Annotated in this window: 71 protein-coding genes, 3 tRNA genes, 1 rRNA gene and 2 other annotated features (1 of these 77 running past the window's edge); of the genes, 6 read left to right on the top strand and 69 right to left on the bottom strand. The window is 30.6% G+C overall.

The genetic code is table 11. The features are described from left to right. The 52 genes from rpsK to BM027_RS08310 all read right to left on the bottom strand — a co-directional run. On the bottom strand, positions 1-128 hold the beginning of the coding sequence (gene rpsK / locus BM027_RS08565) for a 30S ribosomal protein S11 (RefSeq protein WP_090090839.1). 268 nt of this gene lie to the left of the window's left edge; only the first 128 of its 396 coding nucleotides appear in the window; its start codon is at positions 126-128; its stop codon lies off the left edge, out of view. A 15-nt stretch (positions 129-143) separates the two neighbouring features. Beyond that, on the bottom strand, positions 144-512 hold the full coding sequence (rpsM, locus tag BM027_RS08560; RefSeq protein ID WP_090090837.1) for a 30S ribosomal protein S13: 369 nt from the start codon (positions 510-512) through the stop codon (positions 144-146). Between the two features lie 205 nt (positions 513-717). Beyond that, on the bottom strand, positions 718-831 hold the full coding sequence (gene rpmJ, locus BM027_RS08555; RefSeq protein WP_002509257.1) for a 50S ribosomal protein L36: 114 nt from the start codon (positions 829-831) through the stop codon (positions 718-720). A 55-nt stretch (positions 832-886) separates the two neighbouring features. Then, positions 887-1105 carry a translation initiation factor IF-1 gene (gene infA / locus BM027_RS08550; RefSeq protein ID WP_008681165.1) on the bottom strand — a complete coding sequence of 73 codons (219 nt, stop codon included), beginning with the start codon at positions 1103-1105 and terminating at the stop codon, positions 887-889. 7 nt (positions 1106-1112) lie between these two features. After that, the gene (locus tag BM027_RS08545) at positions 1113-1394 is read right to left on the bottom strand and encodes a KOW domain-containing RNA-binding protein (RefSeq protein ID WP_090090836.1); all 282 of its coding nucleotides are present in this window, start codon (positions 1392-1394) and stop codon (positions 1113-1115) included. A 92-nt stretch (positions 1395-1486) separates the two neighbouring features. After that, positions 1487-2236, bottom strand: a complete 750-nt coding sequence (map, locus tag BM027_RS08540) for a type I methionyl aminopeptidase (RefSeq protein WP_090090835.1) — start codon at positions 2234-2236, stop codon at positions 1487-1489. After that, positions 2236-2886, bottom strand: coding sequence for an adenylate kinase (locus BM027_RS08535; protein ID WP_090090833.1), 651 nt, complete (start codon positions 2884-2886; stop codon positions 2236-2238). The genes map and BM027_RS08535 overlap by 1 nt, the downstream gene beginning before the upstream one ends. Positions 2887-2910: 24 nt before the next feature. Then, a complete protein-coding gene (gene secY / locus BM027_RS08530) occupies positions 2911-4191 on the bottom strand; it encodes a preprotein translocase subunit SecY (protein WP_090090831.1) in 1281 nt (426 codons plus the stop codon). A 1-nt stretch (position 4192) separates the two neighbouring features. Next, positions 4193-4633: a 50S ribosomal protein L15 gene (gene rplO, locus BM027_RS08525; protein WP_090090829.1), complete on the bottom strand. Its 441-nt coding sequence runs from the start codon at positions 4631-4633 to the stop codon at positions 4193-4195. Positions 4634-4654: 21 nt separating this feature from the next. Further along, positions 4655-4834: a 50S ribosomal protein L30 gene (gene rpmD, locus BM027_RS08520; protein WP_090090828.1), complete on the bottom strand. Its 180-nt coding sequence runs from the start codon at positions 4832-4834 to the stop codon at positions 4655-4657. 11 nt (positions 4835-4845) lie between these two features. Then, positions 4846-5343, bottom strand: coding sequence for a 30S ribosomal protein S5 (rpsE, locus tag BM027_RS08515; protein WP_090090826.1), 498 nt, complete (start codon positions 5341-5343; stop codon positions 4846-4848). A 19-nt stretch (positions 5344-5362) separates the two neighbouring features. After that, positions 5363-5722 (bottom strand): 50S ribosomal protein L18, encoded by a 360-nt coding sequence (rplR, locus tag BM027_RS08510; RefSeq protein WP_090090824.1) that lies wholly within the window; start codon positions 5720-5722, stop codon positions 5363-5365. An 18-nt stretch (positions 5723-5740) separates the two neighbouring features. After that, entirely contained in the window at positions 5741-6283 is a 543-nt protein-coding gene (rplF, locus tag BM027_RS08505; protein WP_090090822.1) for a 50S ribosomal protein L6, read from the bottom strand. 75 nt (positions 6284-6358) lie between these two features. Then, positions 6359-6757 (bottom strand): 30S ribosomal protein S8, encoded by a 399-nt coding sequence (gene rpsH, locus BM027_RS08500; protein WP_090090820.1) that lies wholly within the window; start codon positions 6755-6757, stop codon positions 6359-6361. Positions 6758-6789: 32 nt separating this feature from the next. After that, positions 6790-6975, bottom strand: a complete 186-nt coding sequence (locus tag BM027_RS08495; RefSeq protein WP_090090819.1) for a type Z 30S ribosomal protein S14 — start codon at positions 6973-6975, stop codon at positions 6790-6792. A 16-nt stretch (positions 6976-6991) separates the two neighbouring features. Beyond that, positions 6992-7531, bottom strand: coding sequence for a 50S ribosomal protein L5 (gene rplE, locus BM027_RS08490; RefSeq protein ID WP_090090817.1), 540 nt, complete (start codon positions 7529-7531; stop codon positions 6992-6994). Positions 7532-7553: 22 nt separating this feature from the next. Beyond that, positions 7554-7868 carry a 50S ribosomal protein L24 gene (gene rplX, locus BM027_RS08485; protein WP_090090815.1) on the bottom strand — a complete coding sequence of 105 codons (315 nt, stop codon included), beginning with the start codon at positions 7866-7868 and terminating at the stop codon, positions 7554-7556. 15 nt (positions 7869-7883) lie between these two features. Next, entirely contained in the window at positions 7884-8252 is a 369-nt protein-coding gene (gene rplN / locus BM027_RS08480; RefSeq protein WP_090090813.1) for a 50S ribosomal protein L14, read from the bottom strand. Positions 8253-8280: 28 nt separating this feature from the next. After that, on the bottom strand, positions 8281-8535 hold the full coding sequence (gene rpsQ, locus BM027_RS08475) for a 30S ribosomal protein S17 (RefSeq protein ID WP_090090811.1): 255 nt from the start codon (positions 8533-8535) through the stop codon (positions 8281-8283). A 22-nt stretch (positions 8536-8557) separates the two neighbouring features. Beyond that, on the bottom strand, positions 8558-8770 hold the full coding sequence (rpmC, locus tag BM027_RS08470) for a 50S ribosomal protein L29 (protein ID WP_090090809.1): 213 nt from the start codon (positions 8768-8770) through the stop codon (positions 8558-8560). Continuing rightward, positions 8770-9204, bottom strand: coding sequence for a 50S ribosomal protein L16 (gene rplP, locus BM027_RS08465; RefSeq protein WP_090090807.1), 435 nt, complete (start codon positions 9202-9204; stop codon positions 8770-8772). The genes rpmC and rplP overlap by 1 nt, the downstream gene beginning before the upstream one ends. 17 nt (positions 9205-9221) lie before the next feature. After that, complete coding sequence (rpsC, locus tag BM027_RS08460; RefSeq protein ID WP_090090805.1) at positions 9222-9887, bottom strand: 30S ribosomal protein S3; 666 nt, start codon at positions 9885-9887, stop codon at positions 9222-9224. A gap of 21 nt (positions 9888-9908) precedes the next feature. Continuing rightward, the gene (gene rplV / locus BM027_RS08455; RefSeq protein ID WP_090090803.1) at positions 9909-10244 is read right to left on the bottom strand and encodes a 50S ribosomal protein L22; all 336 of its coding nucleotides are present in this window, start codon (positions 10242-10244) and stop codon (positions 9909-9911) included. 20 nt (positions 10245-10264) lie between these two features. Next, positions 10265-10543 carry a 30S ribosomal protein S19 gene (gene rpsS / locus BM027_RS08450; protein ID WP_090090801.1) on the bottom strand — a complete coding sequence of 93 codons (279 nt, stop codon included), beginning with the start codon at positions 10541-10543 and terminating at the stop codon, positions 10265-10267. Positions 10544-10611: 68 nt separating this feature from the next. Next, complete coding sequence (gene rplB, locus BM027_RS08445) at positions 10612-11445, bottom strand: 50S ribosomal protein L2 (RefSeq protein WP_090090799.1); 834 nt, start codon at positions 11443-11445, stop codon at positions 10612-10614. Positions 11446-11506: 61 nt separating this feature from the next. Continuing rightward, the gene (gene rplW, locus BM027_RS08440) at positions 11507-11803 is read right to left on the bottom strand and encodes a 50S ribosomal protein L23 (protein ID WP_090090797.1); all 297 of its coding nucleotides are present in this window, start codon (positions 11801-11803) and stop codon (positions 11507-11509) included. Further along, complete coding sequence (rplD, locus tag BM027_RS08435; protein ID WP_090090796.1) at positions 11803-12423, bottom strand: 50S ribosomal protein L4; 621 nt, start codon at positions 12421-12423, stop codon at positions 11803-11805. The genes rplW and rplD overlap by 1 nt, the downstream gene beginning before the upstream one ends. A gap of 25 nt (positions 12424-12448) precedes the next feature. Next, positions 12449-13078, bottom strand: coding sequence for a 50S ribosomal protein L3 (rplC, locus tag BM027_RS08430; protein ID WP_090090794.1), 630 nt, complete (start codon positions 13076-13078; stop codon positions 12449-12451). A gap of 75 nt (positions 13079-13153) precedes the next feature. Then, positions 13154-13462: a 30S ribosomal protein S10 gene (rpsJ, locus tag BM027_RS08425; RefSeq protein ID WP_090090792.1), complete on the bottom strand. Its 309-nt coding sequence runs from the start codon at positions 13460-13462 to the stop codon at positions 13154-13156. A 442-nt stretch (positions 13463-13904) separates the two neighbouring features. Further along, positions 13905-15098, bottom strand: coding sequence for an elongation factor Tu (tuf, locus tag BM027_RS08420; RefSeq protein ID WP_090090770.1), 1194 nt, complete (start codon positions 15096-15098; stop codon positions 13905-13907). An 83-nt stretch (positions 15099-15181) separates the two neighbouring features. Continuing rightward, positions 15182-17248, bottom strand: a complete 2067-nt coding sequence (gene fusA / locus BM027_RS08415; RefSeq protein ID WP_090090790.1) for an elongation factor G — start codon at positions 17246-17248, stop codon at positions 15182-15184. 81 nt (positions 17249-17329) lie between these two features. Beyond that, entirely contained in the window at positions 17330-17800 is a 471-nt protein-coding gene (rpsG, locus tag BM027_RS08410) for a 30S ribosomal protein S7 (RefSeq protein ID WP_090090788.1), read from the bottom strand. Positions 17801-17950: 150 nt separating this feature from the next. Continuing rightward, complete coding sequence (rpsL, locus tag BM027_RS08405; protein ID WP_090090786.1) at positions 17951-18328, bottom strand: 30S ribosomal protein S12; 378 nt, start codon at positions 18326-18328, stop codon at positions 17951-17953. 307 nt (positions 18329-18635) lie between these two features. Then, a complete protein-coding gene (rpoC, locus tag BM027_RS08400; RefSeq protein ID WP_090090785.1) occupies positions 18636-22169 on the bottom strand; it encodes a DNA-directed RNA polymerase subunit beta' in 3534 nt (1177 codons plus the stop codon). Between the two features lie 21 nt (positions 22170-22190). Further along, positions 22191-25886 carry a DNA-directed RNA polymerase subunit beta gene (rpoB, locus tag BM027_RS08395; RefSeq protein ID WP_090090784.1) on the bottom strand — a complete coding sequence of 1232 codons (3696 nt, stop codon included), beginning with the start codon at positions 25884-25886 and terminating at the stop codon, positions 22191-22193. 349 nt (positions 25887-26235) lie between these two features. Beyond that, entirely contained in the window at positions 26236-26598 is a 363-nt protein-coding gene (gene rplL, locus BM027_RS08390) for a 50S ribosomal protein L7/L12 (protein ID WP_090090782.1), read from the bottom strand. A 49-nt stretch (positions 26599-26647) separates the two neighbouring features. Further along, on the bottom strand, positions 26648-27151 hold the full coding sequence (gene rplJ, locus BM027_RS08385; protein ID WP_090090780.1) for a 50S ribosomal protein L10: 504 nt from the start codon (positions 27149-27151) through the stop codon (positions 26648-26650). Positions 27152-27187: 36 nt separating this feature from the next. Beyond that, positions 27188-27317, bottom strand: a sequence feature (ribosomal protein L10 leader region). A 44-nt stretch (positions 27318-27361) separates the two neighbouring features. Further along, positions 27362-28051 carry a 50S ribosomal protein L1 gene (rplA, locus tag BM027_RS08380; RefSeq protein WP_090090778.1) on the bottom strand — a complete coding sequence of 230 codons (690 nt, stop codon included), beginning with the start codon at positions 28049-28051 and terminating at the stop codon, positions 27362-27364. Between the two features lie 55 nt (positions 28052-28106). Further along, positions 28107-28532, bottom strand: coding sequence for a 50S ribosomal protein L11 (rplK, locus tag BM027_RS08375; protein WP_090090776.1), 426 nt, complete (start codon positions 28530-28532; stop codon positions 28107-28109). Between the two features lie 75 nt (positions 28533-28607). Further along, on the bottom strand, positions 28608-29129 hold the full coding sequence (nusG, locus tag BM027_RS08370) for a transcription termination/antitermination protein NusG (protein ID WP_090090774.1): 522 nt from the start codon (positions 29127-29129) through the stop codon (positions 28608-28610). Positions 29130-29166: 37 nt separating this feature from the next. Further along, positions 29167-29397 (bottom strand): preprotein translocase subunit SecE, encoded by a 231-nt coding sequence (gene secE, locus BM027_RS08365; protein ID WP_090090772.1) that lies wholly within the window; start codon positions 29395-29397, stop codon positions 29167-29169. 50 nt (positions 29398-29447) lie between these two features. Beyond that, on the bottom strand, positions 29448-29597 hold the full coding sequence (gene rpmG / locus BM027_RS08360) for a 50S ribosomal protein L33 (protein WP_069678554.1): 150 nt from the start codon (positions 29595-29597) through the stop codon (positions 29448-29450). Between the two features lie 155 nt (positions 29598-29752). Further along, positions 29753-30946, bottom strand: a complete 1194-nt coding sequence (gene tuf, locus BM027_RS08355; protein ID WP_090090770.1) for an elongation factor Tu — start codon at positions 30944-30946, stop codon at positions 29753-29755. 62 nt (positions 30947-31008) lie between these two features. Continuing rightward, positions 31009-31084 (bottom strand) — tRNA-Thr (locus BM027_RS08350). Positions 31085-31161: 77 nt separating this feature from the next. Beyond that, complete coding sequence (gene sigH / locus BM027_RS08345; protein ID WP_090090768.1) at positions 31162-31782, bottom strand: RNA polymerase sporulation sigma factor SigH; 621 nt, start codon at positions 31780-31782, stop codon at positions 31162-31164. Between the two features lie 85 nt (positions 31783-31867). Next, positions 31868-32380 carry an NYN domain-containing protein gene (locus BM027_RS08340; protein WP_090090767.1) on the bottom strand — a complete coding sequence of 171 codons (513 nt, stop codon included), beginning with the start codon at positions 32378-32380 and terminating at the stop codon, positions 31868-31870. A gap of 13 nt (positions 32381-32393) precedes the next feature. Continuing rightward, positions 32394-33308, bottom strand: coding sequence for a 23S rRNA (guanosine(2251)-2'-O)-methyltransferase RlmB (rlmB, locus tag BM027_RS08335; RefSeq protein WP_090090765.1), 915 nt, complete (start codon positions 33306-33308; stop codon positions 32394-32396). Between the two features lie 4 nt (positions 33309-33312). Beyond that, positions 33313-33738: a Mini-ribonuclease 3 gene (locus BM027_RS08330; protein WP_090090763.1), complete on the bottom strand. Its 426-nt coding sequence runs from the start codon at positions 33736-33738 to the stop codon at positions 33313-33315. A 208-nt stretch (positions 33739-33946) separates the two neighbouring features. Beyond that, a complete protein-coding gene (cysS, locus tag BM027_RS08325; protein WP_090090761.1) occupies positions 33947-35347 on the bottom strand; it encodes a cysteine--tRNA ligase in 1401 nt (466 codons plus the stop codon). A gap of 19 nt (positions 35348-35366) precedes the next feature. Next, on the bottom strand, positions 35367-37079 hold the full coding sequence (locus BM027_RS08320) for a proline--tRNA ligase (protein ID WP_090090759.1): 1713 nt from the start codon (positions 37077-37079) through the stop codon (positions 35367-35369). Positions 37080-37156: 77 nt separating this feature from the next. Continuing rightward, positions 37157-37337 (bottom strand) — a binding site (T-box leader). Positions 37338-37405: 68 nt separating this feature from the next. Next, a complete protein-coding gene (gene ispD / locus BM027_RS08315; RefSeq protein WP_090090757.1) occupies positions 37406-38080 on the bottom strand; it encodes a 2-C-methyl-D-erythritol 4-phosphate cytidylyltransferase in 675 nt (224 codons plus the stop codon). A gap of 20 nt (positions 38081-38100) precedes the next feature. Further along, positions 38101-39195: a PIN/TRAM domain-containing protein gene (locus BM027_RS08310; protein WP_090090755.1), complete on the bottom strand. Its 1095-nt coding sequence runs from the start codon at positions 39193-39195 to the stop codon at positions 38101-38103. Positions 39196-39483: 288 nt separating this feature from the next. Here BM027_RS08310 and BM027_RS08305 point away from each other — a divergent pair, with 288 nt between their 5' ends. After that, positions 39484-39882, top strand: a complete 399-nt coding sequence (locus tag BM027_RS08305; protein ID WP_090090753.1) for a nucleoside triphosphate pyrophosphohydrolase family protein — start codon at positions 39484-39486, stop codon at positions 39880-39882. 136 nt (positions 39883-40018) lie between these two features. On the opposite strand, the gene disA is transcribed toward BM027_RS08305, so the two are convergent. Both disA and radA read right to left on the bottom strand, forming a co-directional pair. Continuing rightward, on the bottom strand, positions 40019-41083 hold the full coding sequence (gene disA, locus BM027_RS08300) for a DNA integrity scanning diadenylate cyclase DisA (protein ID WP_090090751.1): 1065 nt from the start codon (positions 41081-41083) through the stop codon (positions 40019-40021). 17 nt (positions 41084-41100) lie between these two features. Then, positions 41101-42468: a DNA repair protein RadA gene (gene radA / locus BM027_RS08295; RefSeq protein ID WP_090090749.1), complete on the bottom strand. Its 1368-nt coding sequence runs from the start codon at positions 42466-42468 to the stop codon at positions 41101-41103. Between the two features lie 250 nt (positions 42469-42718). On the opposite strand from radA, the gene BM027_RS18220 reads away from it, so the two are divergent. Further along, the gene (locus tag BM027_RS18220) at positions 42719-42886 is read left to right on the top strand and encodes a hypothetical protein (RefSeq protein WP_175559958.1); all 168 of its coding nucleotides are present in this window, start codon (positions 42719-42721) and stop codon (positions 42884-42886) included. Between the two features lie 85 nt (positions 42887-42971). Next, on the top strand, positions 42972-43199 hold the full coding sequence (locus tag BM027_RS08290; RefSeq protein WP_090090747.1) for a glutaredoxin family protein: 228 nt from the start codon (positions 42972-42974) through the stop codon (positions 43197-43199). A 134-nt stretch (positions 43200-43333) separates the two neighbouring features. Here the strand turns inward: BM027_RS08290 and BM027_RS08285 are convergent, their stop codons facing one another. The 5 genes from BM027_RS08285 to BM027_RS08265 all read right to left on the bottom strand — a co-directional run bounded on the left by BM027_RS08285 (position 43334) and on the right by BM027_RS08265 (position 49084). Then, the gene (locus BM027_RS08285) at positions 43334-44269 is read right to left on the bottom strand and encodes an NAD(P)/FAD-dependent oxidoreductase (RefSeq protein ID WP_090090745.1); all 936 of its coding nucleotides are present in this window, start codon (positions 44267-44269) and stop codon (positions 43334-43336) included. 300 nt (positions 44270-44569) lie between these two features. Then, a complete protein-coding gene (locus BM027_RS08280; protein ID WP_090090743.1) occupies positions 44570-47008 on the bottom strand; it encodes an ATP-dependent Clp protease ATP-binding subunit in 2439 nt (812 codons plus the stop codon). A 22-nt stretch (positions 47009-47030) separates the two neighbouring features. Further along, on the bottom strand, positions 47031-48053 hold the full coding sequence (locus BM027_RS08275) for a protein arginine kinase (protein WP_090090741.1): 1023 nt from the start codon (positions 48051-48053) through the stop codon (positions 47031-47033). Next, the gene (locus tag BM027_RS08270) at positions 48034-48612 is read right to left on the bottom strand and encodes a UvrB/UvrC motif-containing protein (protein ID WP_090090739.1); all 579 of its coding nucleotides are present in this window, start codon (positions 48610-48612) and stop codon (positions 48034-48036) included. The genes BM027_RS08275 and BM027_RS08270 overlap by 20 nt, the downstream gene beginning before the upstream one ends. 16 nt (positions 48613-48628) lie before the next feature. Next, positions 48629-49084 (bottom strand): CtsR family transcriptional regulator, encoded by a 456-nt coding sequence (locus tag BM027_RS08265; protein ID WP_090090737.1) that lies wholly within the window; start codon positions 49082-49084, stop codon positions 48629-48631. A 201-nt stretch (positions 49085-49285) separates the two neighbouring features. On the opposite strand from BM027_RS08265, the gene BM027_RS08260 reads away from it, so the two are divergent. Continuing rightward, positions 49286-49921 carry an MBL fold metallo-hydrolase gene (locus BM027_RS08260; protein ID WP_090090735.1) on the top strand — a complete coding sequence of 212 codons (636 nt, stop codon included), beginning with the start codon at positions 49286-49288 and terminating at the stop codon, positions 49919-49921. 249 nt (positions 49922-50170) lie between these two features. Here the strand turns inward: BM027_RS08260 and BM027_RS08255 are convergent, their stop codons facing one another. From BM027_RS08255 to BM027_RS08230, 6 genes are all read right to left on the bottom strand, one after another. Then, positions 50171-50341, bottom strand: coding sequence for a DUF362 domain-containing protein (locus BM027_RS08255; RefSeq protein ID WP_090090733.1), 171 nt, complete (start codon positions 50339-50341; stop codon positions 50171-50173). Between the two features lie 130 nt (positions 50342-50471). Continuing rightward, the gene (locus BM027_RS08250) at positions 50472-51380 is read right to left on the bottom strand and encodes a PSP1 domain-containing protein (RefSeq protein ID WP_090090731.1); all 909 of its coding nucleotides are present in this window, start codon (positions 51378-51380) and stop codon (positions 50472-50474) included. Between the two features lie 3 nt (positions 51381-51383). Further along, positions 51384-52316 (bottom strand): DNA polymerase III subunit delta', encoded by a 933-nt coding sequence (locus BM027_RS08245; protein WP_090090729.1) that lies wholly within the window; start codon positions 52314-52316, stop codon positions 51384-51386. 14 nt (positions 52317-52330) lie between these two features. Continuing rightward, the gene (locus BM027_RS08240; protein WP_090090727.1) at positions 52331-52663 is read right to left on the bottom strand and encodes a cyclic-di-AMP receptor; all 333 of its coding nucleotides are present in this window, start codon (positions 52661-52663) and stop codon (positions 52331-52333) included. Between the two features lie 133 nt (positions 52664-52796). Next, the gene (locus BM027_RS08235; RefSeq protein WP_090090725.1) at positions 52797-53474 is read right to left on the bottom strand and encodes a dTMP kinase; all 678 of its coding nucleotides are present in this window, start codon (positions 53472-53474) and stop codon (positions 52797-52799) included. A 270-nt stretch (positions 53475-53744) separates the two neighbouring features. Further along, on the bottom strand, positions 53745-53912 hold the full coding sequence (locus tag BM027_RS08230; protein WP_175559957.1) for a sigma factor G inhibitor Gin: 168 nt from the start codon (positions 53910-53912) through the stop codon (positions 53745-53747). A gap of 177 nt (positions 53913-54089) precedes the next feature. On the opposite strand from BM027_RS08230, the gene BM027_RS08225 reads away from it, so the two are divergent. Further along, positions 54090-55247 (top strand): zinc-binding metallopeptidase family protein, encoded by a 1158-nt coding sequence (locus BM027_RS08225; protein WP_090090721.1) that lies wholly within the window; start codon positions 54090-54092, stop codon positions 55245-55247. A gap of 78 nt (positions 55248-55325) precedes the next feature. Here the strand turns inward: BM027_RS08225 and BM027_RS08220 are convergent, their stop codons facing one another. Then, complete coding sequence (locus BM027_RS08220; protein WP_090090719.1) at positions 55326-55829, bottom strand: hypothetical protein; 504 nt, start codon at positions 55827-55829, stop codon at positions 55326-55328. A 264-nt stretch (positions 55830-56093) separates the two neighbouring features. On the opposite strand from BM027_RS08220, the gene BM027_RS08215 reads away from it, so the two are divergent. Then, positions 56094-57041 carry a magnesium transporter CorA family protein gene (locus BM027_RS08215; RefSeq protein ID WP_090090717.1) on the top strand — a complete coding sequence of 316 codons (948 nt, stop codon included), beginning with the start codon at positions 56094-56096 and terminating at the stop codon, positions 57039-57041. Positions 57042-57300: 259 nt separating this feature from the next. Here the strand turns inward: BM027_RS08215 and BM027_RS08210 are convergent. The 3 genes from BM027_RS08210 to rrf all read right to left on the bottom strand — a co-directional run bounded on the left by BM027_RS08210 (position 57301) and on the right by rrf (position 57571). Then, positions 57301-57374, bottom strand: a tRNA-Cys gene (locus BM027_RS08210). 1 nt (position 57375) lies between these two features. After that, a tRNA-Phe gene (locus BM027_RS08205) sits at positions 57376-57451 on the bottom strand. Between the two features lie 3 nt (positions 57452-57454). Beyond that, a 5S ribosomal RNA gene (rrf, locus tag BM027_RS08200) occupies positions 57455-57571 on the bottom strand. Positions 57572-57671 lie beyond the last annotated feature (100 nt).

The following is a 57671-nucleotide window of genomic DNA, read 5'->3' as shown; positions in this document are numbered from 1 at the left end:
GCATTGCCTGCTGCATCTGTTAACGTAACTATTGAATTGTTAAAAGTTGATTTTATGTGCGCAGCACCATGCTCAACATTCTTTCTCTCTTTTCTTCTTCTAGTCTTCTTAACTTTTTGAGCTGCCATTACCTTCCCTCCTTACTATTTCTTTTTATTTGCCATTGTTTTCTTAGGACCTTTTCTAGTTCTAGCATTAGTCTTAGTTTTTTGTCCTCTTACTGGAAGACCTCTTCTATGTCTAATTCCTCTATATGATCCTATTTCTACTAATCTCTTAATGTTTAGAGCAACATCTCTTCTTAAGTCACCTTCAACCATTAAGTTTTTATTGATATAAGTTCTTATTTCATTAACTTCGTCTTCTGATAAATCTTTAACTCTTGTATCTGGATTAATTCCTGTTAAAGATAATATTTTTTGTGAAGTTGATAGACCTATTCCATATATATAAGTTAAACCTATTTCAACTCTTTTTTCTCTTGGTAGGTCAACACCTGATATTCTTGCCATTAAAATTTACACCTCCTGATAATTGAAATGCATAAAAGTTGATTTAAAAATTATATAATAAAATTTTAGGCCAATAGATTTTCTATTGCAGCCGCTCCTAAAATCTATTGTTGATTAATTAAACGACTATATAATCATATTTGACTTTTAAGAAAATGTCAATATTATTTACGCCTATAATGTAAGTTTATTGTAAAATTGATCATTAACCTTGTTTTTGCTTGTGCTTAGGATTTTCACAGATAACCATTACTTTTCCTTTTCTCTTAATTACTTTGCACTTTTCGCAAATAGGCTTAACTGATGGTCTTACTTTCATAGCTAACCCTCCTCATATTTCTTATGATAGATTTAAAATAACTTTAATCTCTATCTTATTTTGCTCTCCATGTAATTCTTCCTCTTGTTAAATCATAGGGAGAAAGTTCTATTGTAACTTTATCACCAGGTAGAATTCTAATGAAGTTCATTCTTAATTTTCCTGATATATGTGCTAGAATTTTATGGCCACTTTCAAGTTCAACTTGAAACATAGCATTAGGCAAAGATTCTAGTACTGTACCTTGCATTTCTATAACATCATCTTTTGACATAAGGTAATCAACCCTCCTTAACAATGCTTCTAAGTTTTAGAAATCTCTTAATTTTTAAATCAGTACTTTTATCGCATAATTTTATAGATGATACTATATCTTCATCTATGTTTTCTAAAATACTTAAATGTTTAAGTTTTTTCTTCTTAGGCATATTCATTATTTTTGTATTTCCATTAGATAACAATACGTAATTGTTATCTATCTGCCTAACAATAACATATAAATGATCTATATCTCTTCCTGCTTTTGAAAGTACTATTTTCCCAATCAAGTCATTGCTTTGCAAACTTTTCACCTCGATGATTACCTTAGTAATAAATTAACATTCCCCAAATGAAATGGCATCATGCAAATTTATAACTAAGCAACACTCTGTTTCTACTTAATAAGTGTTAATATCTCTGGTCCATCTGGCAAAATTGCAACCGTATTTTCATAATGTGCTGATAAACTACCATCTACTGTTGCAACTGTCCAATTATTATTTAAAGTTTTCACTCTATAAGTTCCTGCATTAACCATAGGTTCTATTGCTAACACCATCCCTTTAACTAATTTTGGACCTCTGCCTTCTCTCCCGAAATTTGGCACTTCTGGATCTTCATGAACTTTCGTTCCGATCCCATGACCTACAAAGTCTCTTACTACCGAGAAACCTGCTGCCTCAATGTAGTTTTGTATTTCGTGTGATATACTACTTAATCTATTTCCTTCTTTAGCAAATTTTATACCTCGAAAGAAACTTTCTTTTGTTACATCAATTAATCTCTGAGCTTCTTTTGTAACTTCTCCAACGGAAAAGGTTCGTGCAGCGTCTCCATGGAATCCATCAACGAAAGCTCCACAGTCAACACTAACTATGTCACCATCTCTTAATTGATATCTTCCTGGTATCCCATGTACTACTTGCTCATTCACAGAAATACATAGTGACGAAGGAAAACCATATAACCCCTTAAAGGAAGGTTTTGCTCCATGCTTAGTTATAAATTCTTCTGCTACCCTGTCTAATTCTGCAGTAGTTATACCAGGTTTTACTTTTTTTTCTAGTAATAATAATGTTTCAGCAACTATTTTTCCAGATTTTCTCATTAGAGCAATTTCGTTATCATTTTTTATGATAATCATTAATCATTGCTCCCTAGTACTTTACAAATACCTTTGAAAACTTCATTAATAGCTTTTGTACCATCTACTACTGAAAGTAAATTTTTGCTCTTGTAAAATTCAATTAGCGGCTGTGTTTGGTTTTCATATACATCTAGCCTTTCCTTTACAGTTTCAACTGTATCGTCTTTTCTTTGTATAACCTCACTTCCACACAAGTCACATTTGCCATCATTATTTGGAGGGTTAAACTTAATATGATAACTAGCTCCACATGATGGACATACTCTTCTTCCTGTCATTCTTTCTAAAATAAATCCAATGGGTACTTCAATTAATAACGAAGTATCTAATTGTTCTTCTCTACTTATAAGAAATTCATTAAGAGCATTTGCTTGAGCTACAGTTCTTGGGAAACCATCTAATAGATATCCAGAAGTACAATCTTCATCTTGTAATCTGTCTTTAACCATATTAATAGTAACTTCATCAGGAACTAATTGTCCATTATCCATATATCCCTTAGCTTCTATTCCAAGCGGAGTATTTTCAGAAATGTTTTTTCTAAAAATATCTCCTGTAGAAATATGTGGTATTGAATATCTATTACTAATTGATTTTGCCTGTGTTCCTTTCCCGGCTCCAGGAGGACCTAGTAATACTATCTTCACGGGCTTCATCTCCATTTATCTAATCTATTTAAGAAATCCTTTATAGTGGCGCATTACCATTTGTGATTCTACTTGCCTAGTAAAATCTAATGCAACCCCTATAATTATTAAAAGTGCTGTTCCTGAAAATGATATATTTTTAAATTGTGTATAATTATCAATCATAATTGGTGTTACAGCTAATATAGCTGCCAATGTACCACCTATTACTGACACCTTATTAAGAATTCTTTCAAAATATTGTGTTGTTGCCTCTCCTGGTCTTACACCTGGTATAAATCCTGTTGATTTGTGTAAGTTTTCAGCCATTTCATCTGGCTTAAACGTAATTTGAGTATAGAACCAAGTAAAGAACAATGTAAGAATTGAATATACTACAAGATACATCCAACTTTTTTGATTAAATATACAATTTGTATTATTTAAAACCCACATTGACCAACCTTTGTTTGGAACAAAAGTTGCTATTGTTTTAGGAAAGTCCATAACTGACATTGCAAAAATAATTGCTATAACAGCTGATCCAATAATACTTAACGGAATATGACTTGATTGATTTTTCATCATTTTACTTCCACCAACAGCTTTTCCAGCATATTGAACAGGAATTCTTCTTTCAGCTAATGAAAAATAAAGTACAGTTGCAAGTAATGCAACAAAAAATACTACAAATAATGTAATTTCTATTATACTTACCTCTCCTGCTTGTTTAGAAGCAATAATTGAACCAATCGTCATTGGGATTTTTGAAACTATATTAACAAAAATTAATATAGAAGTTCCATTTCCAATTCCATTAACAGTAATTTGATCTCCTAACCACATACAAAATGTAGAACCAACTACTAATGAAAAAATAACAATACATATTTTAGTAATACTCATTCCTACTGTGGCTCCACTATTAGAAATCATTGCATATGTTCCAAATGCTAATATAAATGATATTCCAAGAGATACATAACGAGTTGCGTTTTGTATTTTCTTTCTTCCGTCTTCTCCCTCTTTAGAAAGCTGTTCTAATTGAGGAATAGCAACTGTCAATAACTGCATTATAATTGATGCATTAATATATGGCATAACACCTAATGCAAATATACTACATCTACTGAAAGCTCCTCCAGAAATCAAATCATAAAAGCCTATTAAACCACCTGATTGAGATATACTTTTCAAATAATCTGAGTTAATTCCAGGAACAGGAATATGACTTCCCATCCTGAAAACTGCAACTAATATTATTATCCACAAAAATTTTTTCCTTAGTTCAGAAACTTTAAATGCATTACGCAAAGTTTGAAGCACTTTAAATCACCTCAACTTTTCCTCCAGCTGCTTCGATCTTTTCTATTGCAGATTTTGAGAACTTACATCCTTTTATTATTAATGATTTTTCTATATTTCCGTTTCCAAGAATCTTTACTCCGTCTAATACTTTACTTATAACTCTTCTGTCAAGTAATACTTCTGGAGTAATTTCAGTACCATTTTCAAATATATTTAATCTATCTACATTGATACTAACAAATTTCTTAGCAAAAATATTTGTAAAACCTCTCTTAGGAAGTCTTCTGTATAAAGGCATTTGGCCTCCTTCGAAACCAGGTCTTACTCCACCACCTGATCTTGCATTTTGACCCTTTTCACCTTTACCAGCGTTTCTTCCAGTTCCAGAACCTGTACCTCTTCCAAGTCTTTTAGGCGCTTTTTTGCTACCTATTGCTGGTTTTAATTCATGAAGTTTCATATTCAGTACACCTCCTTATTATTATATTTCTTCTACCTTTAATAGGTAATCAATCTTCTTTAACATACCTTTTATTTGAGGTGTTCCCTCATGTTCTACTGTCTTGTGTATTTTTCTAAGTCCAAGAGCATTTGCAGTAGCAATATGTTCCTTTTTTCTACCTATTAAGCTCTTTACTAAAGTAACTCTTAATTTAGCCATTGCAATACCTCCTAACCTAATATTTCTTCAACAGATTTTCCTCTTAATTTAGCTATATCTTCAGCTGTTCTTAAGCTATCCAATCCGTTTATTGTAGCATTTACCATATTTTTAGGATTGTTTGAACCTAATGATTTAGCTCTAACATCCTTTAATCCTGCTAATTCTAATACAACTCTTGCTGGACCTCCAGCAATAACTCCTGTACCTTCTTTAGCTGGCATAATTAGAACATTTGAAGTCCCAAATTTACCATTTACTTGGTGAGGAATTGTTGTTCCTACCATTGCAACACTTACTAAGTTTTTCTTAGCATCTTCTATTCCTTTTTTAATTGCTTCTGGGATTTCGATTGACTTACCCATTCCAACGCCAACGTGTCCGTTCTCGTCTCCGACAACAACTAAAGCGCTGAATCTAAAGTTTCTACCACCCTTAACAACCTTAGTAACTCTGTTTATAAAAACAACCTTTTCTTTAAGGTCTAGTGTACTAGGATCGATTCTCATTTATTTCCCTCCTCGTATATTAGAATTTCAAGCCTGCTTCTCTAGCTGCTTGTGCTAATTCTTGAACTCTTCCATGATATACGTATCCGCCTCTATCAAATACCACTTCAGTAATTCCTTTTTCTACAGCTTTCTTTGCAATTATTTCTCCTACAAGTTTAGCGCCTTCTTTGTTGCCACCTTTAACACCAAAGTCTTTATCTAAACTTGAAGCAGCTACTAATGTAACTGAATTTATATCATCAATAATTTGTGCATATATATTCTTTTCACTTCTGAAAACTGAAAGTCTTGGTCTTTCCGGAGTACCAAAAACTTTCTTACGAACTCTAAGGTGACGTTTTTCTCTACTTGCTTTTTTGTCTGCCTTTTTGAACATAAAGCTCACTCCTTCCTATTATTTCTTACCAGTTTTACCTTCTTTACGTCTAATCACTTCATTTTCGTACTTAACGCCCTTACCTTTGTATGGTTCTGGTACTCTCCACTTTCTGATATCTGCAGCAGCAGCGCCAACTTTTTCTTTGTCAATTCCTTTAACAATTACTTTAGTTGCAGCTGGAGTTTCGAATGTGATTCCGTCAACAGGTTCTACTTCAACTGGATGTGAATATCCAAGGTTCATTACAAGCTTTTTACCTTGTAATTGAGCTCTGTAACCAACACCAACTAAATCTAAATTCTTTTGGTAACCTTCATTTACTCCAATTACCATATTATTAATTAATGCTCTTGTTAAACCATGAAGAGCTCTATGATTTTTATCATCACTAGGTCTAGTAACAACTACTTCATTGTTTTCAATTGCTATATTTATGTCTTTATGCATAGCTTTAACTAGTTCGCCCTTTGGGCCCTTAACTGTAACAACGTTGTCTGGTGTTACAGTAACAGTTACGCCAGCAGGTATAGCTATTGGTAATCTACCTACTCTTGACATAATTGCACCTCCTGTATTATTTCATAATTGTATATATCAAACTACAATTTCTGTTTATTTTCAAAATTTAAAATACTACCAAACGTAGCAGACTACTTCTCCACCTAATCCGTTCTTTCTAGCCTCTCTATCAACCATTAGTCCCTTTGAAGTTGAAACAACAGCGACGCCTAATCCATTAAGAACCTTTGGTACTTCATCTTTTCTACAATATACTCTTAAACCTGGTTTTGAAATTCTCTTAATACCAGTTATAACTCTTTCTTTGTTAGCACCATATTTAAGACTTATTCTTAACATAGGAACTACTCCATCGTTATATTCATTAATCTCTTTGATGTAACCCTCTTGTAATAATATATTTGCAATTGCCTTCTTTATAGTTGAAGAAGGTACTTCTACCACTTCGTGTCTTACAGAATTAGCATTTCTCACACGAGTTAGTAAATCTGCTATCGGATCTGTCATAACCATTTAATGTGCCTCCTTTCATTACATTATGTGTATTACCAACTTGCTTTCTTGCAACCAGGAATTTCTCCCTTATGAGCAAGTTCTCTAAAACAAATACGACATACTCCGTATTTTCTTAGTACAGAATGTGGTCTTCCACATATTCTACATCTTGTATAAGCTCTAGTTTTATATTTAGGAGTTTTACTCCACTTTTCAATAATAGCCTTACGTGCCACAGTGTTTCCCTCCTTATTATTGAGCAAATGGCATTCCAAGGAATCTTAATAATTCCCTAGCTTCTTCGTCAGTGTTTGCAGATGTAACGAAGATTATATCCATTCCTCTAACTTTATCAATCTTATCATATTCTATTTCTGGGAAAATTAATTGTTCTTTTATTCCTAATGAATAGTTTCCTCTACCATCAAATGCCTTAGCAGAAACTCCTCTGAAATCTCTTACTCTAGGTAATGCGATACTCATTAACTTATCTGCAAATTCAAACATTTGAGATTTTCTTAACGTAACTTTACATCCTAAAGCCATATTTTCTCTTATCTTAAAATTGGCAATTGATTTTTTAGATCTAGTTAATATTGGTTTTTGACCACATATTAAAGTTAAATCATTAACTGCTGATTCTAAAACTTTTTGATTTTCCTTAGCTTCTCCAACACCCATGTTAATTACTATCTTTTCTAGTTTCGGAACTTCCATAATATTTTTGTATCCGAACTTTTCAATCATTGCTGGAATTATTTCTTTTTGGTATTTTTCTTGAAGTCTTGTCATATTGGTTACCTCCTTTCAGATTCTAGAATGTTTCTGCGCATTTCTTGCATACTCTAACCTTAGTACCATCATCTAAGATTTTATTACTAATTCTAGTAGCATTCTTACACTTATTACAATATAACATAACCTTAGAACTATTAATTGAAGCTTCTTTTTCAATTATAGCGCTTTCAGTTTGAGTCTTATTAGCTTTTTGATGTTTCTTAATTATGTTAATTCCTTGAACAAGAACTTTTCCTGTCTTAGGAAATACTTTTAAAACTTCACCAGTTTTTCCTTTATCTTTTCCAGATATAACTATAACTGTATCACTTTTTCTTACATGTACCTTCAAGTTAGCCACCTCCTCTTATAGAACTTCTGGTGCTAATGATAAAATCTTATTAAATTCTTTATCTCTTAGCTCCCTAGCAACAGGTCCAAAGATACGAGTACCTCTTGGTTGCTTATCATCTTTGATGATAACTGCAGCATTTTCATCAAATTTAATATATGAACCGTCCGCTCTTCTTAATCCTTTTACTGATCTAACTACAACTGCTTTTACAACTTCACCTTTTTTAACAACTCCGCCTGGTGTTGCACTTTTAACGCTAGCTACGATAACATCACTGATATTACCAAATTTTCTTTTTGATCCACCCAATACTCTAATGCACATAATTTCTTTTGCACCTGAATTATCTGCAACTTTTAGTAAAGTTTGTTGTTGTATCATTGAATTACCCTCCTTTCGGTTTTAAAGCCTATTTAGCCTTTTCAACTATTTCAACGAGTCTCCATCTCTTATCTTTAGATAAAGGTCTAGTTTCCATTATTGATACTTTATCATTAATTTTTGCTTCATTATTTTCATCATGAACTTTGAACTTTGTAGTTCTTTTAATTGTTTTACCATATAGTGGATGTCTAACCTTAGTTTCAACAGCAACTACTATAGTTTTTTCCATTTTATCAGAAACAACTCTGCCGCTTCTTTTCTTTCTTAATGCTCTTTCCATTAGGCCTTACCTCCTTCCAGATTTACTGTTCCAATGCCCTTAATTCGTCTTCTCTTAAGATGGTCTTTATTTGGGCTATAGATTTCTTTACTTCTCTAATTCTCATAGGATTTTCTAATTGTCCTGTAGCTAATTGAAATCTTAAGTTAAATAATTCAGCTTTAAGATCAGTTAGCTTAACTGTTAAATCTTGAGGATTGCTTGATTTCATTTCTTGTAATTCTCTAGCCTTCATTATTCTTCACCACCCATTTCCTCAAAATCTCTTCTTGTAACAAACTTTGTTCTTACAGGAAGTTTGTGTGATGCAAGTCTCATTGCTTCTCTTGCAACTTCTTCAGTAACCCCTGATAATTCAAATAATACTCTATCAGGTTTAACTACTGCAACCCAATATTCTGGTGATCCTTTACCAGATCCCATTCTTGTTTCTGCAGGTTTTTCTGTTACTGGCTTATCTGGGAAAATCTTTATCCAAAGTTTTCCACCTCTTTTAATATATCTGTTGATAGCAATTCTGGCAGCCTCAATTTGATTACTTGTAATCCATCCACAAGTTGTTGCTTGAAGACCATAGTCTCCATAAGCTAAGAAATTACCTCTTGTTGCTTTACCTTTCATTCTACCACGTTGTACCTTACGATGTTTTACTCTTTTAGGCATTAACATGATCTATTCCTCCTTTCCTATGCGTTAGCTTCTTCCTTTTCTACTTTCTTAGTTGGAAGAACCTCTCCATTATAAACCCAAACTTTAACTCCAATTTTTCCATATGTTGTATCTGCCTCAGCAAATCCATATTCAATATCAGCTCTTAATGTTTGTAGTGGAATTGTTCCTTCATGATAGTGTTCAGTTCTTGCTATTTCAGCTCCACCTAATCTACCAGCACATGCAGTTTTTACACCTTTAATACCGTGCTTCATAGCTCTTTGCATTGTTTGCTTCATAGCTCTTCTGAATGAGATTCTCTTTTCTAATTGAGCAGCAATATTTTCTGCCATTAATTGAGCATCTGATTCAGCACTCTTAACTTCAACTATGTTGATTAATATGTTTTTTCCTACAACATAATTAGTTAATTTTTTCTTTAAAGCTTCGATACCTGATCCGCCTCTTCCGATGACAACACCTGGTTTAGCAGTATATATGTTTAATTTAACTCTCTTAGCAGCTCTTTCAATTTCTATTTTAGAAATACCAGCTGAAAAAAGTTCTTTTTTAACAAATTTTCTTATTTGGTTATCTTCTACAAGATTATTAGCAAAATCTTTTTTATTAGCATACCATTTTGCGCTCCAACCCTTGATAACTCCTACTCTAAGTCCATGAGGATTTACTTTTTGACCCACTTATGTTTCCCTCCTTCTATACTAAGCTCTTTCTTTAACAGCAACTGTTATATGGCTTGTTTTCTTTAAAATTTTGAATGCTTTACCGTGATCCATAGGTCTAAATCTTTTTAGTGTTGGACCTTGACCAACATAAGCCTCTGAAACGTATAAGTTGTCAGAATCTAATTCTAAATTATTTTCTGCATTTGCAACAGCTGATTTTAAAACTTTTTTAATTACTACTGCTGCTTCTCTTGGAGTATATTCTAAAATAGCAAAAGCTTCTTTAACTTGTTTTCCTCTGATTAAATTAAGAATTACTCCTACTTTTATTGGAGACATTCTTATATATTTAGCTATAGCTCTAGCTTCCATTTATGTTCCTCCTTTCCAGGCTACTTTCTTTTTGATGTTTTATCTGCTACATGACCTCTGTAAGTTCTAGTTAATACGAACTCACCTAGCTTGTGTCCAACCATATCTTCTGATAAATAAACTGGAACATGCTTTCTTCCGTCATGAACTGCAATTGTATGACCAATCATTTGTGGGAATACAGTTGAACTTCTTGACCAAGTCTTTACAACTTTTTTCTCTCCACTTGTGTTCATTTCTTCTATCTTCTTTAAAAGTCCTTCATGTATAAAAGGTGCTTTCTTTGTTGATCTACTCACTAATATTGCCTCCCTTCATAAAACCTTATGCCGATAAGCTATGAAGAGAACTTACTATTCTCTTCAAACTACTTAGCGTTTCTACCCTTGATGATAAATCTATCTGAATATTTCTTATTCTTTCTTGTCTTGTATCCAAGTGCTGGTTTACCCCATGGAGTAACTGGACTTGGTCTACCAACTGGTGATTTACCTTCACCACCACCATGAGGGTGATCATTAGGGTTCATAACTGATCCTCTAACTGTAGGTCTCCATCCCATATGTCTCTTTCTTCCAGCTTTACCGATATTAACTATATCATTTGTTGGATTAGAAACTGTTCCAATTGTTGCTCTACATTCTATTCTAACATATCTCATTTCACCTGAAGGTAATCTTAAAGTTGCATAATCGCCTTCTTTAGCCATTAATTGTGCTGATCCACCAGCTGCTCTAACTAATTGACCACCTTTACCTTTTTGTAATTCGATATTATGAATTACTGTACCAACTGGTATATTCTTCAATGGAAGAGCATTACCCGGTTTAATATCTGCGTCTGGTCCTGATACTATAACATCACCAACTTTTAATCCTATCGGTGCTATTATGTATTTCTTGTCTCCATCAGTGTAAACAACAAGTGCAATATATGCTGATCTATTTGGATCATATTCTATAGTTGCAACCTTTGCTGGAACTGAATCTTTATTTCTCTTGAAATCTATAATTCTATATTTTCTCTTAACTCCACCACCACGATGTCTAACAGTAATTTTACCTTGAGCATTTCTACCCGCTTTGCTTTTTAATGCAACAAGAAGTGACTTTTCCGGTTGTTGTGAAGTTATTTCTTCGAACGTTGGCATAGTCATTTCTCTTCTTGATGGTGTAATTGGATTAAACTTTTTAACTGCCATTTAAAATTCCCTCCTTTTTTCAGCTTCTCTGGTGTTTTCACCAATAATGGCCTTTAATGGACTATTGTAATCCTTCGAAGAATTCAATACCTTTGCTTTCTTCACTTAATTTAACAATAGCTTTTTTGTAGTCTGCTCTTTTACCTACATGTACGCCCATTCTTTTAGTTTTTCCTAAACCATTTATAGTTTTAACATCTTCAACTTTAACATCAAAAACTTCTTCCACAGCTCTCTTTATTTGAGATTTGTTAGTATCCACGTGAACCATGAAAGTGTACTTCTTTTCTGCCATAGCTGCCATACTCTTTTCAGTTATAACTGGCTTTCTTATGATATCATGGCTTGTTAATTTCATTATGCGTACACCTCCTCAATTTTTGATACAGCATCTTTAGTTATGATTAATTTTTCATACTTTAATAAATCATATACATTGATGTTGTTTGCTGGGATAACACTAATCCCTTGAATATTTCTTGCTGATTTATAAACAGCTTCATTTGACTCTGCTGTTACTATTAATGTTTTTTTAGCTTCAAAAGCTTTTAACATTTCTATAACTTGCTTAGTCTTTGGTGCTTCAAAAGCTAATGTTTCAAGAACAACCATTTGACCATCATTAACTTTACTAGTTAATGCTGATTTCATAGCTACTTTTCTCATGCTCTTTGGCACTGAAACTCTATAATCTCTTGGCTTTGGTGCGAATACAATACCACCTTTGATCCATTGTGGTGCTCTAATAGAACCTTGTCTTGCTCTACCAGTACCCTTTTGTCTCCAAGGCTTGATTCCGCCTCCTCTAACCTCAGTTCTTGTCTTAGCTGATTGAGTTCCTTGTCTCTTATTAGCTAATAAAGCAACTACTACTTGATGTAATGCATGTTCATTCACTTCTGCTTCAAATACATTTGCACTTAATTGGATATCTCCAACTTGTTTTCCTTCTTGATTAAATAAACCTACTGTAGGCATTCTGTTTCCTCCTTTCTTTCAGAAATTAAGCCTTAACTGCATCTCTTATTACTACTTTACCCTTATTAGGTCCTGGGATTCCACCCTTTATTAATAATAAGTTTTTCTCAGCTATTACTTTAACAACTTCTAAGTTCATCACTGTTATATTAGTACATCCCATATGTCCTGGCATTCTCTTGTTTTTGAATGTTCTTGATGGGTCTGATGAAGCTCCCATTGATCCTGGTGCTCTATGGAATTTAGAACCATGAGTCATAGGTCCTCTTTGTTGATTCCATCTCTTAATAACACCTTGGAATCCCTTACCTTTAGAAACTCCTGATACATCAATTTTTTCTCCAACTTCAAATACATCAGCCTTTATTTCTTGACCAATTTCATATGCACTTGTGTCGTCAAGTCTGAATTCCTTAAGAGTTCTTCTTAATGAAACTCCTGCTTTAGCAAAATGTCCTTTAGCTGGCTTGTTAACTAATTTTTCTCTAATTTCGTCAAAACCAACTTGTATTGCTTCATAACCATCTTTTTCTATAGTTTTCTTTTGAACAACAACACATGGACCAGCTTCTACAACTGTTACTGGAATAACTTTTCCTGCTTCATTAAATATTTGAGTCATTCCTATTTTTCTTCCCATTATAGCTTTTTTCATGTATTTACACCTCCCAAACTAATTAGCGGATTGTTAACAATCATAATAGTTCAATATTTTATTTTATTTCCAGCTTTATAGTTTAATTTCTATATCTACACCAGCTGGAAGATTTAATCTCATTAATGCATCAACAGTTTTAGGTGATGGATTAACTATGTCGATTAATCTCTTATGAGTTCTAATTTCGAATTGTTCTCTTGAATCTTTGTACTTATGAACTGCTCTTAATACTGTAACAACATCTTTTTCAGTAGGTAATGGAACTGGTCCTACTACCTTAGCTCCTGTTGTTTTTGCAGTTTCAACAATCTTTTCAGCTGATTGATCTAATATTGTATGATCAAATGCTTTTAATCTGATTCTTATTTTTTGCTTTGACATTTTGGTTTCCCTCCTTTTCATGTACGCTCTACTTCTAACGCACAACAGCGGCTATTCTATAAACTGTTCCTGGTGTTTCCTATCTCGTCGCAAATTTATAAAATCCCTGTCGTCGGATTCTAGATCCAAACTTACTCATCAAGAATTACCCGGAAGTCCGGCAACCTCTTGACTCATCGCTGTATGCTATGCAACTTCTTTATTATACTATTGTTAATTATCTTTTTCAAGTTTTTTTTTTACTTTTTTTAAGTTTTTAATTGTCTTTCATTATTATAAAAAAGTTTATATTAAATTTTAATAATTCTATTCTATTTATTCATTATATCGTCTTACTTATAAGGTAAAAACTTTTTTAGTTTTATTTATAAAATAAAGAAGATAGAGAAAAGCGCTTTCCCCTACCTTCTTTTTATATTCTAATTAGAATTTTTATATTTTATTATTTAGCTATGCTAGTAACAACTCCTGAACCTACTGTTCTTCCACCTTCTCTGATAGCGAATCTTAATCCTTCATCCATAGCTACTGGAGTGATTAATTCAACTTTCATGTCGATGTGATCTCCTGGCATTACCATTTCCATTCCTTCTGGTAATTTGATTGATCCTGTAACATCTGTTGTTCTGAAGTAGAATTGTGGTCTATATCCATCAAAGAATGGAGTATGTCTTCCACCTTCTTCTTTTTTAAGAACATATACTTGACCTACAAAGTTAGTATGTGGGTGTACTGAATTTGGTACAGCTAATACTTGACCTCTTTCGATGTCTGCTCTTTGTACTCCTCTTAATAATGCTCCTATGTTATCTCCTGCTCTTGCATCATCTAGTAACTTTCTGAACATTTCTATTCCTGTTACTACTACCTTTTTCTTCTCTTCACTTAATCCTACGATTTCAACTTCGTCTCCTACGTGAAGTACTCCTGTTTCAACTCTTCCTGTAGCAACTGTTCCTCTACCTGTGATTGTAAATACATCTTCTATAGGCATGATAAATGGCTTATCTGTTGCTCTTTCAGGTGTTGGGATATAGCTATCTACAGCTTCCATTAATTCTAATATTGGAGCTATTTTAGCTTCATCTGTTGGGTTTTCTAATGCTTGTAATGCAGATCCCTTTATTACTGGAATATCGTCTCCTGGGAAGTTGTATTCGCTTAATAATTCTCTAACTTCCATTTCAACTAATTCTAATAATTCTTCGTCATCTACCATATCAGCTTTGTTTAAGAATACTACGATGTAGTCAACTCCAACTCTTGATGCTAATAGGATATGTTCTCTTGTTTGTGGCATTGGACCATCTGCTGCTGAACAAACTAATATTGCTCCATCCATTTGTGCTGCTCCTGTAATCATGTTCTTTACATAATCAGCATGTCCTGGACAGTCTACGTGAGCATAATGTCTGTTTGCTGTTTCATACTCAACATGTGCAGTATTGATTGTGATTCCTCTTTCTTTTTCTTCTGGAGCCTTATCTATATCTGCATAGTTGAATGCTTCTGCAAATCCCTTTGCTGCTAATACTGTTGTGATTGCAGCTGTTAATGTTGTCTTACCATGGTCTACGTGACCGATTGTTCCGATATTTACGTGTGGCTTACTTCTCTCAAATTTTGCTTTTGACATTGTAAAATTCCTCCTCTATATATAAATTAATTTAAAGTACATTTCTATAATTATTATGAATACCAATATTTGTATTTATCGTATTACTTAGTTCTCTTTCCAGCAACTTCTTCTTGAATACTCTTTGGAACTTCTTCATAATGATCGAATACCATTGAGTAAACCCCTCTACCTTGAGTTTTAGATCTTAAAGTAGTAGCATATCCAAACATTTCTGATAATGGTACAAATGCTCTAATAACTTGAGCTCCATTAACAGCTTCCATTCCTTCCATTCTACCTCTTCTTGAGTTAATGTCTCCGATAACATCTCCCATATATTCTTCAGGAACTGTTACTTCGACTTTCATCATAGGTTCAAGAAGTACTGGTTCTGCTTTAGCCATAGCATTCTTAAATGCCATAGATCCAGCAATTTTAAATGCCATTTCCGATGAATCAACTTCATGATATGAACCATGTACTAACTTAACTTTGAAGTTAATAACATTGTATCCAGCAATAATACCATTTAAAGCTGCTTCTCTAATACCATTGTCAATAGCTGGAATATATTCTTTAGGAATAGCTCCACCTACAACAGCATTTTCAAACACATATTCGCCTTCAGTTGGTTCCATTTCAATTACAGCATGACCGTATTGTCCTTTACCACCTGATTGCTTAGCATACTTAGCTTCAGCTTTAACAGCTTTTCTAATTGTTTCTTTATAAGCTACTTGAGGAGCTCCAACATTACATTCAACCTTGAATTCTCTTGTAAGTCTATCAACGATGATTTCTAAGTGAAGTTCACCCATACCACCTATTATAGTTTGACCTGTTTCTCGATCAGTGTGAGTTTTGAATGTTGGATCTTCTTCAGCTAATTTAGCTAATGCTAATCCCATTTTTTCTTGACCCGCTTTTGTTTTTGGCTCTATAGCTACATGTATAACAGGTTCTGGGAATTCCATTGATTCAAGTATGATTGGTTCTTTTTCTGAACATAGAGTATCTCCAGTAGTTGTATTCTTTAAACCAATTACAGCACCTAATTCTCCAGCTTCTAATGCTTCAACTTCTTGTCTTGAGTTTGAATGCATCTTAACAAGTCTACCAATTCTTTCTTTCTTACCTTTTGTTGAGTTAAGAACATATGAACCACTTTCCATTACTCCTGAATATATTCTTGCGAAAGCTAATTTACCAACGAATGGATCAGTAGCAATCTTAAATGCTAAAGCAGATAATGGTTCAGAATCTGAAGCTTCTCTATGAGCTTCTTCACCTTCTAATGTTGTTCCTTTTACAGCTGGAATATCTAATGGTGATGGTAAATAGGCTACTACTCCATCAATCATTTGTTGAACACCTTTATTCTTATATGAAGATCCGCAAATACATGGATAAATTTCATTAGCTATTGTAGCTTTTCTTAAAGCATTATGTAATTCATCTTCTGTGATTTCTTCACCTTCTAGATATTTCATCATTAATTCTTCATCTGTTTCAGCAATAGCTTCTACCATTGTATTTCTATATTCTGCTGCTTTTTCTGCATATTCAGCAGGAATTTCTTCTTCTCTCATATCTTTTCCAAGATCATCGTAATACATAATAGCAAGATTTCTTACAAGGTCAATCATCCCTTTAAAGTTTTCTTCACTTCCAATTGGAATTTGAATTGGGACTGCATTTGCCTTTAATCTATTTCTTACTGTATTTACACATCTAAAGAAATCTGCACCTGTTGCATCCATCTTATTTACATAAATCATTCTTGGAACACCGTATTTATCTGCCTGTCTCCAAACAGTTTCAGTTTGTGGTTCAACTCCACTCTTAGCATCAAGAACAGTAACAGCTCCATCTAATACTCTTAATGATCTTTCAACTTCAACTGTGAAATCTACGTGACCTGGAGTATCAATAATATTAAGTTCGTGTTCTTTCCATGAACATGTAGTTGCTGCTGAAGTAATTGTTATACCTCTCTCTTGTTCTTGAACCATCCAGTCCATTGTAGCTGCGCCATCATGAACTTCTCCTATTTTATGACTCATTCCTGTATAAAACAATATACGCTCAGTAGTCGTTGTCTTACCAGCATCTATATGAGCCATTATACCGAAATTACGAAATTTATCTAAAGGATATTTTCTAGCCATTTATTTGTCCTCCTCTCAACTAGTAAGTATAAATTTGACAAAACTGCCTTAGCGCAAGCCAAAACAGTTTTTGTATATATATTAATATCTGTAATGAGCAAACGCTTTATTAGCTTCTGCCATCTTATGAGTATCTTCTCTTTTCTTAACGGCTGCTCCTGTGTTATTAGATGCATCTAATAATTCTCCTGCAACTCTTTCACACATTAACTTTTCGCCTCTTTTTCTTGCTGCTATTAACATCCATCTAATTCCTAATGTCTGTCTTCTTTCTGTTCTAACTTCTATTGGAACTTGGTATGTAGCACCACCTATTCTTCTAGCTTTAACTTCTAGTAATGGCATTACATTATTCATAGCATCTTCGAAAACCTCTAAGGCTTCTTTACCGCTTCTTTGTGCAATTAACTCAAATGCATCATAACAGATTTTTTGAGCTATACCTCTTTTACCATCTTCCATTATACTATTTATAAATTTTGTAACAACTTTTGAATTGTATACTGGATCTGGTAATACATCTCTTTTTGCAATATGTCCTTTTCTTGGCACTTTTCTTCCCTCCTTAACAATTTAAATTTAAGTTCATCGGTACTCGGTATTTTTTTAATACCGTAAAGCGCTCTTCCTCTTACATCTATATAAACTAAATTTATAAATCTATGTAAATGCGAAGATTAGCACTAAACTAACTTAAAAAACCTATTTTTGTTTAGGTTTTTTAGCACCGTACTTTGATCTTCCTTGCATTCTGTTAGCTACTCCAGCACAATCTAATGCACCTCTTACAATATGGTATCTAACACCAGGAAGGTCCTTAATTCTACCACCTCTTATAAGAACAACACTATGTTCTTGTAAATTATGGCCTACACCACCAATGTATGCAGTTACTTCATATCCATTTGTAAGTCTTACTCTTGCTACTTTTCTTAAAGCTGAGTTAGGCTTCTTTGGAGTTGTTGTTTTAACTACTGTACATACTCCTCTTTTTTGTGGACACTCTTTAAGTGCTGGTGCAGTTGACTTTGTTGCAGTTGTTTTTCTGCCTTTTCTTACCAATTGGCTAATAGTTGGCATTTTTTCACCTCCCGAAATTTATTTATCTATTTTAAAATTAAGATAAACACTAGTTAATTAAGTATTTGTGTAACTACATAAATATAGTTATAAAACACACATATACCTATTTGCATGCAATATTATATTATAAATATCTTCTAAATGCATACAGTTATAACACAAACATAAAATTTGATAAAAACTCATGAAGACAAAATTACTTTGTCTTCATGAAATAATATTAACAAACATCATATACTGTGGCTTTCAAAACCACACAAACTGTATTTTATCATTTAAATATACACATGTCAATAAAATTAAATTATTCAATTGTTTCAATATTAGTTTCTTTTGAATTTTTATTCTTTGTATCTAAATTTAGTGCTCTATACCTCATCATACCAGTTCCTGCAGGAATTAATTTACCAATAATTACATTTTCTTTTAATCCAATTAGAGGATCAATTTTCCCTTTAATTGCAGCTTCTGTAAGAACTCTAGTAGTTTCTTGGAATGATGCAGCTGATAAGAAACTATCTGTTGCTAATGAAGCTTTAGTTATACCTAACAGAGATTGCTCTCCTTTAGCTTCTTCTCCACCAAAAGCTCTAACTCTAGCATTTTCTGCCTCAAAATCAAATATATCAATCATTGTTCCTGGCAATAGATCACTATCTCCTGATTCAAGAAGTTTTACTTTTCTAGTCATTTGTTTAACAACTACTTCTAAATGTTTATCGTTTATATCAACACCTTGTAGTCTATATACTTTTTGTACTTCTGAAAGTAAATATCTTCTTGCCCCATCTACACCTTTTATACTCATAATGTCATGAGGATTTACTGAACCTTCTGTGATTTCATCACCGGCTTCAACATAATCTCCTTCAGATACCTTTAGTCTTGATCCAAATGGTATATCATAGCTACATTCTTCAGCGTCAGCACTCATAACAAACACTGTTCTCTTTTTCTTTGTTTCTTCAATCCTAACGCTACCTGTAATCTCACTTACTATAGCAAGACCCTTTGGTTTTCTTGCTTCAAATAATTCTTCAACTCTAGGTAAACCTTGAGTTATATCAGATCCTGCAACTCCTCCTGTATGGAAAGTTCTCATTGTAAGTTGTGTTCCTGGTTCTCCAATAGATTGAGCTGCTATAATACCAACTGCTTCACCAATATCTATCTTTTTGGCAGTTGCCATATTCATTCCATAGCACCTAGCACATACTCCAATTTTACAACTACATGTAAATACTGATCTGATCTTAACCTTTTTAATTCCTGATGAAACAATTTTTTCTGCCTTAATTGGATCCATATATTCATTTTTAGTAACTAATATTTCAGCACTATTAGGATCAATGATATCTTCTGCAGTATATCTACCTATTAGTCTTTCCTTTAATTCTTCAATTACTTCAGAACCTTCTTTAATTTCAGCTACATAGATTCCTTCTTCAGTTCCACAATCTTCTTCTCTTACAATTACATCTTGTGATACATCAACAAGTCTTCTTGTTAAATAACCTGAATCGGCAGTTTTTAATGCTGTATCTGCATTACCTTTTCTAGCTCCATGAGTAGATATAAAGTATTCTAATACATCAAGACCTTCTCTAAATGATGCTCTAATAGGCAACTCAAGTATTTTTCCTGAAGGACTTGCCATAAGTCCTCTCATACCTGCTAATTGCTTGATTTGAGACTTAGAACCTCTGGCTCCTGAATCAGCCATCATATATATTGGATTGAATTTATCCAAACTATCCATTAGTGCATTTGCAACATCTTCTGTTGTTTTAGTCCATTTTTCTATAACTCTTTCATATCTTTCTTCATCTGATATGAATCCTCTTTTATACATTTTTTCAATTTTTTCTACTGTCTCATCTGCTTCTTTAAGTAAATCATACTTTGCATCAGGTACTATCATATCTGATGCTGCAACAGTTACAGCTCCAATTGATGAATAATGATATCCTAATGCTTTAATATTATCAAGCATTATAGATGTCTTTGTAGGTCCATGTTGCATATAAGATTGATCTATGATTTTTCCTAATGTTTTTTTAGTAACTAAGAAATCAATTTCTAAATCAAATTTTTTGTCATCATCTTCTCTATCAACTAAACCCAAATCTTGTGGAATTGACTCATTAAAAATAAGTTTTCCTACTGTAGTCTTAATTATTGCTGATTCCATAACTCCATTAAATTCTTTAAATACTCTAACATTAATTTGTGCATGGATCTCTATATCTTTAGATTCATAAGCCATTATTGATTCATCTTTACTTGAGAAAGTCATCCCTTCTCCCTTAGCACCAGTTCTATCCATTGTTAAATAGTAAGAACCAAGAACCATATCTTGTGTTGGTACACAAACTGGCTTACCATCTGATGGTTTTAAAATATTTCCTGCTGCTAGCATTAAAAATCTAGCTTCTGCTTGAGCTTCTACTGATAATGGAACATGGACAGCCATTTGGTCTCCATCAAAGTCAGCATTATATGCTGTACATGCTAACGGATGAAGTTTAATTGCTCTTCCTTCTACCAAAACTGGTTGGAAGGCTTGAATTCCTAATCTATGTAGAGTCGGAGCACGGTTAAGTAATACTGGATGATCTGTAATAACTTCTTCTAATACATCCCATACTTGTGGTAATACTCTTTCAACCATTCTCTTAGCGCTCTTTATATTATGAGCAACTCCATCTTGCACCAATTTCTTCATTACAAATGGTTTAAATAATTCTAAAGCCATTTCTTTAGGAAGTCCACATTGATACATTTTAAGTTCAGGACCAACAACTATAACAGATCTACCTGAATAATCAACTCTCTTTCCAAGTAAGTTTTGTCTAAATCTTCCTTGCTTACCCTTCAACATATCTGAAAGAGATTTTAAAGGTCTGTTTCCAGGACCAGTTACAGGTCTACCTCTTCTACCATTATCAATAAGAGCATCTACTGCTTCTTGAAGCATTCTCTTTTCATTTCTAACAATTATATCTGGTGCTCCTAAATCTAATAACTTTTTCAATCTATTATTTCTATTTATAACTCTTCTGTATAAATCATTTAAATCAGATGTTGCAAATCTACCACCATCTAATTGAACCATTGGTCTTAAATCTGGTGGAATTACTGGTATTACATTTATTATCATCCATTTAGGATCATTACCTGATTTAGCAAAAGATTCTACAACTTCTAATCTTCTTATAATTCTTACTCTTTTTTGACCAGTACTTTGTTTAAGTTCTTCCTTAAGATCTCTCGCACCAGCTTCTAAATCAATTTCTCCAAGTAAGTCTTGAACAGCTTCTGCACCCATTCCTGCTACAAAGCTATCTTCACCATATTTATCTACAGCTTCTCTATATTCCTTCTCATTAAGGAGCTGTTTTTTTAGTAGAGAAGTCTCTTTTGGATCTATTACTATATAAGATGCAAAATATAAAACTTTTTCTAAAGCTCTTGGTGACATATCCATTAATAATCCCATTCTAGATGGAATTCCTTTAAAGTACCAAATGTGAGAAACTGGGGCAGCTAATTCTATATGCCCCATTCTTTCTCTTCTAACTTTGGCCTTTGTAACTTCTACCCCACATCGGTCACAAACTATACCTTTATATCTTACTCTCTTGTATTTTCCACAATGACATTCCCAGTCTTTCATAGGTCCAAAAATTCTCTCACAAAACAAACCATCTTTTTCTGGTTTTAATGTTCTATAATTAATAGTTTCTGGTTTTTTAACCTCTCCTCTTGACCACTCTCTTATTTGTTCTGGAGATGCTAAACCAATTTGTATGGCATCAAAATTATTTAACTCAAACAAGGGTAAATCCTCCCTTCAAAATTAGTGTTCGTCATTAAAATCATCTAGTTCTAATTCACCTTCAAATGCTTCTATTTCGAAATTTTCATCATAATCAGTTTCTTCAGCATCTTCTTTATCGGTATCATCCGTATCTTTAACAGTATTTACAATAACATCTTCTGATGCTTCAACATTAACCTCTAAATCTGCCATTTCTTCATCAACGGATTCTTTTAAGCTAACTTCTTGATTTTCTTCATTTAACACTTTAACGTCTAAACATAATGCTTGAAGTTCTTTGATGAGAACCTTAAATGATTCTGGAACTCCCGGTTCAGGTATATTTTCACCCTTAACAATAGCTTCATATGTCTTAACTCTACCTACAACATCATCTGACTTAACAGTTAATATTTCTTGTAATGTATGCGCAGCACCATAAGCTTCGAGTGCCCAAACTTCCATTTCTCCAAATCTTTGACCACCAAACTGAGCTTTACCTCCTAGTGGTTGTTGTGTAACTAATGAATATGGTCCTGTTGATCTAGCATGAATCTTATCATCAACTAAATGGGCAAGTTTTAAAATATACATTATACCCACAGTTACAGGATTATCAAATGCTTCACCAGTTCTGCCATCATATAATACAGTTTTTCCATTTACATTATATCCAGCTTTTTCTAAACATTCTTCAATCTCAGTTTCAGTTGCTCCATCAAATACAGGTGTTGCTATATGCCAACCCAATTGACTAGAAGCCCAACCTAAATGAACTTCAAGTACCTGACCAATATTCATACGTGAAGGTACTCCTAAAGGATTTAAGCATATTTGTAATGGTCTACCATCTGGTAAGAACGGCATATCTTCTTCAGGTAATATTCTAGAAATAACACCCTTGTTACCATGACGTCCAGCCATTTTATCTCCAACTGAAATCTTTCTTTTTTGAACAATATAGCATCTTACAAGTTCATTCACTCCTGGATTTAATTCATCTCCATTTTCTCTTGTAAACACTTTTATATCAACTATTATTCCAGATTCTCCATGAGGAACTCTTAATGAAGTATCTCTTACTTCTCTTGCCTTTTCTCCAAAGATTGCTCTTAATAATCTTTCTTCTGCTGTAAGTTCAGTTTCTCCCTTTGGAGTCACTTTACCAACTAATATATCCCCTGATCTAACCTCAGCACCTATTCTTATAATACCTCTATCGTCTATATCTTTAAGTGCATCGTCACTTACATTTGGAATATCTCTTGTTATTTCTTCAGGTCCAAGTTTTGTATCTCTTGCTTCACATTCATATTCTTCAATATGCATAGAAGTAAATACATCTTCCCTTACTAACTCTTCAGAAATAAGCATAGCATCTTCGTAATTATAACCTTCCCAAGTTATAAATCCCATTCTAATGTTCTTACCTAATGCTATTTCTCCTAAATCTGTTGAAGGACCATCAGAAAGAACTTGATTCTTAAATACAATTTCGCCAGTGCTTACTATTGGTCTTTGATTTATACAACTACTTTGGTTACTTCTCTTAAACTTTAGTAGTCTATAAATATCTGTTCCACCGTCTGAATCTCTTTTAACTCGAATTTCATTCGCTGAAACATAGCTAACAACACCTGCATTTTTTGCCTTTGGAAGTACTCCAGAGTCTACTGCTGCTTTAAATTCTATTCCTGTTCCAACTATAGGCGCTTGTGGCTTTAATAATGGAACTGCTTGACGTTGCATGTTAGATCCCATTAGGGCTCTCGATGCATCATCATTTTCAAGGAATGGTATCATTGCTGTTGCTACTGATACAATTTGTCTTGCTGATACATCCATTAAGTCAACTTCATTAGCAGGAACTACTAATACATCTTCTAAGTATCTTACAGTAACTTTTGAATCAATAAACTTTCCATTTTCATCCAACGGTTCTTTTGCTTGAGCTATTAAGCATTGATCTTCTTCATCAGCAGTGAAGTATCTTATCTCTTTTGTTGCTATAGCATTTTCTTTATCTATAATTCTATATGGTGTTTCAATAAAACCATATTCATTAACTCTTGCATAAGTTGCTAGTGAATTGATAAGTCCTATATTAGGGCCTTCTGGAGTTTCAATTGGACACATTCTACCATAATGTGAATGATGAACGTCTCTAACTTCGAATCCAGCTCTTTCTCTTGAAAGACCTCCTGGTCCTAATGCAGATAATCTTCTTTTATGTGTTAATTCTGACAATGGATTTGTTTGATCCATGAATTGTGATAATTGTGAACTACCAAAAAACTCTTTAATAGCTGCTGAAACTGGTCTTATATTAATCAACATTTGAGGAGTAATTGATTCTTGGTCTTGGATAGTCATTCTTTCTTTAACTACTCTTTCCATTCTTGATAAACCAATTCTAAATTGATTTTGTAATAACTCTCCTACTGATCTTAATCTTCTATTACCCAAATGGTCTATATCATCAACATAACCTATTCCATAAGGTAATCCTAATTCGTAACTAATAGTTGCAAATATATCATCTCTTATAACATGTTTCGGAATAAGTCTAGTTATATTTTTCTTTATTTCTTCTTTAATACTATCTTCATCTGAAAAATTATCTAATATTTCTCTTAATGTTGGATAGTGTACTAATTCTTTTATTTGTAAATCTGAAACATCAAAAGGTACTTGCTTAGTAATATCAACAAAATTATTGCTAATAACTCTAACAAGTTTATCATCTACTAATACATCAACAGATTTAACTCCAGCATTTTGAATATCTTCAGCTGTTAATCTACTGATTTTTTGGCCTTTTTCAACCATGATTTCACCAGTCTTAGGATTAACAACATCACTTGCTGATATTTGATTTGTTATTCTTAAGTTTAATGCAAGTTTTTTATTAAACTTATATCTTCCAACTCTAGATAAATCATATCTTTTAGCATCAAAAAATAATGAGTCTATTAATGATACTGCACTATCTACTGTTGGCGGTTCACCTGGTCTCAATCTCTTATATATTTCAATTAATGCTTCTTCTTTAGTCTTAGTATTATCTTTTTCTATACTTGCTCTAAATCTTTCATCTTCACCAAAGAAATCTAATAATTCTTGATCACTACCAATTCCCATAGCTCTACCTAAAATAGTAATTGGTAATTTTCTTGTTTTATCAATTCTCACATAGATAATATCATTAGAATCTGTTTCATATTCTAACCATGCACCCCTATTAGGAATTACAGTAGCTGAATATAATTTTTTACCAGTCTTATCAATAGAGTAATTGTAATATACGCCTGGTGATCTTACTAATTGGCTAACAATAACTCTTTCTGCACCATTAATTATAAAAGTACCTTGATCTGTCATTAATGGGAAATCACCCATAAATACTTCTTGTTCTTTAATTTCACCAGTTTCATTATTTTGTAATCTTACTGAAACTTTTAATGGTGCCGCATAGGTTGAATCTCTTTCTTTACACTCTTCACCAGAATACTTGATATTATCCATATCAAGTTTATAACCTACAAATTCTAGTACTAAATTACCCGTAAAATTTGTAATAGGATTAATATCACCAAAGACTTCATGTAATCCTTCTTTTAAAAACCATTGATACGAATCTAATTGTACCTCAATCAAATTTGGCATATCTGTAACATCTTTGACTTTACCAAAACTCATTCTTGTTCTTTTTCCAACTTGAATAGGATGTACCATCAACTTTCACCCCTTGTATAAACTAAAATAACCAAAAGCATACTTTCCCTAAGGACTTATGCTTTCGGACAGCGTCTTCTTTCAGTATAACCATTTTTGATTAAATTATACTTATTTTTCCCATGAATATACACTTATCCATTATCATGAATAAGTACATTATATGATACTATCATATAAAATTTTCATTGTCAATATTTTAAATAAGTTTAAAATTCAAATTTTATTAACAATTTACCAGCTATAAAGCTATATAAAATATCCACTTTTAAAAATGAACATTTTATATAGCTTTATAAAAAATAGTTTAAAAAAGGTGCTATATAGCACCTTTTTTATATTTAATAAATTACTTAACTTCTACTTCAGCGCCAACTTCAGCTAATTTAGCTTTCATTTCTTCTGCAGCTTCTTTAGATACAGCTTCTTTTAATGTCTTAGGAGCTCCATCAACTATTTCTTTAGCTTCTTTTAATCCTAATCCAGTGATTTCTCTAACTGCTTTAATAACCTTAATTTTGTTAGCACCAGCACTAGCTAATACTACATCAAATTCAGTTTTTTCTTCAGCAGCACCTGCAACTGCAGCACCTGCAGCTGCAACTGGAGCAGCAGCGCTTACACCAAATTCTTCTTCGCAAGCTTTTACTAATTCATTTAATTCTAAAACGCTCATTTCTTTTATAGCTTGAATGATATCTTCTCTTGTCATTTTAATAGCACCTCCGAAATTTTTTTGTAAAATTTTGTTTTTAATTTAATTATTCTGCTGATTCAGTTTCCTTACTATCTCTAACTGCACTTAATAAATAAGCAAGGTTTGATAGTGGAGACTTGATACTTCCAAGAAGTTTTGCAATAAGAACTTCTTTTGAAGGTATTGTTGCAAGTTGTTTAATCTTATCTGCATCGTAGATTTCTCCTTCTACTATACCAGCTTTTAATTCTAACTTCTTATGATCTTTAGCGAAGTCATTTAACACTCTTGCTCCAACAGTAACGTCTTCGTATCCAAATGCAATAGCTACAGGTCCTTCTAAGTATTCAACAGCACCATCTAATCCTAACTCTTTAGCAGCTAAAATAACTAAAGTATTTTTATATACTTTATATTCTACTCCAACTTCTCTTAAATTTTTTCTAAGAGTTGTGTCTTCTTCAACAGTTAATCCTTGATACTTAGCAAAAACAACAGCTTTTGATTTTTCTAACTTTTCTTTAATCTCAGCAACCTTTGCTTCTTTAAGTTGTCTGTTCTTATTCATTACTATGATCCACCTCCTCACAGTTTGAAACTGCTTATTTCTATTAAAAAAGATCTTCCCATAAACAGAGAAGATCTATAATAAACTAATTATTATATAACCTAGGTAGGTAGTTATAACTTTATGCTTTCGCACCTACTGTCTATGGAAAAGATATTTTATTTTTCACAACAAAATAGATTATATCACTTTTTATTAGTTAAGTCAATATTAATCTAAAGTTCTTGTTGGATTAATTCTTGCTCCAGGTCCCATTGTACTTGAAACTGTTACTGATTTTAAGTATTGTCCTTTTGCTGCTGCTGGTTTAGCTTTAACTAAAGCTTCCATTAATGTGTTAAAGTTTTGCTTTAACTTATCAGCACCAAAAGATTTCTTTCCTATTGGACAATGAACTATAGAAGTTTTATCAACTCTATATTCAACTTTACCTGCTTTTATTTCAGCAATGGCTTTAGCAACATCAAATGTTACTGTTCCTGATTTTGGATTTGGCATTAATCCCTTAGGTCCTAATACTCTACCTATTCTACCAACAACACCCATCATATCTGGAGTTGCAACAACTACATCATAATCAAACCAGTTTTCTCCTTGGATTTTTTGAACTAATTCATCAGCTCCAACGAAATCTGCCCCTGCTTCTGTAGCTTCTGTAGCTTTATCTCCTTTAGCAAATACAAGGACTCTAACTGTCTTACCAGTTCCATTAGGTAATACAACTGCTCCTCTAACTTGTTGATCAGCATGTCTTGGATCTACTCCAAGTCTTACATGTAGTTCAATAGTTTCATCAAAGTTTGCCTTTGCAGTTTTTACAGTTAATTCTAATGCTTCTGCTGGATTATATAAAGCACTTTTATCTATTAGCTTTGCACTTTCAATATATTTCTTTCCCATAAATAAGCCTCCTTCGTGGTATTAACGGTTTTGACCTCCCACTTATTTTTACAAATTATTCTTGAATTGTTACTCCCATACTTCTAGCTGTTCCTTCTATCATTCTCATAGCAGATTCAACACTAGCAGCATTTAAGTCTGGCATTTTAGTTTCAGCAATTTTCTTTACTTGATCTTTAGTTAAACTACCTACTTTTGTTTTATTAGGTACTCCTGATCCACTTTCTAATCCTAATTCTTTCTTGATTAGAACAGCAGCTGGAGGAGTCTTTAATATGAAACTAAAAGATCTATCTTGATAAACTGTTATAACTACTGGTATTATTAACCCAGCTTGATTTGCAGTTTTAGCATTAAACTCCTTACAGAATCCCATTATATTCACACCATGTTGACCTAAAGCTGGACCAACAGGTGGCGCTGGTGTTGCCTTACCTGCTTGAAGTTGAAGTTTAATCATTCCAGTTACTTTCTTAGCCATTTTGTTATTCCTCCTACACTGTGGTATATACGGACTTTTTAGTCCTCCCACTTAATTAAAATCAGTTTATATTAATTAAACTAACTTTTCAACTTGATTAAAGTCTAATTCAGCAAGAGTTTCTCTGCCGAACATATCTACTAAAGCCTTTATCTTACTTTTATCTACAATTATCTCTTGTATTTTAGCTACTGAATCCCTTAAAGGTCCTGAGATAATTCTAATACTTTCCCCTACTTCTAAGTCAATTTCAACAGGCATTTGTAAAACTCCCATTGATTCAACTTCGTCTTCAGTAAGAGGAACAGGCTTTGATCCTGGTCCAACAAATCCTGTAACTCCTCTTGTGTTTCTTACAACATACCAAGATTCATCAGTCATCAGCATTTTTATAAGCACATAACCAGGAAATTTTTTCTTTAATGAGACTTTTTGTTTTCCATCTTTTTCTTCAATCACTTCTTCCATAGGCACTTGCATGTCATGAATTAATGATTCAAGATTTCTATTTTCAATTGCTTTTTCGAGGTTTGCTTTAACCTTATTTTCGTATCCAGAATATGTATGTACTACATACCATCTTGCTATATCACTCATACTTGTCAGGTGAATTAAATATCACCTAAACCTCCTTTTACTTCAAATTAAGAATTATTTCAAAGAGGTTCTTGAAAATAAAATCCAATCCGCCAACTAACACAACATATATTAGTGCGAATATAACCACTGCAACAAATGCTTTTTTCGTCTCATCTTTTGAAGGCCAAGTTATCCTTTTAACTTCTGCCTTAACCTCTCTAAAAAAACCAAAAAAACCACTGTTTTTAGTAGTCTGTTTAGTTTTCACATCATTACTTACTGACATATCTTCACATCCTTAAAAATTAATAAGTATATGTCGTACCTCATTATTGACTATTTTGTTTCTCTATGAAGTGTGTGTTTTTTACAAAACTTACAATACTTATTCATTTCCAATCTATCTGGATTGTTCTTTTTATTTTTCATTGAATCATAATTTCTTTGTTTACACTCTGTGCATGCTAAAGTTATTTTTGTTCTCACAACTGCACCTCCAGTTTTATATATATTCAATAAGAGATTCATTCTCTTATTTTTTCTTTAATAAACGTCACTTTTTACACAATATCATAGAATATGTAAAATGTCAATATCTCTTTAAACGGAACTAGACTTGTTAATCTAGTCCCATACTTTTATTATTTAGCTATGCTAGTAACAACTCCTGAACCTACTGTTCTTCCACCTTCTCTGATAGCGAATCTTAATCCTTCATCCATAGCTACTGGAGTGATTAATTCAACTTTCATGTCGATGTGATCTCCTGGCATTACCATTTCCATTCCTTCTGGTAATTTGATTGATCCTGTAACATCTGTTGTTCTGAAGTAGAATTGTGGTCTATATCCATCAAAGAATGGAGTATGTCTTCCACCTTCTTCTTTTTTAAGAACATATACTTGACCTACAAAGTTAGTATGTGGGTGTACTGAATTTGGTACAGCTAATACTTGACCTCTTTCGATGTCTGCTCTTTGTACTCCTCTTAATAATGCTCCTATGTTATCTCCTGCTCTTGCATCATCTAGTAACTTTCTGAACATTTCTATTCCTGTTACTACTACCTTTTTCTTCTCTTCACTTAATCCTACGATTTCAACTTCGTCTCCTACGTGAAGTACTCCTGTTTCAACTCTTCCTGTAGCAACTGTTCCTCTACCTGTGATTGTAAATACATCTTCTATAGGCATGATAAATGGCTTATCTGTTGCTCTTTCAGGTGTTGGGATATAGCTATCTACAGCTTCCATTAATTCTAATATTGGAGCTATTTTAGCTTCATCTGTTGGGTTTTCTAATGCTTGTAATGCAGATCCCTTTATTACTGGAATATCGTCTCCTGGGAAGTTGTATTCGCTTAATAATTCTCTAACTTCCATTTCAACTAATTCTAATAATTCTTCGTCATCTACCATATCAGCTTTGTTTAAGAATACTACGATGTAGTCAACTCCAACTCTTGATGCTAATAGGATATGTTCTCTTGTTTGTGGCATTGGACCATCTGCTGCTGAACAAACTAATATTGCTCCATCCATTTGTGCTGCTCCTGTAATCATGTTCTTTACATAATCAGCATGTCCTGGACAGTCTACGTGAGCATAATGTCTGTTTGCTGTTTCATACTCAACATGTGCAGTATTGATTGTGATTCCTCTTTCTTTTTCTTCTGGAGCCTTATCTATATCTGCATAGTTAAATGCTTCTGCAAATCCCTTTGCTGCTAATACTGTTGTGATTGCAGCTGTTAATGTTGTCTTACCATGGTCTACGTGACCAATTGTTCCGATATTTACGTGTGGCTTACTTCTCTCAAATTTTGCTTTTGACATTGTAAAATTCCTCCTCTTACCTTTAATAAACCTTGCCTAGTGTTTTTTTATTTTTTTATAATTGGAGCTCACGATCGGGATTGAACCGACGACCTCCGCCTTACCAAGGCGACGCTCTACCGACTGAGCTACGTGAGCACTCAAAACTTACTATTTTCTTGATATACCAATTATAAAGTTTACTATTATTCTTTTTGTTTGTCAATATAAATCAATTACTTTATATCTAAGCATTTTTCTAGTTTTCTTTTAACCCTTTGAAGTGCATTATCAATTGATTTGGAATGCCTGTCTAAATCACAAGCAATTTCTTGATATGACTTACCATCTAAGTAAGACATAAGAACTTCTAATTCCAAATCAGATAAGACTTTTGCTATAGATGTTTCGATATGATCCATGTGTTCTTTACTTATAAGAAGTTCTTCTGGATCCGAAATTTTTATTCCTGCTAATACATCTAATAATGTTCTCTCTGATTCCTCTTCATATATAGGTTTGTTTAAAGATATATATGTATTTAGTGGAATATGTTTTTGTCTAGTGGCTGTTTTAATTGCTGTTATAATTTGTCTAGTTACACATAGTTCTGCAAAGGCTTTAAATGATGTTAATTTATCAGGCTTAAAGTCTCTTATCGCTTTATATAATCCAATCATACCTTCTTGATAAATATCTTCTTTATCTGCCCCTATCAAAAAATAAGACTTTGCCTTTGACTTTACGAAATTTTCATATTTTGAAATTAAGTATTCTTGTGCTCTAACATTACCTTTTTTAGATTCTAGCACTATTTCCTCATCTAATTTTTCTTTAAATTTTAAAAATTCACCCAATATTCACGCTCAACTTTCTCCTTCTTCACTATGTAACCTTATGTAAACAATTATAACCTAGTAAAAATGCCTTAGTCAATGAATTTTACTTTCCTCTTCTAATTTTTTCTAATTTTTTCAAAATATCCAAATTTATATTATCACTCAAACTATTTTTTTGTGAAATTTTGTTTTCTTCTCTACTTGTTCTTATTGCTTCTTCAACATCAACAACCTCATTGTAAAATTCCAAAGAAGACATTCTAACTGCACCTCTTTGAAAAATTGTTTGTTGCTCTAACCAATCTGATGTAACAACAATAACTTCATATTTTCTTCCTAAAGTATTTACTTCTCTTTCAATATAACTATCAGCGGTTTCTCCATCTTTTGTAAAAACTATTGATAGATTTTTGTTAAAGTTCTCTACTTTTTGAATACTCCCTGGAACTTTATGGGCATCAAACACTATTATTACTTTACATTCATTATAAACTCCATAATTGTGCATTGTATCTATTAGTGATCGTCTAGCTCCATCAAAACTATAATCTTTCTTTATTTTTAGATCGGGCCAACTATTTATAACATTATATCCGTCAACAAAAATAACCTTCACAATGTACCTCTTCCTACTTTAAACGTCCTTTTAGAACTTCATACATCATTATACCACCTGCTACTGAAGCATTTAAAGAATTAATCTTCCCTACCATAGGTATTTTAATTAGTTTATCACATTTTTGTAATGTTAATTTTGATATTCCTTTTCCTTCATTTCCAATAACAAGTGCACATGATCCACTAAAATCAGTTTGATAACTATATTCTTCTGCTCTTATATCAGCTCCATAAATCCAAATTCCTTTTTCTTTTAAATCATCTATTACTGAATTTAAATTTGTAACTTTTGCAACTTTAACATGTTCGATAGCTCCAACTGAAGACTTATATACCATTGCACTTATTGATGCACTTCTTCTTTTAGGTATTATAACTCCGTGTACTCCAAACAATTCTGCTGTCCTTACAATTGATCCTAAATTATGTGGATCCTCAACTTCATCTAATATAATAATAAATGGTTTTTCTCCTCTTTGCTTTGCTAAATCTAGTATTTCAGATACTTCTGCATACTTGTATGGAGTAACTTTCGCTATGACCCCTTGGTGGACTGCTCCATTACATATTGAGTCAAGTTTTCTTCTATCAACCTCTTTAATTAAAATTTTATTTTCTTTTGCCAATGTAATAATTGTATTTATAGATCCTTCTAACTTAGAATTTGATAAATATAATGTTTCTATAGTTCTATCGGTTTTTAACGCTTCAATAACTGCATTTCTACCAATTATTATATCTTCTCTCTCTTCTAAATTAACTTCTCTTTCAGCTACATTATCTACATTATTTTTTTCATTTTCGTTAAATCTATTATTCTTATCATTTGTATTATATTTATTGTTTCTATCGCTTGTAGGTTTGTTACTGTTTCTATTATTAATGTTTCTTTCTGATTTATTAGAACCCCTTGTTTTTTCTCCCATTAGTTTACACCTCTTCTTTATTTAACACTTCAATGCTTTTATTTAATATAAACTCTAATCTATCTTTATCTCCAACCAAATATAAATATCCTACCAATGCTTCAAACCCTGTTGCCATTCTATAATCTCTTACATCAGCATTTTTAGGTACAGTTGGTGATTTTGCATTTCTACCACGTTTATATATGCTAAGCTCTTCTTCTGTTAATAGCTGCTCTATTTCGTGCATTATACACGATTGTCCTTTAGCCTTTACATATCCAATTGCCTTTACATGAATCTTATTTGCTGTTAATGATTCATTTTCCGCTAAAATATAAGTTCTTATAAAAATTTCAAATGCCCCATCTCCTATTAATGCTAATTGAAGTGGATTCAACATTCGTGCTTTTTCTTTAGTAAATTCTCTTACTTTTAAATCATCTAACATACTATTTCTCCTTTAAATAAGGGCTGCAATCTGCAGCCCTTTTTCATTTTAGGCATTGTAAAATAAATAACTAGTCAAAGCTTCTTAGAATTTTTTGAACTAGACAAGGAAGTAAATGTAGTTAATACTGCTGTTATTAGTTGCATTTGCTGACGCAGTATAGTTCAAAAAAACAAGAAGACTGACTAGTTATTTATTGCGAAATGCCTTAATTAACCTTTTTCCATCTAACTCCTTGTGGAGTATCTTCTAAAACAATTCCTCTAGACTTTAATTCATCTCTTATTTTATCTGATAAAGCAAAATCTCTATCTTTTCTAGCTTGTTGTCTTTTATCAACCATAGCTTGTATTTCAGTTTCTAAATCTTGTTTTGTAGACTTTTGAAGCATTCCAAGTGGTTTTCCTAATTCTCTAACTATTAATAATGATTTTTCGCATAAGTCTTTTGATGAATCGATAGTAATATTGCTATTAATATCTTTAGTTAAATCAAACAATACTGAAATTGCATCTGCAGTATTGAAATCATCATCCATTTTTTCAATAAATCTATCTCTATATTTATCTAATGATTTTAAATATAACTTTTCTTCCTCATCCATATCTTGTTTTTTTACTTCATCAATCAAATTTTCTAGATTATTTATGCAATTATATAATCTTTCAATTGATGATTTAGCTGATTCTAATAAATCCTGACTAAAGTTTATTTGAATTCTATAATGACCAGATAGCATTAAAAACCTTACTGTATCAGCATCATATTTATCAAGTATTTCTCTAGCTGTAAAGAAATTATTTAATGATTTTGACATTTTCTTATTATCAATATTAACAAACGCTGCATGCAACCAATAATTAGCAAATTGCTTTCCTGTTAGTGCTTCACTTTGAGCTATTTCATTTTCATGGTGTGGAAATACTAAATCCATTCCGCCTGCATGAATATCAATAGTTTCTCCTAATAACTTTTTAGCCATACAAGAACATTCAATATGCCATCCTGGCCTTCCAAGTCCCCATGGGCTTTCCCAAGCTGGCTCTCCTAACTTTTGAGTTTTCCAAATTGCAAAGTCCATAGGATCATTTTTTCTTTCATCGACACTAATTCTAGCGCCTGCTTGTAAATCATCTAAATTTTGTCCAGATAATTTACCATATTCTTTAAACTTTTTAGTACTATAATATACATCGCCATTAACTTCATAAGCAAACCCTGCGTCAATTAGCGACTTAACAAACTCTACCACTTCTTCAATATATTCAGTTGCTCTAGGATTAACTGTAGCTCTTTGTATTTGAAGTTTATCAGCATCTTCATAATATTCTTTGATATATTTATCTCCAACTTCTTTTACAGTTGTTCCTTCTTCATTAGCTTTTTTAATCATTTTATCGTCTATATCAGTAAAATTTTGAATAAATGTAACCTTAAATCCCTTATACTCTAAATACCTTCTAATTGTATCAAATATTATAAATGTTCTTCCATTTCCTATGTGAAAGAAATTATACACAGTAGGCCCACAAACATACATTTTAACTTCATCTGGGGTAATAGGAACAAATTCTTCTTTTTTCCTCGTTAAAGTATTAAATATCCTCATTCAATTCTTGCCTCCTACATTATTTTAATTTTAGATTGTTTTTATCAAATTCTTCCTTTACTACTTGGGAAACCTTATCTATTTTAATTATTTGCATCTCACCATCTCTAACTTTAAATTCAACTTCTCCATCAACAATTTTCTTTCCTACTGTTACTCTCATAGGAATTCCCATTATTTCTGAATCTTTAAACTTAACTCCTGCTCTTTCATTTCTATCATCTAATAATGCTTCAACACCCATAGCTCTTAAATCTTCATAAAGTTTAGTAGCTATTTTTACTTGTTCTTCATCTTTAACATTTACAGCAATTACTGAAACATGGTATGGAGCAACAGCTAATGGCCATATTATTCCGTTCTCATCGTTATGTTGTTCAATTATAGATGCCATGGTTCTTGTAACACCTATTCCATAGCATCCCATTATAAATGGAGCTTCTTTTCCATTTTCAGCTATAAATTTAGCATCCATTGCTTCTGAATACTTAGTTCCTAATTTAAAGATATGACCAACTTCTGTTCCTCTAGAAATTGTAAGCTTTCCTCCACATGTTGGGCATGCTTCTCCTTCTACTACATTTCTATAGTCACCAACTGTACCTTCAAAGTCACGTCCATAATTTACATTTTTAATATGATATCCTGTTTCATTTGCTCCTGTTACAAAGTTATACATATTCTTAACTTCTTTATCTACCAATATTAAATCAGTCTTTATTCCTATTGGTCCCGCAAATCCAATTCCACAACCAGTTGCATTCATATACTCTTCATGAGACGCCATTTCTATGTCTCCTGAAGCATTTGAAGCATTAGCTACTTTAACTTCATTAACTTCTCTATCGCCTCTTACAAATACAGCAACTATTTTTCCATCAACATTATATAATAAAGTTTTAACTGTCTTTTTAGAAGATATATTTAAGAATTCTGATACTTCATCTATTCCTCTACTATCAGGAGTAGCTACTTTTTCAACTTCCATTAATTCTTCTTTTTCAACCTCTTCTAATCTAGCAGTTGCTTTTTCAATGTTAGCTGCATAATCACATTCAGTACAGAAAACAATATCGTCTTCTCCAACTTCTGATTTAACCATAAATTCTGCTGAATTTGATCCTCCAATTGCTCCTGAATCTGCTTCAACACATTTTGCATCTAATCCACATCTATTAAAAATTTTAACATATGCTTCATACATTTTATTATATGACTCATCTAATCCTTGTTGATCCTTATCAAAACTATAAGCATCTTTCATAACAAATTCTCTTGATCTCATAACACCAAATCTTGGTCTACGTTCGTCTCTATATTTTGTTTGAATTTGATATAAATTAACTGGTAATTGCTTATAAGATTTAATTTCATTTTTAGCCATATCAGTAAATACTTCTTCATGTGTAGGTCCTAAACAGAAATCTCTTTCATTTCTATCTTTTACTCTAAACATTTCAGCACCATAAGCATCCCATCTACCTGATGATTGCCATAATTCTGCTGGAATCATAGCTGAAGCTAGAAATTCTTGAGCTCCTGCTTCATTCATTTCTTCTCTTATTATATCTTCAACTTTCTTTAATGCTTTAAGACCTAATGGCATATAATTATATATTCCTGATGCCATTTTTCTTATCATTCCTGATCTAAGCATAAGCTTATGGCTATCAATTTCTGCTTCTGCTGGAACTTCTCTTAATGTAGATATTAACATATTAGACATTTTCATTATTCAATTTCCTCCAATGCATATTTTTTTATATTGAAGTGGTTTTTTTATAACAAAAAAAGCTCTCCCTATATATATCTTAGGGCGAACTTTCCATCGCGGTACCACCTAACTTTGTCCTCTAATAATGATAACGGTGTTAAACCGATAGTTTTTTCCTATTACTCAGAAGCTGGTTCAAAATCTGTTTGAAAATCTTACAGCCAAGGATTTTCTCTCTGATTACCGATTTTTACTATTCTTCATCATTGCTTTTATATATTCTTACAATTAACTTAATTCATTATAACTTTTTGCAATTTCGCTGTCAATATATTATCTTCCTACTATTTTGATACTAAATACTCTGCAATAATTAGATCCTCTGGTGTAGTAATTTTGATATTATTATATTCACCTTCATAAAGATAAACCTTATTACCAAAATACTCTACAACCATTGTATCATCTGTAATCAAAACACCTTTTTCTCTTATTTTTTTATGACAATCATATATCATATCAAATCTAAATGCTTGAGGTGTTTGAACAGCTACTAACTTACTTCTTTTAGGAGTATGTGATGAAAAATTATCTTCATCTTTAATCTTAATAGTATCTTTTGGTGTAACTCCAGGTGCTGCTGCTCCATACATTTTGGCATGCTTTATAGCATCTTCTATTATCTTTTCAGACGCAAAGGGTCTTACTCCATCATGAATTAATACTATTTCAGATCCTTGCGCCTCAATTAATCCATTATACACAGAATCATATCGTTCTTTACCGCCTGCTACTATTTTATCGATTTTTAACAAATTAGGTTCTAAAATTTTTCTTTTACAATACTCTATTTCATTGGATGGAACTACTAAAATTACTTTATCTATTAAATCATTTTTTAAAAAGTTTTTAATAGTGTAATAAAGAATTGGCTTACCATTCAAATTAATATATTGTTTACTTTGAACAGTACCCATTCTTTTGCCTTTTCCACCAGCTACTATTATTGCACTAACCATATAGAAAAATCTCCTTATTTTTAATTATCTCTCGGTTTTGCAAAAATCATTCTTCCAGCTGCAGTTTGAAGAACAGATGTAACTATAACCCGTATTGTTTCTCCAATATACTTTTTACCACTCTCTACAACAATCATAGTTCCATCATCTAAATATGCTACTCCCTGAGTTGATTCTTTACCATCTTTTACTATATCAATTTGCATTTCTTCTCCTGGTAATACCACTGACTTTATAGCATTTGATAACTCATTTATATTTAATACTGGTACTCCTTGAAACTCTGCTACTTTATTTAAGTTGTAATCATTAGTTATTACCTTGCCATTTAATGTCTGTGCAAGTTTTAATAACTTACTATCTACTTCATTTATTTTTGGGAAATCCCCCTCCCAGATTTGTGTTTCAATAGAAAGTTCTTTTTGAATTCTATTTAATATATCTAGTCCTCTTCTTCCTCTGTTCCTTTTTAATGAATCTGAAGAATCTGATATATGTCTTAACTCATCTAACACAAAGTTAGGAATAACTAATGGTCCTTCTATAAATCCAGTTTCACAAATATCAAATATTCTTCCATCAATTATAACTGATGTATCTAAAACTTTTGGTATTCCTTTTACTACATTATTTTTTGATTTTTTTTCTTTAGTTGCAGGTTTTTTTATATTTACAAGCAATGCTGTTATGTCATCTTTTTTCTTAATTAATATATCTGCACCTATTATTGCTGATATTAAGTTTAATAATATAAATAAAACTGGTCCTACAATAGGATATATACCATTTATTGGTTTTGCAATAAATGACATTAATATTAGTGCAATTACAGCTCCTAACGCCCCACAAATAATTTCAATTAATGTTAATTTTTGAATGTTTCTTTCAATATACTCAACTAAATTAGAAATAGATTTATATATAACTGGAGAAAAAATATATAATATAATTCCAAATAATAAAGATATAATTACAAGAAATATTATATTCCCAGGGAAAGTTGACAAATATTTTATATCTTGAATATTAGGTATTCCTAATAAAGAATTTCCTATAATATAACCAATCATTAATCCTATTGCAGAAAAAATTCCTCTTACTATCTTTTTTAACAAATAACTCACTCCTTCCTTATTAACACCTAAGTCTTTCTAAATTATCATCTAAGTGCTATTTAACACATGTTTCTATATATTAACTGTTATTAATTATATCATACTCTATCTTTATCTAAAATTACTAATTTCTTAAGTTTAATAAATTTTAATCCCCCTATTAATTAATTCAATTCTTCTGTATTATAAACATATATTTCAAACCTTAATCTTTTATTGACAAAATAGTCTGAAAATATTTATAATTACTTTACAGTAAAATTAAATTCTATCAAGGAGTTGAGACGTATGAAGGATATAATATTTGATGATTTTCAAAATTCTGTAAGTGATTCTTTGCTAAGACATAAAAGTATTCTAGATGTTCTTACTAAATATAGTGAATCCGGTGCTAGGGTAAATAGAGCTATTGCAAAAGCTGTTACTAATTGTGGTTGCATAAATATTAATGCTTCTAAACAATCTTTACCAAATGAAGATGATTCGATTGATGAACTAAGCAACTGTTTAAATACTCATATAAGTGGTGAACTTTGTGAAAACTGTCGTGAAATTATTGAAAGAGAAATGGGCAATAATCTTTTTTATCTTACATCGTTATGTAATGATCTAGATATAAATCTCTATGATGTTTTAATTAAAGAGCATAACAAGATAAATACCTTAGGAAAATTTACTTTTAGATAATATTACTATATAACAAATAAAATTTCGGCTTACTCATATGTTGTAGTGCCGAATTTTTTATTACAAAGTAAAACTTTACTTATATACAATTATTTAAGTAAGTTTAATAAACAAAATTCTTAATTTTTACTTTCACTTATATCTCTTTATTTAAAAATATTTGTTCTTTTATTCTTTTTAATCCGTTTTTAATAGCCGTTGCTCTAGCTTCCCCTATTCCCTCTACATTGTCTAATTCATCTGTATCTGCTTCTATTACATTGTTTAGTTCCTTAAATTCCTTAATTAAGTTATCTATTACATTAGATGGTATTCTAGGGACTTTACTTAATATTCTATATCCTTTAGGTGATATAAGTGTATCTATAAGAGGTACTCCTCCATGTCCTAATACCCTTGCAATTGAATCTAAATCTAAAACCTCAGTAGCACTTAATTTTTGTATTTGTTCGTATATATCACCATGAGCTTCTTCATCTTTACAATAATCTCTAATTAATAAAATTCCATCTCGTTCTATGTGCTTAATTAACTCACTAAGTTGCATAGATATAAGTCTACCTTCATTACCTAACTCTAAGATATACATATTAATTTCTTCCACTATTCTCATTACCATTTCAGTTCTTTGAACAGCAGTAACTACATCAAAGAGAGTAGTTAAATCTTGAAATTCTAGAAGATTCAAATTATTAATAACACGTTCTAGTACAGCTACATACTTTTCTAGAGTTTGTACTGCTTGATTTGCTCTTGCAAGAATTACACTACTTTCTCTTAAAACATATTTTATATCACCTTTATATATAGTTATTATGTTTCTTCTTTGAGATATAGCTATTACTATATTATTAGTTTGTTTAGCTACTCTATGAGCAGTTCTATGTCGTGTTCCTGTTTCATACGTTACAATTGAAGCATCTGGTATTAATTGAGCATTTGCACATACAATTTTCTTTAAATCTTCACTAATTACAATAGCTCCATCCATTTTAGCTAATTCATAAACATATGATGGACTATAATCAGAATTAATGGTGAATCCTCCATCTACTGTATTCATCACTTCTTTATTATCTCCAATTACAATTAATCCGCCAGTTTTAGCCCGTAGTATGTTTTCAAGCCCCTCCCTTAGTTGAGTGCCTGGGCACATTATCTTTAACGTATTTTTTATTTTCATTCCCTTTTCTATTCTCATACACTCACCTACTCTTCCTAAAATATCTTACTTATTACTTCTTTTAAACTTCCAATACCTATTATATTTATCTTACTCTTTTTAACTTTATCTTTATTTCTTTCTGGAATTACTACATTTTTAAAACCTAATTTCTCTGCTTCTTTAACTAATCTTTCAGTAGCTGCTATTGGTCTTATTTCTCCTGTTAATCCAACTTCACCCACAATAAGAGTTTTTTCTAATTTAAATTCTTTTGATTTAACACTAGATAATAAAGCCAATGCTAAACCTAAATCCGCAGCAGTCCCATCTATACTAAGTCCTCCTACTACATTTACATACACATCCTTGTTATAAAAAGGTACCTTTAACTTCTTTTCTAAAACAGCTAAAATCAAACTTAACCTCTGATGATCTATACCAACTGCTGTTCTTCTTGGCATTGGTGCGTTAGTTTCACTTACTAATGCTTGAATTTCTACTAAGATAGGTCTAGTTCCTTCCATAATTCCAATTACCACAGAACCTTCCTGATTATAGCTCGTATCTTCTAGAAATATTTTAGATGGGTCAAATACTTCTAATAAACCTTCTTGCTGCATTTCAAAAACACCTATTTCACTAGTAGTTCCAAAACGATTTTTCATAGTTCTTAATATTCTATATTCCTCTGTTCGTTCTCCTTCAAAATACAACACTGTATCCACCATATGTTCTAGCACCCTAGGTCCAGCCAACTCTCCTTGTTTTGTAACATGAGCCACCAAAAAAAAGGGTATGTTGCTACCTTTACATATTCTCATAATAGTGTTAGAACACTCCTTTACTTGAGAAACACTTCCTGGTGCCGATGAAATACTATCTTTAAATATGGTTTGAATTGAATCTATAATAACAAAATTAGGATTAATCTGTTCAATATATATTGAAATAGCATCCAAGTTAGTTTCAGATACTATAAAAAGATCTTTACTATTTACCCCTAATCTATCTCCTCTAATTTTTATCTGTTGCTCAGATTCTTCTCCAGAAACATAAAGAACCTTTCCATATTTGAGCGAAATGTTATTTGCAGTTTGCAACAGCAGTGTTGATTTCCCAATACCTGGATCACCAGAAATTAATGTTAAAGATCCTTTAACTAATCCTCCACCTAAAACCCTATTAAGCTCATTAATTCCAGTATCATATCTTTCATTTTCTCCTGATTTTATATCTCTAATATTCTTAGGAGAATTATTTTGTAATATACTGTTAACTTTTAATGTTAAATTTTCTTTAGTGCTGTCTTTTATTTCTTCATTAAATGTATTCCAACTACTGCATGAAGGACACTTTCCTAACCATTTTGCAGATTCATATGCACATTGTTGGCAAATATATACAGATTTTATTTTAGCCATATAAATTCCTCTCTTAATAATTTAAAAATTACCATATTTATATTTTTCAATTAATAATTTTATAATAACATAAATTTTAATATTAATTATATCATTTAATAAAATTTATAATCAAATATATTTATTTATATTTTACTAAATCTCATATAGATATTTATATCACTATACATATATTAAGTCTCATAACCACTATTGTATAAATAATTAATTATTACAAAAACTATCTATATAATTTTAAGGAGATGATCATATGGTAAGTAAAGATTTTTTCTCAACTATTACTGTTCCTTCTAAAAATATACTTAGGGATAAAAATAAGTATACTTTGAATTACAGTTTTGATAATTCATATTCTTCACATGAGTTCTCTAATTTAGTTTTAAACTCTAATTTAGAAAATGGTAATATGATAAAATAGTTAAAAATATAGGATTATATTGATATGCTAGCTTTAAAGTATTATAATAATTATATAATAATTATTATCGTTTAAGGAGGATATTATGATAAAAGTGTATTCAACAGATTCTTGTCCTTGGTGTGTTAAAGTTAAAAACTATCTAAAGTCTCAAAACGTTGAATTTGAAGATTTAAATGTTCAAGATGATATGATTGCTAGAGAAGAAATGATCAAAAAATCTAATCAAATGGGTGTTCCAGTATTAGATATTAATAATAATATTATTATTGGATTTGACAAATCTGCTATCTTAAAAGCACTTGCTCAATAAACCTTTATGTTATTTACATATATAAAAAAATAACTCTATGCATTTTAAAGCCTTAGTATAACAACTTTATATTATACTAAGGCTTTCATAATATTAAATTATTTATTAATATTTTTGCCTATTAAATTCATCTATTATTTCTTCTGTTGTAATATATATTTTTCTGCATTTAAAAGTGCTATTGTTCCATCTGCTACAGCTGTTGTAATTTGTCTATATTTTTTTTCACGTACATCTCCAGCTGCATATACACCTTTTATGTTTGTTTCCATATCTTCATTAGTAACTATATATCCCTGTTTATTTAAAATTAAATATTTATCTAAACCTGTAGTTTTAGGTTCTGTACCAATATATCCAAAAATAGCATCTAAATCTAATTTAGTAAGTTCTCCTGTTTTTTTATTTTTAAGAACTACTTGTTCTAAAAAATTATCACCTTTTAACGCTTCTACATTTTCATTAAAAAGTACTTCTATCTTAGGATGATTTATTACTGCCTCTATTAAAGTTTTTTCTCCATTAAAATAATCATGTCTTCTAATTATAAATAGTTTTTCTGCAAACTTAGTTAAAAATATTGCTTCTTCTAATGCAGAATTCCCCCCACCTACAACAGCTATTCTTTTTCCGTTATACATAGCACCATCACATATAGCACAATAATGAACTCCTTTTCCTGCATATTTAGATTCTTCAGGTAGTGGTAACCTTTTAGGTGATGCTCCAGTAGCAATTATTATTGCTTTAGATTTATATATGTAACTCTCAGTTTCTACTGTTTTATCACAATCTGATATTTTTATATTTTGGATTAGATCAAATTCATCTATAACAACACCTAATGATTCAACCTGTTTTTGAAAAATATCAGCTAACTTACCTCCTTGTATACTTTCAAATCCCGGATAATTTTCTATAGTGTAACTATTTCTTACTTGGCCACCTACAATTTTCTCTTCTAGCAATATAATATTTAATTTAGCTCTACCTCCATAAATTGCTGCTGCTAATCCTGCTGGACCTCCTCCAATTATAACTAAATCTACTTGTTTTATTTCTTTATCCATGTCCTCACCTCATATGTCTAGGATAATCACATTTTAAATTAATTATTCTATTATAATCATTCTCACGTTTTTTTCTTTAAATGTAAAATCTATCTTTTTGTAATTTTATCACATATACTTATATTAATAAAGATTATTATAAAATAAATATTATCGTGTCCTGAAGTAACTACTTTAACTAATTCTATGCTCCATTTTAGCATATTTGACATATTGAAAATACTATCTTTTAAGTCTTCATATATTACCATAAAAAAAGATGTTAATTTTATTTCAATAAAATTAACATCTTTTTTATAACTAATCTATTTTAGTAAAAATAAGATTATTATCAGCTTCACTAACATTAAGTTTATCGCCAATTTTTATATTTCCTAAAAGAATTTCCTCACTTAATTTATCCTCAACTTCTTTGGTAATAAGTCTTCTTAACGGTCTTGCTCCATAATTTAAATCAACTCTCTTGTTTAATAAGAATTTCTTACTATCTGTCTCAAAATTTAAGTGTATATCTTTATTTTCCAGTCTTTTACTAATAGAATCTAACATTAAATTTACAATTGAAAGCAAATCTTCTTCTTTTAATTTATGGAATACTATTGTATCATCAATTCTATTTAAAAACTCTGGTTTAAAGCTCTGTTTTAGTTCTTCTAAAACATTATCTTTCATCTTTTCATATTCAGAATTATTATCAATATTTGTATTGAAACCAATCACTTTTTGTTTTCTTATTTGGTGAGCTCCTACATTTGATGTCATAATAACTATTGTGTTTTTAAAATTTACCACCTTACCATGTCCATCCGTAAGTCTCCCATCTTCCATAATTTGAAGCAATATATTGAAAATATCTTGATGAGCTTTTTCTACTTCATCTAAAAGAATAACAGAATAAGGCTTTCTTCTAACTGCTTCTGTTAGTTGCCCACCTTCTTCATATCCTACATATCCTGGAGGTGCTCCTATTAATTTAGCTACAGAACTGCTCTCCATATATTCTGACATATCAATTCGTATAATACTATTTTCATCACCAAACATTGCTTCTGCTAATGCTTTTGAAAGTTCAGTTTTACCAACTCCAGTAGGTCCTAGGAATATAAATGTCCCTATTGGCCTGTTTGGATCTTTAATCCCAACTCTAGCTCTCCTTACAGCTTTTGATATAGACTTTACTGCTTCACATTGTCCCACTACTCTTTTGTGTAATATCTCTTCTAATTTTAATAGTTTCTCACTCTCTTTTTGTGTTAACTTTTGTGCTGGTATTTTAGTCCAAGCAGATACGACATCTGCTATATCTTCTTCATCTACTACTAATGCTTGAACTGAATTTTGAGTGTTCCACTCTTTTCTCATAATATCCAATTCTTCTCTTAATTTCTTTTCACTATCTCTAATACTTGCTGCTTTTTCAAAATCCTGAACTCTAATGCAATCTTCTTTTTCTTTTGTTATATTATGAATTTTTTCTTCCATAAGCTTCAAATCAGTAGGTGGAATTAAATTCCTTATTCTTACTTTGGATGCTGCTTCATCTATTAGATCAATTGCCTTATCTGGCATAAATCTGTCTGCTACATATCTATCTGATAAATCCACTGCGGCTTCTAAAGCTTTATCTGTAATTTTAACTCTATGGTGGGCTTCATATTTGTCTCTTAATCCCCTTAAGATACTTAATGTCTCCTTTTTAGATGGTTCACCTACAGTAACTGTTTGAAATCTTCTCTCTAGTGCAGAATCCTTCTCAATATGCTTTCTATATTCATCAATGGTTGTTGCTCCAATACATTGAATTTCACCTCTAGCTAATGCTGGCTTTAATATATTAGATGCATCAATTGCTCCTTCAGCCGCTCCAGCTCCAATTATCATGTGAATTTCATCTATAAAAATTATAACACTCTTATCTTTTATAATTTCTGCCATTACTTTCTTAAGTCTATCCTCAAATTCACCTCTATATTTGGCTCCAGCAAGTATGGCTGTTAAATCTAATGAAATAATTCTTTTATTTCTCAATATTTCTGGTATATTTCCCTCAACTACTCTTTGAGCTAACCCTTCAATTACAGCTGTTTTTCCTACTCCTGGTTCTCCAATTAAACAAGGATTATTTTTAATTCTTCTACATAAAATCTCTAATACTCTTTGATTTTCATTATCTCTACCAATTACAGGATCTAACAAACCTTCTTCCGCCAATGCTGTTAAATCTCTACCATATTTATCAAGCATAGGTGTTTTTGTTTTCAAAGAATTTGAGTCTTTATTTTCAGATATATCCTCTTTGTAGTTTGATGATAAAAATGAGATTATTTCAGTTTGTACATCTTTAAAATCTAACTTTAAATTCTTTAACACTGTGTAAGCCATTCCCTCTTCTTGTTTAAGAAGAGCTAACAATACATGTTCTGGACTAACATATTTATGCTTTAATCTTTTAGCCTCTACAAAGCTCTCATCAAGTAATCTTTTAGCCCTAGGTGTTAGCAATATATCATCTTCTGGCATTTGTATATCGCCATATCCTAAATATCTTTGAATCATTTCTCTTATCATATCAATATCAATGCCATATTCATTTAATAATTTAGCTTGATATCCCTCTTCTTTCAATAATCCTAATAATATATGTTCTGTTCCAACATATCCATGTTTAAAATTTTGAGATTCACTTTGAGCTTCTAATATTACTGCTTGAGCTCTCTTTGTAAGCTTATTATACTCCATTCTTAAACCCCTCCTTCATATTCTAGGTTTCTTTTAATATTATTTTTATAATTTTAGCTCTTTCATAATTAAGTTCCTTACTTGAAAGTTTTCTTCCTAAGTAATTTTGGAGTGAAGAATCTCTTGTAATTATTAATAGTTCATTTAACTTAGTTTTTTCAATATCTAATAAAGAAAGTTCTACTCCAAGTCTTACACTAGATAATAAATCTATAGATTCTTTAGCCCCTAAAAGTACTGCTGACTTTAACGTTCCATATGCTCTATATATTTTATCTTCAATCTCATATTTACATTTGCTTAGTAAAACTTCTCTAAATTTCTTTTCCTCAGAAATTACATTTAATACTACTCCCTTTAAATTACCAATAATCTCTTCCTCTGTAAGTCCTAATGTTACTTGATTAGATATTTTATATATGTTTCCATATGATTTCGTACCCTCTTCATAAATGCCTCTCATAGTCATGCCTATTTGAGTTAAGCCTTTTGCAAAATTTGCAATTTCATCACTAAAAGTTAATGCTGGTAAATGCATATTTACTGATGCTCTCATTCCTGTTCCAATATCAGTAGGGCAAGTAGTTAGATATCCTAGATTTTCATCGAAAGCATAATGTGCATTTCTTTCTATTTTGTCGTCAAGTTTTGTTATACTCCTAAAGACTTCATCTAAGTCTAACCCTGCGCTTATACATTGCAATCTTAAGTGGTCCTCTTCATTTATCATAATACTAATTGTTTCTTCTTTATTCAAAATAAATGCTGTTTTATCTCTATTTTTAATTAACTCTTTACTTATTAAGTGCTTATCCACATAGCTGTTAGATATCTCTTTATCTTCATTCCAAAGTTGATGAAGATGTATCTCTTCATCAATAATTTCATTTTTAAATATATCATATATTAATTCCACATTTTTTCTTGCTTCTATTGTAGTTAATTTATTAGAAAAGGGCACTTCCTTTAAGTTTCTAGATAAAGAGATCATACTGCTTAAAACTATATCATCATTATTGCACTGTTTATAAATCCAATTTTTCATTGCCCTTTTTCTCCTTTACATTAAAAACTTTATCTTCCAAATCATCTTTAAATATAAATGTTTCTAGTTCTTTAATCTGATCTCTTATAACTGCTGCCTTTTCATATTCTTCTAACTTTATTACATTTTGCAATTCTTGCTTCAACTTAATAATTTTTCTTTTTTTAATTAGAGCCTCTCCATCGAACTTAGGAATCTTTCCTATATGTTTTATACTTCCATGTATTCTTTTTATAATAGGTTGTAGAACATCTGAAAATGCATTATAACATTCACTACATCCTAGTTTACCGTTTTTTTCAAATTCCGAATAACTTAAATTGCACTTTGGACAAATAATTTGTTTTGCTTTTACTTTATTACCTCCAATATTATTTAAAAGTCCTGTTAATATACTTTCAAATGGTAATCCTGTTATCTCATCTATAGAATTTAAAAATGGAATATCTGATATATCCTTTGCACAATTTTCACATAACCAAATTTCATTTTTTTCTCCATTTACTATCTTTACCAAATTAATTTTAGCCTCATTTTTTTTACATTTTTTACATAACATATAAATCCCCCACCTTTTAAGACAAACTCACCATAATCATAGCTTTAAGAATATCTGCCCTTATCTTATTTCTATTTTCCGTTGAAATTAAAGTTCTATCATTTATAGCTATCTTCATTAGTTCATACTCTTTGTCTATAATTATATTTAATTCAAATAAATTGTTTAATATGTCTACAGCATTATGATATGTTATTGTAGATCCTATACTTTGATTTATTATTTCTTCTCTCATATTAGAACTATCTTGTTCTAATTGTTTAATAACTATATGTCCTCCGCCACCTCTTTTACTCTCAATTAAATATCCTTTATTATAAGTAAATCTTGTTGTTAGAACATAATTTATTTGTGATGGTGCACATCTAAATTGATCCGCTAATTCATTTCTTTGTATAAATATAATATTATTGTTACTATCATTAAACATTTCCTTTATAAAATCTTCAATTATATCTGAAAGTTTTGCCATAACTTCACCTACCTAAACATCAGTTTAATTATTTGCTTTTGACTTACTTTGACTTTATAATAATTATACTATTTTATACTATCATTTAAAATAGTATACTTGATTCTATTTTAAAATTGAATATTTTTCAACTTTAATGTTAAAAATATAAATAATTGAAAAATCATAATTTGTTATTTAAATTAAGAAGGGAACTATTTTATGAAGTTAACTTGGTATGGACATTCATGTTTTTTAATGACTACATGTAGTGGCAAAAGAATATTGATAGATCCATTTAATGATGTTATAGGCTACAATAATAAATTCCCTCAACCTGATGTTGTAACTATAACTCATAAACATTTCGATCATTCTTATTTGAACGATATTAATACTACTAAGATTATTAGTCAAACTGGCGTTTTTAATTTTGATTTTGTACATATCGAAGGTATTCCATCATTTCATGATAAATATAATGGTCTTAAAAGAGGACCTAATATAATATATATTTTTAAAATAGATAATTTAAAAATATGTCATTTGGGAGATTTAGGTCATGTACCATCTGAATTGATTTTACAAAGTTTGAAAAATATTGATATATTATTTATTCCAATTGGAGGGCATTTTTCTTTAAATGGTCTTGAAGCTTCGAAAATTAGTAAATTAATTTCTTCTAAGTATATAATTCCAATGCACTATAATACATTTAAATCTTCACTATACTTAGATGATGCTAAAAATTTCTTAATATCTATGAAAAATATAAGAAAAATAAATTCAAATATAATAGATACTAATACACTAAAATTTGATAGCAAAAATGAAGTACTATTTTTATCTCCACCATAAAATTAAGCATATGCCTAATTTTATATAATGAATTCTTTTAGGCATCTTCAAAAAGATAACTAGTCAATATACATCCCTTATTAGACTATTATTTTATGTGAATCACTTACTCGCGAGTGTATACGAGTCGAGCTTCCTTATGACACAAAATAGACTAACATACTGACTTATTATTTATTTTAATATGCCTTATCATTAATATAATTTTAAGCAAAATAAAAAAGATCGTCCTTAGACGATCTTTTTTTATTATTCTTGAACTGGAGCACCAACTGGGCAAACATTAGCACAGTTTCCACAATCAATACAAGTATCTGCATCAATAACGAATTGTGTATCTCCTTGACTTATAGCATCAACTGGACATTCTCCAGCACATGCTCCACAATTAACGCATGAATCATTAATTACAAATGCCATTTAAAAACACCTCCTATAACTATATGATAATTAACCATTTACATTCTATCATGTATTTTAATCTTTTAAAAGTATTTTATTATAAAAGTGTTACATTGCAAATTATTAGTTGATTTATTTATAATTTTCTTTATTTTTCTTCTTTTATTAATTCTTTTATTAATTTCTTATCTTCTTCTGATTCAATTTCCAATTTTATATCAGAATCATCAACTGTATCTTCATAGCTTCCAGAAACTAACTCTATATCTTCAATCTTATATAAATCTACTACTTCTTCGTCTCCACGTTTTAACTTTACTTTTACACTCTCTTTAACTGTTAAATTCCCTATAACTTCTCCTGTTCCATCTATAGTCTTAACTATTGATCCTACTTTTGGAAGTCTCTTTCTTATATTCTCATATGTGCTTTGCTCATAATTCAAACAGCACATTAATCGTCCACATATTCCAGATATTTTAGTTGGATTTAATGAAAGATTTTGTTCTTTTGCCATTTTAATGGATACTGATGCGAAATCCCCTAAAAAAGTTGAACAACACATAGATCTTCCACATGGACCTAATCCACCTATCATCTTAGCTTCATCTCTAACACCGATTTGTCTTAATTCTATTCTAGTCTTAAAAATAGTTGCTAAATCTTTAACTAATTCTCTAAAATCAACTCTTCCATCAGCTGTAAAATAGAAAATAACTTTATGATTATCAAATGTATATTCTACATCTATTAATTTCATCTTAAGATTATGTTCTTGTATTTTACTTAAACATATATCTAATGCATCTTGTTCCTTACTCTTGTTTTCCTTATGCTTTTGAATATCCTTTTCATCTGCTATTCTTATAACCACCTTTAATGGTGATACTATATCTTCATCTTTTATTTCTTTAATTCCTATAACACATTCACCAAATTCTATGCCCCTAGCAGTCTCAACTATTACATAGTCTTCTTTTTTAACAGCAAAGTCTACAGGATCAAAATAATAAATTTTACCTGCTTTTTTAAACCTCACGCCAATAACTTTTATCATAAATTATACCTCCGCAAATCCCATAAGCAATACAGTTATGGTCATTGAATAATTTGTATTACTATTTAAATTAACCCTAGCTTCCTTTATGTATTCTAACATACAATTAAGCTTTTTATAAGACATTCCTAGTGAGATATCCTTTAGTCCCTCTAATTGATCAAAATTTACAATTAAATCATTAGTATTTAATTCCTTTAAGAACATAATATCTCTTATATATGAAATTAATATATTTAATAAATCTTCTTGATTTTCTTTTGAAAAGTTTAATGATTGTTTATATTTTAATACAAAATTTTCTTTTTTATTTACTATATCTTTTAATAGCTCCATTATTAAGTCTCTTAAATTTCTCAATTTATCGTTTTTTATAAATTTATCCACTCTACCAGGTATGCCTGCACTATAAGCTAATGCAGCTTTCTTATTCTCTATATTTAAATTAGGATATTTATATTCTATGTATATCAATATTTCTTCTTTAGATAATGGTGTTAGTCTATATAGTTGACAACGTGACTTTATAGTATCTAAAATAAGTTCTAACGATTCACTCAATAATATTAAAAACACTCCTATTGGTGGCTCTTCAATTGTTTTTAATAATGCATTTTGTGCTTGTATTGTGAACTTATCACATTTATGTAGTATTAAGACTTTTTTATCTCCTTCATAAGGCTTCTTACTAACTTCCTCTATAATGTTTCTTATCTCATCTACACCAAAAGAATTAGAAGAAGGATAATAATTTATAATATCTACATATTCTCTGTCACCCTTTACATCTAAAATGTCTTTAGCTAGACATTTTGCTACTATATCTTTGCCAATTCCATCATCACCAATTATTAAATTAGCATGAGAAAAAGCATCATTTATCTTTCTTTTATTAAATCCATTAATGATTTTTTTATGTCCAATGATTTCTCTCAATGCCTAAACTCTCCTTATATCTTTATAAATTTATCAACATCCACTACAAAAACAGTGGCTCCGCCTACATTAATTTGAATAGGACATTGTTGAATATAGCCACCATCATTACCTGTTAAAGGTGTTGGTGATACTACTATCTCTTTTCTTCTCTTACATACATCTTTAATAATATCTATAACTATTTCGAGCTTATCTTCTTCAACTCCAACCATTAATGTTGTATTTCCTGATTTTAAAAAACCACCCGTAGTAGCAAGCTTTGTAACTCTAAAATCTTTATCCATTAAAGAATCTAATACATCTGAAGCATCTTCGTCTTGAACAATAGCAATAACTAATTTCATTATTCGTCACCCCTAAAATAATATACTCTAATATATATTATTTTAACATAAATATGTAATTATTTTTATATCTAAATAATATTTATCTTAGCAATCCATTCACTTCATTTTTATTTTTTACGTTAAATTTAAACTAAATGTATTCTTTTACCTTATTATAAATTTCGTTGTGAATTTCTTCTATACTTTTTAAATCATTTCCAAAATTACATTTTATTTTATTCCAATTATATTTCTCTGCTATTTTTAAAGAGTTATTATAAGAATTTATTAAATATTGCTTATTACTCTCATGTATATCTTTTTCTTTTTCTCCTGTAAATTTATTAACTCTATCTTTCATAAGTTTTTGACTTATTTCTGGTGGCACATCAAGAAATACTACACAATCTGGAATAGGTAATTTATATAAGTTGAATTCTAATTCATATAACCAATCTAAATATTTTGCCTTTTCATCATCCTCCATCTTAACTGCTTGATGAACCATATTAGATGTTGTATATCTATCTGCTATAATTATGCCCCCGTCTTTATAAAACTCTTCCCATTCAATCTTATATGAAGCAAATCTATCAATAGCATAAAAAGTTGATGCTACATAAGCATTTACATCTTCAGGATTTTTCCCAAATTCTCCATTTAAATACATTTTCACAGGCATACATGCGGGACTTTCATAATTAGGATAGGTTATTTTTTTTACATTATACCCTTCTTGTAATAATCTTTCATATAATCTTTGTGCTTGAGTTGCTTTTCCTGAAGCATCTGAACCACTTTCTATTATAATTAACTTACCTTTTTTCATAATAAACTTCCCCCATTTTTATTGTATATAAATTCTAATTAAGTTTATACATTTGAATTACTAAACTATTAAAAAATTCCTAAGAGAATTTATGCTACATTGTAAATTGTTAATTAAAACATATATATATTTAAAATATATAACTTTTAATAATAAAAAATAGCTATACATTAAAATATAGCTATAATAAACACATCTCATAAATCATAATAAAAATTTCAATATTAATAATATTTTTTCTTTATGGTACATCTATATTTGTATACCATTTTATTTAAATAAAATGGTTTTTATTTTTTCTCTATAATAATCATATTTAGGATTATTATTTGTAAGATTTACAATTTCCTCTTCACATGTTTTGCAAATTTTTTCTCCGTTTAATATTATACCATTATGTTTTGTTTTACTACATAAAAAACATTCTCTATTTATCAATTTTATTTCCCCTCTCTTTATTTTTCTTCCCTCTAATTTTAATTATTACCTATATATAAGTTTTTAATCTAAGTGAATTTATATTTATTTTTTTAATTTTAATAATACAAATATTATTTTTACTTATTGGCAAAAATAATATTAGGCACATTAAATAACACTGGGGAGGATTAATTTATGAAAGAAGAAATAAATTCATTTTTATCTACTTGTGATCAAGATCTTAAAGATTTATGTAATTACTTATATAATAATCCTGAAAAAAGTTATAATGAATTTAAATGTTCCAAATATATTTGTGACTTATTAGAAAAGTATGGATTTAATGTATGTAGAAACTTTTTAGATATTCCTAATTCATTTATTTGTGAAAAAGGCAGTGGACATCCTAAAATATGCTATTTATGCGAATATGACGCTATAGAAGGTTCTGGACACATTACAGGACATAACCTGTTAAGCACTATATCTGTTGCTGCTGCGCTATCTTTAGGCAATGTTATTGACAAGCTTAGTGGTTCAGTTGTAGTCATAGGATGTCCTGGTGAATATTTAGGTGGAACTAAAGCAATTATGACTAAGCAAGGTGCCTTTGATGATATAGATGTAGTTATGGTTGCTCATCCCGATATATTAACCAGTGAAAGTGGCTCTTCTTCGGCAATAATTCCACTAAACATAGAATATAAAGGTATAGATGGATTAAGTTTTCTAAATAAAAATGCTTATACTGCTTTAGATGCCGTCTTATTAAATTTTAATATATTAAATTCTCTTACAAAGGGTTTTCCAAAAAATTTAGAAATAAACTCTATTCTATCTAAAGGAGGATATACTCCTTTATTATTGCCATCAAAAGTTGAAGCTAAATTCTATATTAGAAGTAAAGATTCTAAAACTGCAGAATGGGCTGATAATAAGCTCAGAAAAATTGCTCAATATGTATCTGATTTAACAGGAATAGAAAATACAATTTCACTATATGAGCCTCCAAATCAAGAATTAATAACTAATAGAACTTTAAATAGATTATTTAGTCACAACTTAAAAGAAAATGGAATAATTGAAATTGGTACCCCTCGTGATATCTATGCAGGTTTAAGCTTAGGTACTGTTAGTCACAAAGTTCCATGTATTCACCCATATATATCCATAGTAAATGATTCTAGTACGCTCTATGGCACTAAAGACTTTGCTAAGGCTACCTTATCATCGTTTGCATTTAAGCAATGTAAAATAGCTGCATTAGCTCTTGTTTCAACTGGTATAGATTTAATAGAAAACAAAACATTGCTTAGTGAAGTTAAAACAGAATTTTTTAACTTTATAAAATAATAAAAGTCTATCAAAAGATTTTCTTTTGATAGACTTTTATTATGATATTAAATCTATTACGTATTTTGGAAACAAGTTCTAACTTGCTTGTACAATTTTATTGCTTAAGTTTAATTTCCTTATTAATTGATCACTTGGATTAAAATTAAATCTATAATATTGATCTTCCTTTTTATATATGCAACAAAAAGTTTTAGTATTACTTAATCCACACAAGTGGTTTCCTTTATTCTTAACAATATATTCCTTAGATATGTAATTTTTTTTACCTGTTTTACCTACATATACTATTTCTGATACATTAATACTCTCTAAGTTTGTTTCTTGATTAGAAAAAATTTTATTAATAATAAGTTTATTAGCGATTATTGAATATTTGTATGATACCTTACATTTTATTATGCCAAAAAATATTATACCAATAGTTGAAACAATAATAAAAACATTAACTAGCTTAATAACCCTCATATTATTTAATGGCAAATTACCTACTCCATTATGTAAATATATCATCATCGTAATAATAAGTAATAGTCCTGCTATAACAGGTGCCTTTCTTCTTACAACTACTTCTCTATGCATTTATATCTTCCTCCATAATTTATATTTAAAACAATATTTTGATTATACTAATCTTTTAAATTTAAAGCTATGTTTATATTATCTTATATTTTGTTATATTTACGGTAATTTTGAAAATAATCCTATATTTTAAACTTATATTACTCTTTACTATGTTTTAATACGATTTTCATATTTTAAAAGTTATTCTAATAGGGTAAAGTTATTTACAAACTAATTCATCATAGTATAATAAGAATTGAAATATAGGGGGAGGTGTTTTAATTGATTCAAATTTATAAAAGTGCGAGTGAATTTGACCCAACTTTAAAAGTAATAGATACTATTGAAAATGGTTCTTGGATAAATATAATTGCACCATCAGATGAAGAATTAATATTAATATCTAAAAAAACAGGAGTATCTTTAGATTTTTTAAAAGCTCCACTAGATGATGAAGAAACTTCACGTATTGATACTGAAGATGATGCTATGTTAGTTATTGTGGATATACCATTTACTGAAATGGAAGATAACTCATTAACATATGATACATACCCATTAGCAATAATACATACCCAAAAACAATTAATCACTATTTGCCTTAAGAATAGTAAAATAATAACAGACTTTGCAAATTGTAAAATTAAATCCTTCTATACATTTAAAAAGTCAAGGTTCATACTACAAATATTAAATAGAATATCAACCTATTATTTATTATATTTAAGGCAAATTGATAAAAAAAGTTTAATGATAGAAAAAAGGTTGCATAAATCAATGAAAAATAGAGAGCTCATACAATTACATTCATTAGAAAAATCTCTTGTTTACTTTTCTACATCTTTAAAAGCTAATGAAATAACTTTAGAAAAAATGTTAAAATTAGAGATAATGCAAAAATATCAAGATGACAAAGATGTGCTAGAAGATGTAATTATTGAAAATAAACAAGCGATAGAAATGACTGAAATCTATAGTAACATACTAGCTAGTACAATGGACTTTTTTGCTTCTGTTATTTCAAACAACTTAAATATAGTAATGAAGGTTCTTGCCTCAGTCACTATACTTATGGCCATCCCTACAATTATAAGTGGAATATTTGGTATGAATGTACATTTACCATTATCTGAGGGTAATCCAAATGCATTCTCAATTGTTATGGGATTAACTTTGGGAATATGTATTTTAGTTGCATTTGTTTTATATAAAAAGGATATGTTTAATTAAAACCATACATAATTCGATAATTATAATAAATCTAATAGAGGGGATCTACTCTCTATTTTTTTTATAATATTTCACCGTGTTATGTTTTTATTAAAAAGTTATCCCCAATAAATATTTATATCCCCATAAATAACATATATATTGGGGATAACTTTGTGTGTTATGTACTTTTTTGTGGATATAAATTTAATATATCTTTTAATAAGATTGCTTTTAAATCAAATAAAAAAACCTTGAAATATAAATTTCAAGGTTTTTTTGGAGGCGCCACCCAGATTTGAACTGGGGATAAAGGTTTTGCAGACCTCTGCCTTACCACTTGGCTATAGCGCCATGGTGGCTCGAACTGGAATCGAACCAGTGACACGAGGATTTTCAGTCCTCTGCTCTACCGACTGAGCTATCGAGCCGTTACCTGGCAATGTCCTAGTCTCCCACACAGTCGCCCATGCAGTACCTTCAGCGCTGTAGATCTTAACTGTCCTGTTCGGAATGGAAAGGAGTGTTACTTCTACGCCATCATCACCAGATTAATTGAAAGAATTGTTCTTTCAAAATTGCACATAAGTTTGAGTTTCCTCTAATGTATATATTTACTTAATTAATTATTGGTCAAGCCCTCGACCTATT

The sequence above is a fragment of the Clostridium uliginosum genome, from assembly GCF_900112485.1.
GTDB lineage: Bacteria > Bacillota > Clostridia > Clostridiales > Clostridiaceae > Clostridium > Clostridium uliginosum.
This window is presented reverse-complemented; position numbering and strand designations above follow the sequence as displayed.

What these genes read in the sequence shown, in the direction of transcription:
- rpsM (WP_090090837.1), bottom strand. Translation starts at nt 512, where the DNA reads ATGGCAAGAATATCAGGTGTTGACCTACCAAGAGAAAAAAGAGTTGAA.
- rpmJ (WP_002509257.1), bottom strand. Translation starts at nt 831, where the DNA reads ATGAAAGTAAGACCATCAGTTAAGCCTATTTGCGAAAAGTGCAAAGTA.
- infA (WP_008681165.1), bottom strand. Translation starts at nt 1,105, where the DNA reads ATGTCAAAAGATGATGTTATAGAAATGCAAGGTACAGTACTAGAATCT.
- map (WP_090090835.1), bottom strand. Translation starts at nt 2,236, where the DNA reads ATGATTATCATAAAAAATGATAACGAAATTGCTCTAATGAGAAAATCT.
- rplO (WP_090090829.1), bottom strand. Translation starts at nt 4,633, where the DNA reads ATGAAACTTCATGAATTAAAACCAGCAATAGGTAGCAAAAAAGCGCCT.
- rpmD (WP_090090828.1), bottom strand. Translation starts at nt 4,834, where the DNA reads ATGGCTAAATTAAGAGTTACTTTAGTAAAGAGCTTAATAGGTAGAAAA.
- rpsE (WP_090090826.1), bottom strand. Translation starts at nt 5,343, where the DNA reads ATGAGAATCGATCCTAGTACACTAGACCTTAAAGAAAAGGTTGTTTTT.
- rplR (WP_090090824.1), bottom strand. Translation starts at nt 5,722, where the DNA reads ATGTTCAAAAAGGCAGACAAAAAAGCAAGTAGAGAAAAACGTCACCTT.
- rplF (WP_090090822.1), bottom strand. Translation starts at nt 6,283, where the DNA reads ATGTCAAGAGTAGGTAGATTACCAATAGCTATACCTGCTGGCGTAACT.
- rpsH (WP_090090820.1), bottom strand. Translation starts at nt 6,757, where the DNA reads ATGGTTATGACAGATCCGATAGCAGATTTACTAACTCGTGTGAGAAAT.
- rplE (WP_090090817.1), bottom strand. Translation starts at nt 7,531, where the DNA reads ATGACAAGACTTCAAGAAAAATACCAAAAAGAAATAATTCCAGCAATG.
- rplN (WP_090090813.1), bottom strand. Translation starts at nt 8,252, where the DNA reads ATGATACAACAACAAACTTTACTAAAAGTTGCAGATAATTCAGGTGCA.
- rpsQ (WP_090090811.1), bottom strand. Translation starts at nt 8,535, where the DNA reads ATGGAAAGAGCATTAAGAAAGAAAAGAAGCGGCAGAGTTGTTTCTGAT.
- rpmC (WP_090090809.1), bottom strand. Translation starts at nt 8,770, where the DNA reads ATGAAGGCTAGAGAATTACAAGAAATGAAATCAAGCAATCCTCAAGAT.
- rplP (WP_090090807.1), bottom strand. Translation starts at nt 9,204, where the DNA reads ATGTTAATGCCTAAAAGAGTAAAACATCGTAAGGTACAACGTGGTAGA.
- rplV (WP_090090803.1), bottom strand. Translation starts at nt 10,244, where the DNA reads ATGGAAGCTAGAGCTATAGCTAAATATATAAGAATGTCTCCAATAAAA.
- rplB (WP_090090799.1), bottom strand. Translation starts at nt 11,445, where the DNA reads ATGGCAGTTAAAAAGTTTAATCCAATTACACCATCAAGAAGAGAAATG.
- rplW (WP_090090797.1), bottom strand. Translation starts at nt 11,803, where the DNA reads ATGAAATTAACAAGCCATGATATCATAAGAAAGCCAGTTATAACTGAA.
- rplD (WP_090090796.1), bottom strand. Translation starts at nt 12,423, where the DNA reads ATGCCTACAGTAGGTTTATTTAATCAAGAAGGAAAACAAGTTGGAGAT.
- rplC (WP_090090794.1), bottom strand. Translation starts at nt 13,078, where the DNA reads ATGAAAAAAGCTATAATGGGAAGAAAAATAGGAATGACTCAAATATTT.
- rpsJ (WP_090090792.1), bottom strand. Translation starts at nt 13,462, where the DNA reads ATGTCAAAGCAAAAAATAAGAATCAGATTAAAAGCATTTGATCATACA.
- tuf (WP_090090770.1), bottom strand. Translation starts at nt 15,098, where the DNA reads ATGTCAAAAGCAAAATTTGAGAGAAGTAAGCCACACGTAAATATCGGA.
- fusA (WP_090090790.1), bottom strand. Translation starts at nt 17,248, where the DNA reads ATGGCTAGAAAATATCCTTTAGATAAATTTCGTAATTTCGGTATAATG.
- rpsL (WP_090090786.1), bottom strand. Translation starts at nt 18,328, where the DNA reads ATGCCAACTATTAGCCAATTGGTAAGAAAAGGCAGAAAAACAACTGCA.
- rpoB (WP_090090784.1), bottom strand. Translation starts at nt 25,886, where the DNA reads ATGGTACATCCTATTCAAGTTGGAAAAAGAACAAGAATGAGTTTTGGT.
- rplL (WP_090090782.1), bottom strand. Translation starts at nt 26,598, where the DNA reads ATGACAAGAGAAGATATCATTCAAGCTATAAAAGAAATGAGCGTTTTA.
- rplJ (WP_090090780.1), bottom strand. Translation starts at nt 27,151, where the DNA reads ATGAATAAGAACAGACAACTTAAAGAAGCAAAGGTTGCTGAGATTAAA.
- rplA (WP_090090778.1), bottom strand. Translation starts at nt 28,051, where the DNA reads ATGGGAAAGAAATATATTGAAAGTGCAAAGCTAATAGATAAAAGTGCT.
- rplK (WP_090090776.1), bottom strand. Translation starts at nt 28,532, where the DNA reads ATGGCTAAGAAAGTAACTGGAATGATTAAACTTCAACTTCAAGCAGGT.
- nusG (WP_090090774.1), bottom strand. Translation starts at nt 29,129, where the DNA reads ATGAGTGATATAGCAAGATGGTATGTAGTACATACATATTCTGGATAC.
- secE (WP_090090772.1), bottom strand. Translation starts at nt 29,397, where the DNA reads ATGTCAGTAAGTAATGATGTGAAAACTAAACAGACTACTAAAAACAGT.
- tuf (WP_090090770.1), bottom strand. Translation starts at nt 30,946, where the DNA reads ATGTCAAAAGCAAAATTTGAGAGAAGTAAGCCACACGTAAATATCGGA.
- rlmB (WP_090090765.1), bottom strand. Translation starts at nt 33,308, where the DNA reads ATGGGAGAAAAAACAAGGGGTTCTAATAAATCAGAAAGAAACATTAAT.
- BM027_RS08330 (WP_090090763.1), bottom strand. Translation starts at nt 33,738, where the DNA reads ATGTTAGATGATTTAAAAGTAAGAGAATTTACTAAAGAAAAAGCACGA.
- cysS (WP_090090761.1), bottom strand. Translation starts at nt 35,347, where the DNA reads ATGAGGATATTTAATACTTTAACGAGGAAAAAAGAAGAATTTGTTCCT.
- BM027_RS08320 (WP_090090759.1), bottom strand. Translation starts at nt 37,079, where the DNA reads ATGAAAATGTCTAATATGTTAATATCTACATTAAGAGAAGTTCCAGCA.
- ispD (WP_090090757.1), bottom strand. Translation starts at nt 38,080, where the DNA reads ATGGTTAGTGCAATAATAGTAGCTGGTGGAAAAGGCAAAAGAATGGGT.
- BM027_RS08305 (WP_090090753.1), top strand. Translation starts at nt 39,484, where the DNA reads ATGAAGGATATAATATTTGATGATTTTCAAAATTCTGTAAGTGATTCT.
- disA (WP_090090751.1), bottom strand. Translation starts at nt 41,083, where the DNA reads ATGAGAATAGAAAAGGGAATGAAAATAAAAAATACGTTAAAGATAATG.
- radA (WP_090090749.1), bottom strand. Translation starts at nt 42,468, where the DNA reads ATGGCTAAAATAAAATCTGTATATATTTGCCAACAATGTGCATATGAA.
- BM027_RS18220 (WP_175559958.1), top strand. Translation starts at nt 42,719, where the DNA reads ATGGTAAGTAAAGATTTTTTCTCAACTATTACTGTTCCTTCTAAAAAT.
- BM027_RS08290 (WP_090090747.1), top strand. Translation starts at nt 42,972, where the DNA reads ATGATAAAAGTGTATTCAACAGATTCTTGTCCTTGGTGTGTTAAAGTT.
- BM027_RS08285 (WP_090090745.1), bottom strand. Translation starts at nt 44,269, where the DNA reads ATGGATAAAGAAATAAAACAAGTAGATTTAGTTATAATTGGAGGAGGT.
- BM027_RS08280 (WP_090090743.1), bottom strand. Translation starts at nt 47,008, where the DNA reads ATGGAGTATAATAAGCTTACAAAGAGAGCTCAAGCAGTAATATTAGAA.
- BM027_RS08275 (WP_090090741.1), bottom strand. Translation starts at nt 48,053, where the DNA reads ATGAAAAATTGGATTTATAAACAGTGCAATAATGATGATATAGTTTTA.
- BM027_RS08270 (WP_090090739.1), bottom strand. Translation starts at nt 48,612, where the DNA reads ATGTTATGTAAAAAATGTAAAAAAAATGAGGCTAAAATTAATTTGGTA.
- BM027_RS08265 (WP_090090737.1), bottom strand. Translation starts at nt 49,084, where the DNA reads ATGGCAAAACTTTCAGATATAATTGAAGATTTTATAAAGGAAATGTTT.
- BM027_RS08260 (WP_090090735.1), top strand. Translation starts at nt 49,286, where the DNA reads ATGAAGTTAACTTGGTATGGACATTCATGTTTTTTAATGACTACATGT.
- BM027_RS08255 (WP_090090733.1), bottom strand. Translation starts at nt 50,341, where the DNA reads ATGGCATTTGTAATTAATGATTCATGCGTTAATTGTGGAGCATGTGCT.
- BM027_RS08250 (WP_090090731.1), bottom strand. Translation starts at nt 51,380, where the DNA reads ATGATAAAAGTTATTGGCGTGAGGTTTAAAAAAGCAGGTAAAATTTAT.
- BM027_RS08240 (WP_090090727.1), bottom strand. Translation starts at nt 52,663, where the DNA reads ATGAAATTAGTTATTGCTATTGTTCAAGACGAAGATGCTTCAGATGTA.
- BM027_RS08235 (WP_090090725.1), bottom strand. Translation starts at nt 53,474, where the DNA reads ATGAAAAAAGGTAAGTTAATTATAATAGAAAGTGGTTCAGATGCTTCA.
- BM027_RS08225 (WP_090090721.1), top strand. Translation starts at nt 54,090, where the DNA reads ATGAAAGAAGAAATAAATTCATTTTTATCTACTTGTGATCAAGATCTT.
- BM027_RS08220 (WP_090090719.1), bottom strand. Translation starts at nt 55,829, where the DNA reads ATGCATAGAGAAGTAGTTGTAAGAAGAAAGGCACCTGTTATAGCAGGA.